At 64.7% G+C, this 49,554-nt stretch carries 50 protein-coding genes and 1 pseudogene (1 of these 51 running past the window's edge); 23 read left to right on the top strand and 28 right to left on the bottom strand.

What is annotated here, in order from left to right:
* Positions 1–99: the end of a M16 family metallopeptidase gene (locus HBA54_RS21455; RefSeq protein ID WP_167228513.1), read on the top strand. The gene continues 1,263 nt to the left of window position 1, outside the view; 99 of the gene's 1,362 nt are visible here — the last part of the coding sequence; its start codon lies beyond the left edge, outside the window; it ends in the stop codon at positions 97–99.
* A 77-nt stretch (positions 100–176) separates the two neighbouring features.
* Positions 177–1,571 carry a M16 family metallopeptidase gene (locus tag HBA54_RS21460; RefSeq protein WP_240932811.1) on the top strand — a complete coding sequence of 465 codons (1,395 nt, stop codon included), beginning with the start codon at positions 177–179 and terminating at the stop codon, positions 1,569–1,571.
* 43 nt (positions 1,572–1,614) lie between these two features.
* Here the strand turns inward: HBA54_RS21460 and HBA54_RS21465 are convergent, their stop codons facing one another.
* Genes HBA54_RS21465 through HBA54_RS21475 form a run of 3 tightly spaced genes read right to left on the bottom strand, consistent with a single transcriptional unit; the run spans position 1,615 to position 4,715 of the window.
* Complete coding sequence (locus HBA54_RS21465; protein ID WP_167228515.1) at positions 1,615–3,798, bottom strand: xanthine dehydrogenase family protein molybdopterin-binding subunit; 2,184 nt, start codon at positions 3,796–3,798, stop codon at positions 1,615–1,617.
* 1 nt (position 3,799) lies between these two features.
* On the bottom strand, positions 3,800–4,252 hold the full coding sequence (locus tag HBA54_RS21470; RefSeq protein ID WP_167228517.1) for a (2Fe-2S)-binding protein: 453 nt from the start codon (positions 4,250–4,252) through the stop codon (positions 3,800–3,802).
* 46 nt (positions 4,253–4,298) lie between these two features.
* Entirely contained in the window at positions 4,299–4,715 is a 417-nt protein-coding gene (locus tag HBA54_RS21475) for a c-type cytochrome (protein ID WP_322096084.1), read from the bottom strand.
* A 175-nt stretch (positions 4,716–4,890) separates the two neighbouring features.
* Here HBA54_RS21475 and HBA54_RS21480 point away from each other — a divergent pair, with 175 nt between their 5' ends.
* Complete coding sequence (locus HBA54_RS21480) at positions 4,891–5,697, top strand: AraC family transcriptional regulator (protein ID WP_167228519.1); 807 nt, start codon at positions 4,891–4,893, stop codon at positions 5,695–5,697.
* 39 nt (positions 5,698–5,736) lie between these two features.
* Positions 5,737–7,563 (top strand): DNA mismatch repair endonuclease MutL, encoded by a 1,827-nt coding sequence (gene mutL, locus HBA54_RS21485; protein ID WP_167228618.1) that lies wholly within the window; start codon positions 5,737–5,739, stop codon positions 7,561–7,563.
* A gap of 537 nt (positions 7,564–8,100) precedes the next feature.
* Here the strand turns inward: mutL and HBA54_RS21490 are convergent.
* The gene (locus HBA54_RS21490) at positions 8,101–8,259 is read right to left on the bottom strand and encodes an XRE family transcriptional regulator (protein ID WP_240932812.1); all 159 of its coding nucleotides are present in this window, start codon (positions 8,257–8,259) and stop codon (positions 8,101–8,103) included.
* Between the two features lie 241 nt (positions 8,260–8,500).
* On the opposite strand from HBA54_RS21490, the gene HBA54_RS21495 reads away from it, so the two are divergent.
* On the top strand, positions 8,501–8,827 hold the full coding sequence (locus HBA54_RS21495) for a helix-turn-helix domain-containing protein (RefSeq protein WP_205944818.1): 327 nt from the start codon (positions 8,501–8,503) through the stop codon (positions 8,825–8,827).
* Between the two features lie 339 nt (positions 8,828–9,166).
* Here HBA54_RS21495 and HBA54_RS21500 read toward each other — a convergent pair whose 3' ends face one another.
* The 5 genes from HBA54_RS21500 to HBA54_RS21520 all read right to left on the bottom strand — a co-directional run bounded on the left by HBA54_RS21500 (position 9,167) and on the right by HBA54_RS21520 (position 13,240).
* On the bottom strand, positions 9,167–10,186 hold the full coding sequence (locus tag HBA54_RS21500; RefSeq protein ID WP_167228521.1) for a threonine ammonia-lyase: 1,020 nt from the start codon (positions 10,184–10,186) through the stop codon (positions 9,167–9,169).
* A 37-nt stretch (positions 10,187–10,223) separates the two neighbouring features.
* Entirely contained in the window at positions 10,224–10,790 is a 567-nt protein-coding gene (rsmD, locus tag HBA54_RS21505) for a 16S rRNA (guanine(966)-N(2))-methyltransferase RsmD (protein ID WP_167228523.1), read from the bottom strand.
* Positions 10,765–11,973: a pseudouridine synthase gene (locus HBA54_RS29730; RefSeq protein ID WP_167228525.1), complete on the bottom strand. Its 1,209-nt coding sequence runs from the start codon at positions 11,971–11,973 to the stop codon at positions 10,765–10,767. The genes rsmD and HBA54_RS29730 overlap by 26 nt, the downstream gene beginning before the upstream one ends.
* 10 nt (positions 11,974–11,983) lie before the next feature.
* Positions 11,984–12,709, bottom strand: a complete 726-nt coding sequence (locus HBA54_RS21515) for a gamma-glutamyl-gamma-aminobutyrate hydrolase family protein (RefSeq protein ID WP_167228527.1) — start codon at positions 12,707–12,709, stop codon at positions 11,984–11,986.
* An 87-nt stretch (positions 12,710–12,796) separates the two neighbouring features.
* Positions 12,797–13,240, bottom strand: a complete 444-nt coding sequence (locus HBA54_RS21520; RefSeq protein ID WP_167228529.1) for a DUF3775 domain-containing protein — start codon at positions 13,238–13,240, stop codon at positions 12,797–12,799.
* Positions 13,241–13,433: 193 nt separating this feature from the next.
* Between HBA54_RS21520 and HBA54_RS21525 the strand changes: the two genes are divergently transcribed.
* The 5 genes from HBA54_RS21525 (at position 13,434) to speE (ending at position 16,351) form a co-directional block, all read left to right on the top strand.
* Positions 13,434–13,868 carry a nucleoside deaminase gene (locus HBA54_RS21525; protein WP_167228531.1) on the top strand — a complete coding sequence of 145 codons (435 nt, stop codon included), beginning with the start codon at positions 13,434–13,436 and terminating at the stop codon, positions 13,866–13,868.
* Between the two features lie 87 nt (positions 13,869–13,955).
* The gene (locus tag HBA54_RS21530) at positions 13,956–14,321 is read left to right on the top strand and encodes a DOPA 4,5-dioxygenase family protein (RefSeq protein ID WP_240932813.1); all 366 of its coding nucleotides are present in this window, start codon (positions 13,956–13,958) and stop codon (positions 14,319–14,321) included.
* Positions 14,308–14,859: a TlpA family protein disulfide reductase gene (locus HBA54_RS21535; protein WP_167228533.1), complete on the top strand. Its 552-nt coding sequence runs from the start codon at positions 14,308–14,310 to the stop codon at positions 14,857–14,859. The genes HBA54_RS21530 and HBA54_RS21535 overlap by 14 nt, the downstream gene beginning before the upstream one ends.
* 135 nt (positions 14,860–14,994) lie before the next feature.
* Positions 14,995–15,483, top strand: coding sequence for an adenosylmethionine decarboxylase (gene speD / locus HBA54_RS21540; RefSeq protein ID WP_167228535.1), 489 nt, complete (start codon positions 14,995–14,997; stop codon positions 15,481–15,483).
* Positions 15,484–15,502: 19 nt separating this feature from the next.
* Positions 15,503–16,351 (top strand): polyamine aminopropyltransferase, encoded by an 849-nt coding sequence (speE, locus tag HBA54_RS21545; protein WP_167228537.1) that lies wholly within the window; start codon positions 15,503–15,505, stop codon positions 16,349–16,351.
* 42 nt (positions 16,352–16,393) lie between these two features.
* Here the strand turns inward: speE and HBA54_RS21550 are convergent, their stop codons facing one another.
* From HBA54_RS21550 to purD, 3 genes are all read right to left on the bottom strand, one after another.
* Positions 16,394–17,038 carry a hypothetical protein gene (locus HBA54_RS21550; RefSeq protein ID WP_167228539.1) on the bottom strand — a complete coding sequence of 215 codons (645 nt, stop codon included), beginning with the start codon at positions 17,036–17,038 and terminating at the stop codon, positions 16,394–16,396.
* Positions 17,039–17,174: 136 nt separating this feature from the next.
* Entirely contained in the window at positions 17,175–17,729 is a 555-nt protein-coding gene (locus HBA54_RS21555; RefSeq protein ID WP_205944819.1) for a GNAT family N-acetyltransferase, read from the bottom strand.
* Positions 17,730–17,744: 15 nt separating this feature from the next.
* On the bottom strand, positions 17,745–19,034 hold the full coding sequence (purD, locus tag HBA54_RS21560) for a phosphoribosylamine--glycine ligase (RefSeq protein WP_167228541.1): 1,290 nt from the start codon (positions 19,032–19,034) through the stop codon (positions 17,745–17,747).
* Between the two features lie 107 nt (positions 19,035–19,141).
* Here purD and xseA point away from each other — a divergent pair, with 107 nt between their 5' ends.
* The 3 genes from xseA to HBA54_RS21575 all read left to right on the top strand — a co-directional run bounded on the left by xseA (position 19,142) and on the right by HBA54_RS21575 (position 23,628).
* Positions 19,142–20,593, top strand: a complete 1,452-nt coding sequence (gene xseA / locus HBA54_RS21565; RefSeq protein WP_167228543.1) for an exodeoxyribonuclease VII large subunit — start codon at positions 19,142–19,144, stop codon at positions 20,591–20,593.
* Between the two features lie 22 nt (positions 20,594–20,615).
* Complete coding sequence (locus HBA54_RS21570; RefSeq protein ID WP_167228545.1) at positions 20,616–21,455, top strand: M23 family metallopeptidase; 840 nt, start codon at positions 20,616–20,618, stop codon at positions 21,453–21,455.
* 421 nt (positions 21,456–21,876) lie between these two features.
* Positions 21,877–23,628 (top strand): CAP domain-containing protein, encoded by a 1,752-nt coding sequence (locus HBA54_RS21575; RefSeq protein WP_167228547.1) that lies wholly within the window; start codon positions 21,877–21,879, stop codon positions 23,626–23,628.
* A 112-nt stretch (positions 23,629–23,740) separates the two neighbouring features.
* Here the strand turns inward: HBA54_RS21575 and HBA54_RS21580 are convergent, their stop codons facing one another.
* The 4 genes from HBA54_RS21580 to HBA54_RS21595 are packed head-to-tail and all read right to left on the bottom strand — an operon-like array spanning position 23,741 to position 28,239.
* Positions 23,741–24,661 (bottom strand): LpxL/LpxP family acyltransferase, encoded by a 921-nt coding sequence (locus HBA54_RS21580; protein ID WP_167228549.1) that lies wholly within the window; start codon positions 24,659–24,661, stop codon positions 23,741–23,743.
* Entirely contained in the window at positions 24,661–25,647 is a 987-nt protein-coding gene (lpxK, locus tag HBA54_RS21585) for a tetraacyldisaccharide 4'-kinase (protein WP_167228551.1), read from the bottom strand. The genes HBA54_RS21580 and lpxK overlap by 1 nt, the downstream gene beginning before the upstream one ends.
* Positions 25,634–26,365, bottom strand: coding sequence for a lysophospholipid acyltransferase family protein (locus HBA54_RS29195; protein WP_167228553.1), 732 nt, complete (start codon positions 26,363–26,365; stop codon positions 25,634–25,636). Before HBA54_RS29195 ends, lpxK begins: the two co-directional genes overlap by 14 nt.
* 35 nt (positions 26,366–26,400) lie before the next feature.
* Complete coding sequence (locus HBA54_RS21595; protein WP_240932814.1) at positions 26,401–28,239, bottom strand: ABC transporter ATP-binding protein; 1,839 nt, start codon at positions 28,237–28,239, stop codon at positions 26,401–26,403.
* Between the two features lie 198 nt (positions 28,240–28,437).
* Between HBA54_RS21595 and HBA54_RS21600 the strand changes: the two genes are divergently transcribed.
* Entirely contained in the window at positions 28,438–29,382 is a 945-nt protein-coding gene (locus HBA54_RS21600; protein ID WP_167228555.1) for a diacylglycerol/lipid kinase family protein, read from the top strand.
* Positions 29,383–29,387: 5 nt separating this feature from the next.
* On the opposite strand, the gene HBA54_RS21605 is transcribed toward HBA54_RS21600, so the two are convergent.
* The 4 genes from HBA54_RS21605 to leuA all read right to left on the bottom strand — a co-directional run bounded on the left by HBA54_RS21605 (position 29,388) and on the right by leuA (position 34,073).
* The gene (locus HBA54_RS21605) at positions 29,388–29,981 is read right to left on the bottom strand and encodes a DUF2239 family protein (protein ID WP_167228557.1); all 594 of its coding nucleotides are present in this window, start codon (positions 29,979–29,981) and stop codon (positions 29,388–29,390) included.
* 95 nt (positions 29,982–30,076) lie between these two features.
* On the bottom strand, positions 30,077–31,420 hold the full coding sequence (locus tag HBA54_RS21610; protein WP_167228559.1) for a TldD/PmbA family protein: 1,344 nt from the start codon (positions 31,418–31,420) through the stop codon (positions 30,077–30,079).
* A gap of 236 nt (positions 31,421–31,656) precedes the next feature.
* Positions 31,657–32,133 (bottom strand): GNAT family N-acetyltransferase, encoded by a 477-nt coding sequence (locus HBA54_RS21615; RefSeq protein WP_167228561.1) that lies wholly within the window; start codon positions 32,131–32,133, stop codon positions 31,657–31,659.
* A 206-nt stretch (positions 32,134–32,339) separates the two neighbouring features.
* A complete protein-coding gene (leuA, locus tag HBA54_RS21620) occupies positions 32,340–34,073 on the bottom strand; it encodes a 2-isopropylmalate synthase (protein WP_167228563.1) in 1,734 nt (577 codons plus the stop codon).
* Positions 34,074–34,610: 537 nt separating this feature from the next.
* On the opposite strand from leuA, the gene HBA54_RS21625 reads away from it, so the two are divergent.
* On the top strand, positions 34,611–35,120 hold the full coding sequence (locus tag HBA54_RS21625) for a hypothetical protein (protein WP_167228565.1): 510 nt from the start codon (positions 34,611–34,613) through the stop codon (positions 35,118–35,120).
* A gap of 11 nt (positions 35,121–35,131) precedes the next feature.
* Here the strand turns inward: HBA54_RS21625 and HBA54_RS21630 are convergent, their stop codons facing one another.
* Positions 35,132–35,599: a PAS domain-containing protein gene (locus HBA54_RS21630; protein WP_167228567.1), complete on the bottom strand. Its 468-nt coding sequence runs from the start codon at positions 35,597–35,599 to the stop codon at positions 35,132–35,134.
* A gap of 127 nt (positions 35,600–35,726) precedes the next feature.
* Entirely contained in the window at positions 35,727–37,241 is a 1,515-nt protein-coding gene (locus HBA54_RS21635) for a UbiD family decarboxylase (RefSeq protein WP_167228569.1), read from the bottom strand.
* Positions 37,242–37,346: 105 nt separating this feature from the next.
* On the opposite strand from HBA54_RS21635, the gene HBA54_RS21640 reads away from it, so the two are divergent.
* A complete protein-coding gene (locus tag HBA54_RS21640; protein WP_167228571.1) occupies positions 37,347–39,521 on the top strand; it encodes a GNAT family N-acetyltransferase in 2,175 nt (724 codons plus the stop codon).
* Positions 39,518–39,964 (top strand): ASCH domain-containing protein, encoded by a 447-nt coding sequence (locus HBA54_RS21645; protein ID WP_167228573.1) that lies wholly within the window; start codon positions 39,518–39,520, stop codon positions 39,962–39,964. The genes HBA54_RS21640 and HBA54_RS21645 overlap by 4 nt, the downstream gene beginning before the upstream one ends.
* Before the next feature lie 4 nt (positions 39,965–39,968).
* On the opposite strand, the gene HBA54_RS21650 is transcribed toward HBA54_RS21645, so the two are convergent.
* Both HBA54_RS21650 and HBA54_RS21655 read right to left on the bottom strand, forming a co-directional pair.
* Entirely contained in the window at positions 39,969–40,415 is a 447-nt protein-coding gene (locus HBA54_RS21650) for an NfeD family protein (protein WP_167228575.1), read from the bottom strand.
* Positions 40,412–41,458 carry an SPFH domain-containing protein gene (locus tag HBA54_RS21655; protein WP_167228578.1) on the bottom strand — a complete coding sequence of 349 codons (1,047 nt, stop codon included), beginning with the start codon at positions 41,456–41,458 and terminating at the stop codon, positions 40,412–40,414. Before HBA54_RS21655 ends, HBA54_RS21650 begins: the two co-directional genes overlap by 4 nt.
* A 412-nt stretch (positions 41,459–41,870) precedes the next feature.
* On the opposite strand from HBA54_RS21655, the gene HBA54_RS21660 reads away from it, so the two are divergent.
* Positions 41,871–42,083: a DUF4170 domain-containing protein gene (locus HBA54_RS21660; protein ID WP_167228580.1), complete on the top strand. Its 213-nt coding sequence runs from the start codon at positions 41,871–41,873 to the stop codon at positions 42,081–42,083.
* 121 nt (positions 42,084–42,204) lie between these two features.
* On the top strand, positions 42,205–42,966 hold the full coding sequence (locus HBA54_RS21665; RefSeq protein WP_167228582.1) for a hypothetical protein: 762 nt from the start codon (positions 42,205–42,207) through the stop codon (positions 42,964–42,966).
* 3 nt (positions 42,967–42,969) lie between these two features.
* Here the strand turns inward: HBA54_RS21665 and HBA54_RS21670 are convergent, their stop codons facing one another.
* Positions 42,970–44,019: a GlxA family transcriptional regulator gene (locus tag HBA54_RS21670; RefSeq protein ID WP_167228584.1), complete on the bottom strand. Its 1,050-nt coding sequence runs from the start codon at positions 44,017–44,019 to the stop codon at positions 42,970–42,972.
* Positions 44,020–44,170: 151 nt separating this feature from the next.
* On the opposite strand from HBA54_RS21670, the gene HBA54_RS21675 reads away from it, so the two are divergent.
* Together HBA54_RS21675 and HBA54_RS21680 are read left to right on the top strand one after the other, a co-directional pair.
* Positions 44,171–44,887 (top strand): DUF3047 domain-containing protein, encoded by a 717-nt coding sequence (locus tag HBA54_RS21675; protein WP_167228586.1) that lies wholly within the window; start codon positions 44,171–44,173, stop codon positions 44,885–44,887.
* Between the two features lie 75 nt (positions 44,888–44,962).
* Positions 44,963–45,298 (top strand): SHOCT domain-containing protein, encoded by a 336-nt coding sequence (locus HBA54_RS21680; RefSeq protein WP_240932815.1) that lies wholly within the window; start codon positions 44,963–44,965, stop codon positions 45,296–45,298.
* Between the two features lie 2 nt (positions 45,299–45,300).
* On the opposite strand, the gene HBA54_RS21685 is transcribed toward HBA54_RS21680, so the two are convergent.
* Together HBA54_RS21685 and ubiA are read right to left on the bottom strand one after the other, a co-directional pair.
* Positions 45,301–45,996 (bottom strand): class I SAM-dependent methyltransferase, encoded by a 696-nt coding sequence (locus HBA54_RS21685; protein ID WP_167228588.1) that lies wholly within the window; start codon positions 45,994–45,996, stop codon positions 45,301–45,303.
* A complete protein-coding gene (gene ubiA / locus HBA54_RS21690) occupies positions 45,993–46,946 on the bottom strand; it encodes a 4-hydroxybenzoate octaprenyltransferase (protein ID WP_167228591.1) in 954 nt (317 codons plus the stop codon). The genes HBA54_RS21685 and ubiA overlap by 4 nt, the downstream gene beginning before the upstream one ends.
* A gap of 58 nt (positions 46,947–47,004) precedes the next feature.
* Here ubiA and HBA54_RS21695 point away from each other — a divergent pair, with 58 nt between their 5' ends.
* Both HBA54_RS21695 and HBA54_RS21700 read left to right on the top strand, forming a co-directional pair.
* Positions 47,005–47,823 carry a 16S rRNA (uracil(1498)-N(3))-methyltransferase gene (locus HBA54_RS21695; RefSeq protein ID WP_167228593.1) on the top strand — a complete coding sequence of 273 codons (819 nt, stop codon included), beginning with the start codon at positions 47,005–47,007 and terminating at the stop codon, positions 47,821–47,823.
* A gap of 242 nt (positions 47,824–48,065) precedes the next feature.
* Entirely contained in the window at positions 48,066–49,430 is a 1,365-nt protein-coding gene (locus HBA54_RS21700; RefSeq protein WP_167228595.1) for a glutamate--cysteine ligase, read from the top strand.
* 9 nt (positions 49,431–49,439) lie between these two features.
* On the opposite strand, the pseudogene HBA54_RS21705 reads toward HBA54_RS21700, so the two are convergent.
* Positions 49,440–49,554, bottom strand: a pseudogene (locus HBA54_RS21705) (IS5/IS1182 family transposase); the annotation flags it as partial.

The raw sequence follows: 49,554 nt of genomic DNA on the forward strand, positions 1-49,554 counted from the left end.
GAGGCGGTGACCGCCGAAGAGGTGAACGCGGCCTTGAAGAAGGTGCTGCGCAGCGAGCAGTCGGTGACCGGCTATCTGCTGCCGAAGCCGACCACCTGACCGCCCGGCCGATGCTTCGCCAGATGCTTCCCGAGGTACGTCGCCCGGGGCCAAAGACTGACCAGAGGATGAAAGATATGCGCGATCGCAAGCCAGGTGCTGCAACGCAGTCTGCGGCGATGCTGCCGGCCCGGACGTTTATCCTTGCCGGACTGCTTGTTGTTCTGACGGCCTTTGCGGCCTTTCAAGCCCGCGCGGTTGAGGTGCAGCGCGTCGTCAGCCCGGGCGGGATCGAGGCCTGGCTGGTCGAAGATCACAGCAATCCGATCATCGCCTTGGAGCTTGCCTTCCGCGGCGGCGCCTCGCTGGACCCGGCAACCAAGCCGGGCCTTGCCTACATGGTCTCCACCCTGATCGACGAGGGTGCGGGGCCGCTGGATTCCCAGTCATTCCAGGGGGCGCTGGATGACCTTTCCATCAACCTGCGTTTTCAGGCGGGTTTGGACGGCTTCAACGGATCGCTTTCGACCCTGACCGAAAACAGCGGGCGGGCGTTTGAGCTTTTGCGCCTGGCGCTGACCGCGCCGCGTTTCGATCCGGAACCGGTTGAGCGGATCCGCAGCCAGATCCTCTCCCGCCTTTCGCGCGAGGCCGAGGACCCGGATGTGATCGCCGGCCGGACCCTGCGCCGGTTGATGTTTCAGGAACACCCCTATGCGCGTCCGACGCGCGGGACAGAGGCCAGCATCGCGGCGATTACCAGCGATGACCTGCACGGCTTCGTGCGGGCCCGCTTTGGCCGGGACGAGCTGTTCGTCGGCGTGGTCGGCGACATAACGCCCGAGGCGCTGAAGACCGTTCTCGATCAGACCTTCCTGCCCCTGCCGGTAAAGGCCGAGCCCTTCTCCGTCGCCGAGGCGGCGGTGCAGAGTGCCGGCGACCTGGTGGTGATCGAAAAGAACATTCCCCAGTCGGTGGTCTCTCTCGGCCAGGCTGGCATCAAACGCGATGATCCGGACTACTATGCCGCCTATGTGGTGAACCACGTTCTTGGTGGCGGCGGATTTTCCTCGCGCCTGGTTGAGGAGGTGCGCGAGAAGCGCGGCCTGGCTTACTCGGTCTATTCCTATCTCGGCCCCCTGGACCACGGCGCCCTGGTGGGCGGCGGCGTTGCGACCCAGAACGAGCGGGTGGGCGAGTCCCTCGACCTGATTCGCGCGGAATGGGCCCGCATGGCCGATGAAGGGCCCAGCGCCGAGGAGCTGGAGCAGGCCAAGCGTTTCCTCACCGGCTCCTTTCCCCTGCGCTTTTCAAGCTCAGGCAATATCGCCGGCATGCTGGTGGGGATGCAGCTTGAAGACCTGGGCATCGACTATCTCGACAAGCGCAATTCCTTCATTGAGGCGGTCGATCTGGCGATGGCTCAGCGCGTCGCCAAACGGCTCTATCGGCCTGATGATCTGACCGTGGTCGTGGTTGGCGCCCCTGCCGGTGTCACCCCGACCCGTGAGGCCCCCGCCGGCGGCAGCTGAAGCCGGTCGCTGCGTCGATCCGCTTCAGGCCGCTTCGCGGCGGTCAAGCCAGGGCTTCGGTCACCCGCTCTGGCGTGAAGGGCAGGCGGCGCAGGCGCTTTCCGGTCAGGGCATAAAAGGCATTGGCGACGGCCGCGGCGACCATGGGCGTGCCGACTTCGCCGATGCCGGTCGGCGGTCCGTCGCTGACCTCCAGATGGATGTCGATCTCGGGCACTTCGTCGGCGCGCAGGATTTCGTAATCGTAGTAGTTGTTCTGCACGACTTCTCCGCCTTGGATCGTGATCGACTCCTTCAAACTGCTGCTCAGCCCGAAGACGATACCGCCTTCGATCTGCGCCAGGGCGTTATCGGGCGAAATGATCAGGCCGGCATCCACTGCCGCCCAGAACCGCTGCACGGTGATACTGCCGCTGTCCCGATCCAGCGCGACCTCGGCGATGCCGGCGGCCATGGAATCGCCGTAACCGGCGAAGGACAGGCCAAGCGCCGTCTCACCCGGGGGCCGGCCCCAGCCGGCGCGTTCCGCCACTTTTTCCAGAAGCCGCCGGCCGCGGGTGTTGTCACCCATCAAGGCAAGGCGAAAGGTGAGACCGTCCTGGCCGGCCGCTGCCGCCAGCTCGTCCATGAAAGCCTCTGCGGCAAAGCTGGTGTAGCTTGCGCCGATCCCACGCCAGGGGGCCAGCCGGGCCCGGCGTTCGGTGATGACGTGCTCGGCGAGCAGGCCGTCGATGGCGTAGAACTTACTCTCGGATCCGCGCACCGAGATGATATCGGTCGGCGCCACCTGGTCCCAACGCAGCGGGTTGAAGTAGGCGATGACCGAGGGTGTGGCGATACGATGATGCCAGCCGCTGAGCTTGCCATCGGCGGTCAGTCCGGCCCGCAGCCGTTGCGCGGCGGCGGGGCGGAAGGCGCCGTGCTTCACGTCGTCTTCGCGGCTCCATACCACCTTCACCGGCCGCCCCAGCGCTTTGGAAGTCAACAGAGCGTCGCGCAGGTACTCCTGGGTCAGCGCGGTGCGGCGGCCGAAGCTGCCGCCCATGGTCATCATGTGCAGGCGGATCCGCTCCGGCGTTGCCTCCAGCACTTCGGTAATGGTCCGCATGGTCCAGCTCTGGGTCTGGCTGCCGACCCAGACCTCGGCGCCGCGCCCGTCGGAATCGACGGCGGCCACCGCGGCCATGGGCTCGATCTGGGCGTGATAGGCGTAGTCGGAGAGGTAATCGGCCTCGACCACTTTTGCCGCGTTATCGATGGCTAACGGCGCATCGCCGACGCTGCGCCAGGCAACGCCGTCGCGCGCCGCATCGCCTGCTGCCGCGGTGTAGGCGGTGAGATCGGTCTCGCTGTCGAAGGCGCGGGCCGGCGCCGTCTCGCTCCATGTCACATCCAGGCTGTCCTTGCCGATGAAGGCTGCTTCCAGCCGTTCGGCGACGACGGCAACACCATCCGGCAGAGTTACCGTTTGCAAGACGCCCGGGACGTCCAGTGCCTCGCTGTCGTCTATCTCGAGCGGCGTTTCGCCCTCCACCGGGCTGCGCAGGACGGCCGCGTAGAGCATATCGGGCACCTGCACGTCGATGGCATAGCGTTCACGCCCGCTGCTTTTGGCCGGCACGTCGCGGCGCGGGACATTCTGCCCGATCAGGCGGTAGTCGGCGCGGGCTTTGAAATCTGCCTCGGAAACTTCAGGAATGCTTGGCAGCGGGCCGGGCAGGGCGGCAAGCGCGCCATAGCTCAGGCGCCGCCCGCTCGCGGCATGCACCACAAGGCCCGGCTCCGTCGTCAGGCTGTCCAGGGAAACCGACCATTCGCCGGCGGCGCGTTGCATCAGCATGCGCCGGGCCTGGGCGCCGGCCTTCCTCAGGCTATCGAAGTAGCCGTAAACGCCAGTGCTGCCGGCGGTGTAGAGAACGCCGCCGAAGATCGGGTTGCCGAAAGTCCGGTCATCGCGGTTCAACTGTTCGATCTCCACGCGATCCCAATCCGCATCCAGCTCTTCGGCGAGAATCAGCGGCAGGGCCGAAGAGCTGCCCTGGCCCATTTCCGTTGAGGGAAAGACGATGGTGATGGTGTCGTCGGGGTCGATCCGTACCCAGGCGTTGGCGTCCAGGCCCTGCATTTGCCCGGCTTCTGCTGATGCGGCCTGAAGGATGCCGCTATTGCCGACGACAAAGGTCAGCGCCGCGCCGCTGGCGATGAATGCGCGTCGTGTCAGAGCCATCTCAAGCCTCCCTGGCGGCGCGCTGTATCGCCTTTACGATCCGGTTGTAGGTACCGCAGCGGCAAAGATTGGTGCTCATGGCCGCGACAATCTCCTGGCGCTGCGGGTCCGGGTTCTCCTCAAGCAGGGCCGCCGCCCGCATGATCTGACCGGACTGGCAATAACCGCACTGCGGCACCTGTTCGGCGACCCAGGCCCGTTTCAAGGGATGATCGTCTTCGCCGGGCAGGCCCTCGATGGTGGTCACGGCCGATCCGGCGACGGCGTCAAGCGGCGTCAGGCAGGCGAAGGCCGGTACGCCGTCGACATGCACGGTGCAGGCGCCACACATGCCGGCACCGCAGCCGAATTTCGTGCCGGTCAGGCCCAGGTGCTCGCGCAGCACCCACAGCAGGGCGGTATCGGGGGCGGCGTCGACTTGTACAGTCTGTCCGTTGACGACGAGGTCGGTCATGGCGCTTTCCTCCTTCGGCTGCGCTCGGCAGCGGGGGTTGCTTGTCCTATTCGGTACTGAGGGTCCTCAGATAGGCGATGAGATCGGCGGCATCGTCGGGATTGCGCAAGCCGACCCGCATTGTCGTGCCCGGCAGAAAGCCAAGGGGGTCGATCAGATAGGCCGTCAGCGTCTCGTCGTCCCAGACGATGTCGGCTTCGCGCATCGCCCGCGAATAGCGGAAACCTTCCACGGCGCCGGCGGATTGGCCGACGATGCCGAAGAGGTGCGGACCGGCCCGGTTCTCTCCCGGCGCCACGCTGTGGCAGGTTGCGCATTGCCGGTAGACGCGCTCTCCGGCGGCCGGGTCGCCGGCCGCTTCCTGCGCGGCTGCCGAGGTCGTCAAGATGGCCGGGAAACTGGCCGCGCAAGCAAGGGCGGCCAAAGCACCGGTGACGTGCGAAACCATCGCTTTGCGCTTCACGGCTGATGCTTTCGGTGCTGTTGCAAAACGGACACTCCAGGGTGAGGGGGCGGCCCGCAACGGCGCGCCGCACACGCAGGCGCGGCAGGGTTGCAAAGCCGATCTACCCTTGAATCTAGGGCTGCGTTTCCCATCTGTCTTTCGAGATCCGGTCAAAGTCTTTGGACGATCAGCCATGTACGATCTGGCAGATCACCCGGCGGACCGTGCCGCGGCGCCGATCGTCGGTGAGTACTGGGACGAACCGGGTTCGAACAGCGTGTCATGGCACAGCCATCGGCGCGGCCAGTTGATTTATGCCCAACGCGGTTGCGTCCGTGTGCATACCGAAGATGCGCTTTTCGTGGTGCCGCCGCACCGCGCCGTCTGGGTTCCACCGGAAACCATCCATGCCGCCCACTACCCGCGCGAGGTTGCCTTTCGCGGACTTTTCGTGATCGCCGCGCTCTGTGCGACGCTGCCGCAGCGGGCGACCGTGATGCAGGTCGATCCGCTGACCAGAGAGTTGATCGACGCGGCGGTACGCCTGCCCTGGGACTATCCGGCCGACGGCCACGAGCAACGCCTGATGACGGTGCTCATGGACCGGCTGGTGGTGCTGCCGGCGGCGCCGTTGAGCCTTCCGGAAGGCCGCGATGAGCGGGTTCTGCGGGTGATGCGGGCCTTACGGGCCGACCCTGCCGACAACCGATCCCTTGGGCTCTGGGCGCGTTCGGTCCATCTGAGCGAGCGCACGCTGACCCGCCGCTTCGCGGTCGACACCGGCATGTCCTTCGGTGTCTGGCGCCAGCAGCTTCGCCTGACCGTTGCCCTGGAACGTCTTGCCGCCGGGGAACCGGTCACCACGGTCGCCATCGACCTGGGCTACGGCACGCCCAGCAGTTTCACGACGATGTTCAAGAAAGCCTTGGGGGTGCCCCCCAGCACCTATTTTTCCCGAGGGCTTCTTTCTCACGACTCCGCCGGGTCTGATATAGATTAGCTTCCGTTGCGTCTCACATTTGACCGAGTCTTCAATTCCATGCCGATCCGCCGTCTGCCCGAAACCCTGGTGAACCAGATCGCCGCTGGCGAGGTGGTGGAGCGTCCGGCCGCGGCGGTGAAGGAACTGGTGGAAAACGCCCTGGACGCCGGGGCGCGGCATGTCGACGTGGTGCTGCGCGACGGCGGCCGGGCGCTGATCGCCGTCACCGACGACGGCAGCGGCATGGCGCCGGAGGAACTGCTGCTGGCGGTCGAACGCCACGCCACCTCCAAGCTGCCGGACGACGATCTGGTGCACATCGCCTCCCTGGGTTTCCGGGGGGAGGCCTTGCCCTCCATCGGTGCGGTGGCGCGTCTCACCGTCACCAGCCGCCCGCCTGAGGCCGAAGAGGCCTGGTCGCTGCTGGTCGAGGGCGGCAAGCTGGGCCGGCCGCAGCCGGCGGCCCATCCCCGGGGCACCCGGGTCGAGGTGCGCGACCTCTTCTTTGCGACGCCGGCGCGGCTGAAGTTCCTGAAGACCGCGCGCACCGAGGTTTCCCACGCCCAGGACACCCTGAACCGCCTTGCCATGGCCCACCCCCAGGTCGGTTTCACCCTGAGCGACGGGGACCGCAAGCTGATCGGCCTCGCCCCGGCGGAGGGCGAACTTTTCGATGCCCGCCTGAAGCGCCTCTCCGCCGTCATGGGGCGCGACTTTGCCGACAACGCCCTGGCGATCTCGGCGCAGCGCGAAGGGATCGGCCTGACCGGCTACATCGGCCTGCCGACCCTCAACCGCGGCAACGCCCAGCAGCAGTACCTCTTCGTCAACGGCCGCCCGGTGCGCGACAAGCTGCTCTACGGGGCGGTGCGCGGCGCCTATCAGGATTTCCTCGCCCGCGACCGCCACCCCCTGTTGGCGCTCTTCGTCGAGCTGCCGCCGGAACAGGTCGACGTGAACGTCCATCCGACCAAGGCGGAGGTGCGCTTTCGCGACCCCGGCCTGGTGCGCGGCCTTATTGTCTCCGCCGCCAAGCATGCCCTGGCCGAAGCCGGGCACCGGGCCGCCACCACCGTCTCCGACCTCGCCCTGGGGGCGCTGCGCCCCGCCGGTGGCACAGGTGTCGGTGGTTGGGGCTCGTCTTATCAAGGCAGCCGGCTGCCGGCCGGCTTGGCCGAGGCAACGGCGCACTACCAGGCGCCGGTTGGTCATGGCGCCCTGCCGGGCCTGCAGGGCGCACCCTCGGCGGCGGCGCCGTCCATGCATCCCGGCGCGATGCCGAACGAGACTGTCGATCCGGACGGCTTTCCTCTTGGCGCCGCCCGCGCCCAGGTCCACGGCACCTATGTCGTCGCCCAGACCGGTGACGGCATTGTCATCGTCGACCAGCATGCGGCGCACGAGCGGCTGGTCTACGAGCGCATGAAAGAACAGCTCGGCGAAACCGGCGTGGCGCGCCAGATGCTGCTGCTGCCCGAGGTGGTGGAAATGGAAGAGTCGGCGGCGGCCCGCGTCGTCGCCCGCGCCGAAGAACTGGCCGAGCTGGGCCTGGTGCTGGAGGCTTTCGGCCCCGGCGCCGTGGTGGTGCGCGAGGTGCCGGCGCTGCTCGGCAAGGTCGATGTCCAGGGCCTGATCCGCGATCTCGCCGACGAACTGGCGGAGCTGGGTGAGGCGCTGGCCCTGCGCGAACGCCTGGAACACGTCTGCGGCACCCTGGCCTGTCACGGCTCGGTGCGCGCCGGGCGTATCCTCAACGTCGAGGAGATGAACGCCCTGCTGCGCCAGATGGAGGAAACCCCCCATTCCGGCCAGTGCAACCACGGCCGTCCGACCTACGTCGAACTGAAACTGGCGGACATCGAAAAGTTGTTCGGCCGGCGTTAGTCACTGAGCGTCTTACTTTCTTTGTCTATGTTCAGGGAACAATTGGGAGAGATTGTGGACGAACCTTGGACAGGCAAAAATCGGCCTCCGCAGATACCAGAGACGTGGCGTGGTCGTGCATTGCGTGGTAGCGATGGGTGGTGCTGGGAAGATCCCGAGAACAGCGGCAACAGCGTTCGAATCTACAAAGGCGATCCTGCAAATCCGGTTCCGTCGAAGCGGGTACCCTACGTCGTGGTTTGTTCAGATGGCCTCTTGATGGACCGTAGCGGCGATCCGATCCCAGGAAGCAATTGTCCGGAAGACTGACTCTTCTTGGATGTGAATATCAGCTTCTTCGCAGGCGGGACGTTATCGTCCCCGCGTCTCCCCCTCACCCTCCCACTTCGTGGGCCCCTCCCTCTCCCGCCAGGGGAGAGGGATTCTCTTGCCGCCCCTTTTTGTTCCTCCCTCTCCCCTCCGTGGGAGAGGGTCGGGGTGAGGGGGGCTTCCCGCGAAGCGGGAGGGTGACGGGTGGGTGTGGCGGCTAGGTCGGAGTTAGCCGGCGCGGTCGCGCAGGCGCACGCCGGCGCCGCCGCCGTTTTCCTCGATGAAGACCACGCCGGCGGCCTCCAGGGCGGCTTGGATGGCCAGGAGGTTGTTGCGGTGAGGTGTGCGCGAGCCGCGTTCGAACTCCAAAATCAGTTGCTTGGACACACCAGCGGCTTCGCCTAACTCGACTTGGCCCATCCGAACCAAGGCACGCGCGGCTCTGCATTGATCGGGCGTAATGTTACTTTTATACACAAACGTTACTTTTTGATATGAATGATGCTAGCTGCATGCTAGGTTCATAGGACAAGAGTGCTGCAACCGCAACGCTATCGCGAGCGGCGCGAGAGGGTGCTGACACACCCGCCCGCGCCTGACCGCAACCAGACTTAACAGGAGTCCGGCTATGGCTGAACCTACCCTTATCACGGATTCGCCTGCGCTCAACCACAGCGCCCCCGGCGACCACCCTTCGCCGCCGGAGCCCGCCCGGATCACCGGCCCGCAGTGCCGGGCGGCCCGGGCCATGCTGCAGTGGGGTCGTGAGGAGCTCGCCGAGCGCAGCGGCGTCCATTACATCACCCTCTGCAACTTCGAACTCGGCCACTGCACCCTCAAGCCGCCGACGGCTCGCCTGCTGCGCCTGACCTTCATCGCTTCCGGCGTGCTGTTCATCGACGCCGACGCCAGCGGCGGCCCCGGTGTCTGCCTCGCCAAGCCGGAGGCGCCTTGAGGCGGCGGGACAAAGGGTTTGAGAGGAAGTCCCCCTCACCCCGACCCTTGCATGTTGGAGATTGACCCGAATTGCGTAAGCATTGGGGTTGATCCCCGGGGGGTGGCCACCCCCCCCCCGGGATCGGATGGGCGGGACCGCGCGACCCTAGAGCAGATCCCGGTCGGATGGAATCGCCGAAGGCGATCCATCGACCGGGTGAATCTGCTCTAACTGTTTGATGGCGATCGGATCATGTTTTGACGGAACCACTTCGTGGTTGCGCCAAAACATGTGAATCCGATCTAGGCAAGAACCGTGGGAGAGGGAGGGTGAATGGGCCTTCCCGCGCAGCGGGGGCTATGCCAGCCCGCGCCCCTTGGCGACCAGGGCCGCGAAGCGTTCCTCGCCGATGTTGCTGCCGCAGAAGATGACGCCGACGCGCTTGCCCGCGCAGGCCTGCTTGAGCGGGCCCATGACGGCGGCGGTGCTGGCGGCGCCCGCCGGCTCCACGGCGATCTTCAGGCCGTCGTAGATCAGGCCCATGGCGCGCAGCATGTCGTCGTCGCGGATCCGCACCAGTTCGTCCACATGGTCGCGGGCGACGGCGAAGGAGTAGGGCAGGGTCATGGGGGCGCCCAGGCTGTCGGCGATGGTGTCGACCTTCTCCAGGGTCTGGGGGCTGCCGGCGGCGAAACTCCGCGTCAGGCTGTCGGCGCCTTCCGGCTCGACCCCGATGACCCGGCAGTTGGGCTGCAGCAGTTTCATGGCCCGGGCCATGCCGGCGATCAGCCCGCCGCCGCCGACGGGGATCACCATGACGTCGAGATCGGGCATCTGCATCGCGGCTTCGCGTCCGCAGGTGGCGGTGCCGAGCACGGTGAGGGGGCTTTCGAAGGGATGGATGAAGCGTCGCCCTTCTTCCGCGACGATGCGGTCGACCTCGGCGAAGGCGCCGTGGATGTCGTCGGTCTGCACCACCTCGGCGCCCAGCGCGCGGCAGCCGGCGACGCGCACCGGATCGGCCGTTTTCATCATCACCACCTTGGCATGAACCTGGCGTTGGCGCGCCGCCCAGGCAACCGCCAGGGCATGGTTGCCGGCGGAGACGGCGGTGGCGCCGTGCCCGGCTTCCGCATCGCTGAAGTCGAGGATGTTCAACAAGGCGCCGCGGGCCTTGAAGGAACCGGCGTGCTGAAACAGCTCCAGCTTGCCGATCACTTCCGCGCCGCCCGGCAGGTGGGGCTTGAGGGCTTCGGCAACCAGCGGGACGACCGGCGTTTCAACGATACGGCCTTTCAGCGTCTGCGCAGCGGCTTCGATGGCCGCCAGGTCAGGGGCGTCCCGGCTGATCGCCTGTTCCCGGCATTGCTCGCTCATATCGATTCCATTCTTTGCGGCCGCGACCAGTTGTGTTCTACGATTCCAGGCGCAGGAAAATCAGTCTCGCTTTGCCGTAGGTGCGGGCATCGATCTCGCTGAAGCCGGGCGGCGTCTCGAAGGCCTCGGTCTTCATCATCTCGACCGAGACCAGCGCCTCCGGCGCCATCCAGCCGGCGGCTCTCAGGGTTTCTACCGCCTTTTCGGCGAAACCCTGGTTATAGGGCGGGTCGAGGAAGATCAGGTCGCAGGGCGCCGGGGCGGGCCGGGGGTGCAGCACGTCGCAGGCCAGAAGTTCGGAATTCTCTTCCTCCCCCAGGGCGGCGATGTTGGCGCGGCAGATCTCGATGGCCGGGGCGTAGTTCTCCATGAAGGTGACCTGTTCGGCGCCGCGCGACAGGGCTTCCAGCCCCAGGGCGCCGGTGCCGGCAAAAGCGTCCAGAACCCTTGCGCCGGGCAGGCGCTTGGCGCCTTCCTCGCTCAGTTTGCCGCTGGTCAGGATGTTGAACAGCGCTTCGCGCGTGCGGTCGGCGGTGGGCCGCACGGCAAGATCAGCGGGGGTTTTCAGGCTGCGGCCCCTATGACGGCCGGCGACGATTCGCATGGCTCTTACGGTTATCCTTTTTGGCGGCGGGTTTTTTGCCGGCGGGCTTCATAGAGGTGGATTTTTTAGGAGCGGGTTTCTTGGGCGTAGGTTTTGCGAATCCCGGTTTCGGTTTGGCGGTCCCCTTCTTCGCTGTGCCGCCGCGGGCCGTGGCCGGTTTTGCCGTCTTCGATTTTGAGGCGGCGCTTCGTGCCGCCGCCGGCTTTGTTCTTGCTGCGGCGCTTCGTGCCGCCGGCTTCGCCCCGGTCTTTGTCGCGCTGCGGGGTTGCTCCGTCCGCGCGGCGCCGCGTGTTCCCCTGGCGGACTTGTTGGCGCCGGATTTACCGATCCCCGGTTTGCCGCCGCCGGCGCCCTCGGTCTTCTCCGGCTTCTTCAGGCCGTGGCGCGAACCCGGGCGATTGGGTTTCGGCTTGGCCCTGGCGAATCCCTTGCCGCGGGTTTTGCGCTTTTCCCTGTCTTCCAGGCCCAGGGCCTCGCGCAGGCGCTTGGACGGCACTTCTTCCAGGCTGCGGTTGGGCAGCTTGGCCAGGGCGAAGGGGCCGTAGGAAACCCGGATCAGCCGGTTCACCGCCAGGCCCAGATGGGCGCAGATCTTGCGCACCTCGCGGTTCTTGCCTTCGCGCAGACCGATGGTCAGCCAGGCATTGGCGCCGGACTGGCGATCCAGCTGCGCCTCCACCGGGCCGTAGTCGATGCCCTCCACGGTGACGCCCTTGGCCAGCGCCGCCAGCCGTGCCGCGGTAACCCGCCCGTGGGCCCTGACCCGGTAGCGCCGCAGCCAGCCGTTGGCGGGCAGTTCGAGCTGCCGTTTCAAGCCGCCGTCGTTGGTCATCAGCAACAGGCCCTCGGAATTGATATCCAGCCGCCCCACCGCCTGCAGGCGCGGCACGTCCGCCGGCAGGTGGTCGAAGACCGTGGCCCGCCCCTGCGGGTCGCGGGCGGTGGTCAGTTCGCCGCGCGGTTTGTGATAGCGCCAGAGCCTTGGCGCCTCGGCTTCCGGCAGGAGGGCGCCGTCCACCTCGATCCGGCTCTCGGCGGTGACAAGCGTTGCCGGGCTGGTCAGGACCTTTCCGTCGAGCGAAACCCGCCCCGCGGTAATCCAGGCCTCGGCATCGCGGCGTGAGCAAAGCCCGGCACGGGCAATGACCTTGGCGATACGCTCGCCCTTTTGTATCTCGATCATGGGGGTCGTCCTAAGCCGCGGCTGATACGAAGGCGCGGAAAATCGCCTGGTCGGAAGGGGTGATGGCGAATTCGGGGTGCCACTGGACGCCCAGGCAAAAGCGATAGTCCGGCGCTTCGATACCCTCGATCACCCCGTCCGGGGCAACGGCGTTCACCTGCACGCCGGCGCCGACCGCTTTTACCGCCTGATGGTGGGCGGAGTTCACCGGCATGACCTCGGCCCCGCAGATCGATTTCAACAGGCTGTCGCCGCTGAGGGCGACGTCGTGGCCCGCCTGGTCGCGCGGGTTGGGTTGCTCGTGGGCCAGGGCCGCTTCCACCTCGTCGGGGATATGCTGGATCAGGCTGCCGCCGAGCACCACGTTCAGCAGTTGTTGGCCGCCGCAGATGCCGAGCAGCGGCATGTCGCGTGCCAGGGCGCCGCGGGCCAGCGCGGCCTCAAACTCGGTACGGCGATCCTTGGTGTGTACCGTTTCATGGCGGTCGTTGGCGCCGAACAGCGCCGGGTCCACGTCGAAGGCGCCGCCGGTGATCATCAGGGCGTCGATCCGCTCGAGGTAGACCTCGGCCTCCGCCGGTTCGTGCGGCAGCAGGACGGGCAGGCCGCCGGCCTCCTTGACGGCCCCGGCATAGTTCTGCCGCACCGCATACCAGGGGAATTTGGACCAACCGCCAGCGGCTTCCGAATCGAGCGTAATGCCGACCAGGGGTTGTGATGTCTGCTGCTTTACCATGGCGGCACTTTAGGCGCCGCGCCCCGGCCTCACAAGCCCGGCAGATGTTCCCAAATGGGGCCTCCCATGGGCCCCGGACGGGCTCTTTTAGACCGGGTTTCCTTCGTCCTCGCAACGGTGGCCCAGGGTTGTGAAACCTTCCTCCAGCAGATCCCCGAACAGCGGCATCCCCAGCAGATAGGCCGAACTGGGCCCGGTGTGGCGCTCGTTGGCCGCCGCCAGGGCGGCGGGCCACTCCGAGCGGTCGAAATCGCCGCGGCCGACCCAGATCATCGCCACCAGTTCGGCCTGCTGCTCTTCGTTCAGGTCCTCGATGACCTGGCGGATCTCCTCGGCTACCGGGTCGTCGCCATAGTCTTCCAGCACATCGTGCATATCGTCTTCGCCCGGCTGCGAAACCGTATCCTGCTCCGGCGCGGCGACCTTCACATCGAATGCGCGGGCCTTGGCGATCAGGAAGCACACGGTGCCCGGGTTGAGATCCAATTCGATCACCTCAGGCTCAAGCGCCGCAGGCTGTACCTTTGCCATGGTTTGGTCCTCCTCTGTACGGATCAGGCGGGTTTCGGTTGATTGGAAGTCTTCCGCAGGAGCCTCTGCCGCGCATTGACCTGGAACAAGTGGCAGGGCAGGCTTTGCCGCCGCAACCTTGCCGAACCGCGACCGGAAAGACCTGCAAGCACGTGCCAAGCCCATGACAAGCCTAAGAAAAAAACCGGACCCTATGGCCGAAGCCCTGGCCCAGGCCCGCACGGCGGCCGATCTGGGCGAGGTGCCGGTCGGGGCGGTTCTGGTCGACGGTGCCAGTGGCGAAGTTCTGGTGCGCGCCCACAACCTGGTGGAGCGCGATGCCGACCCCACCGCCCATGCGGAGATTCTGGCGATCCGGCAGGCCGCTGCCCGGCTCGGCGTGCCGCGGCTGGAGCAGGCCGAACTCTATGTGACGCTGGAGCCCTGTGCCATGTGCGCCGCCGCTATTTCCTTCGCCCGGATCAAGCGCCTGATCTTCGGCGCCTACGACCCCAAGGGCGGCGGGGTCGATCACGGCGCCCGGTTCTTCGAGCAGCCGACCTGCCACCACCGGCCGGAAGTGATCGGCGGCCTTCAGGAACAGGAATGCGGGGCTCTGCTGCAGGACTTCTTCAAGGCCCGGCGCTGACAGGGTTTGGCTACCAAAAGGCCGTGGATCACAAGGCCGTGGGCGGCGGATGACGGGGCAATCCCAAAGCCCCATATTAATCGAGCAATGAGTGAGGGGACCGCCATGCCGCTGCAGACCATAGACGCCATCACCGGCTATCACGCCCATGTTTATTACGACGCCGAGACCAAGGCTGCGGCGGCGGAGCTGCGCGAGGCCATGGAGGCGAATTTCGCGGGTCTGCGCATGGGGCGCTGGCACGACCGCCCGGTGGGGCCGCACCCCTGCTGGAGCTATCAGGTGGCTTTCGAGCCGGAGATGTTTGCCAGTCTCGTTCCCTGGCTGGCGTTGAACCGGGGCGACTTGGTGATTTTCTTGCATCCGGAAACCGGCGATGCGGTGCCCGACCATCGCGACCATGCGCTTTGGCTGGGCGCAAAACTGGAGCTGAACCTCGATGCGCTGCGCTAGGCTGCTTTCACTATTCGCCGGCCTCTTGCTGTTGGCCGCACCCGCTTCGGCGGAACCCATCCGCCTGGACGATCAACGGGTCGCGGCGCTCTCCGGCTTGCCGAATCTGCGCGGCGCAGCGGTGAGCGCGGAAGCGTTGTCGGGCAGGGCCGTGGTTGTGGCCTTCTGGGCCTCCTGGTGCCCGCCCTGCCACCCGGAGTTCGACAATCTGAAACGGGCTCAGGAAACCTACGGCGATGACGTTGCCATCGTCGCGGTGAACATCTTCGAGGAATTCGGCAGCTTCAAGGGCACGGCGCGCCGCGACGCTTTCCTGGCCCGCAAGGACCCGCCGTTCCATGTGGTGGCCGAGGGCGAGGGCATCGCCGCCCTGTTCGAAGGCGTCGAACGCATACCCACGGTTTTCGTCTTTGCCCCCGACGGCAGCCCGGTGATGCACTTCGTCCATGCCCAGGGCGCGTCCAAGACCCACGCCTCCTATGAGGAAATCGACGCGGCGCTGGAACAGGCGCTCGGCAAGGGGCCGGGGCAGGGTTAACGCGCCGGCCCCGCCGCGGCGGCGTTAACCACTGTTACAGCAGGTGAAAATTTCACTTGCATTGAATTGCAAAAACACGGAAAACCCGCCCCTCAGTTTTTACTGGGTCAATCTACTGGTTGCGTTGGAGGACCGATGTCTCAGGCACAAGCCCTCTTCCAACTGGGGATCGACTTGGACGAAAACCCAAGCGCCTCCAAAACGGAAGAAAACAACACCGCCACCCAAGCTGCAGATGCGGCCGGGGAGCGTAAGGACTTTTTTATCGAGCGCGACGGCGAGCGGTATGCCGGCACCCATCTGATCGTCGATCTCTGGGACGCCGAGGGTACCGACGATCTCGCTTTCGTCGAGGAGACGCTGCGCGATTGCGTCACCGCCGCTGAAGCGACGCTGCTGCACATCCACCTGCATCACTTTACGCCGAACGACGGAATCTCCGGCGTGGCGGTGCTGGCGGAATCGCACATCTCGATCCACTCCTGGCCGGAATCCGGTTATGCGGCGTTGGACATCTTCATGTGCGGCGATGCCAAACCCCATCTGGCGGTAGAGGTGCTGCGCGAACGCTTCAAGCCGGCGCGTCTGGCGGTGGAAGAGCATCGGCGGGGCCGCGGCGTATGAGCCGCCGGCGCAACCAACGATGAGCCGCTGGCTCGTTGAGCAGCTGCACGACGATTTCCAACTGGGCCTGAAGGCCGACAAGGTTCACTACGACAGCGAGACCGAGCATCAGCGGCTCGTGGTCTTCGAGAACCGGACCTTCGGGCGCGTGCTGACCCTGGACAACGTCGTGCAGACGACGGAGAAGGACGAGTTCATCTATCACGAGATGCTCGCCCATCTGCCGATCCTCGCCCATGGCGCGGCCAGGAAGGTGCTGATCATCGGCGGCGGTGACGGCGGCATGCTGGAAGAAGTGCTGAAGCACCGCGGCGTGGAGAAGGTGACCCAGGTGGAAATCGACGCCGGGGTGATCGACTTCTCCAAGCAGTACCTCGCCTCGATCTGCAAGGATGCCTACGACGACCCGCGCCTCGACCTGGTGATCGCCGACGGCGTCGACTTCGTGGCCTCCTGCGCGGAACGCTACGACGTCGCCATCGTCGATTCCACCGATCCCATCGGGCCCGGCGAGGTGCTGTTCACCGATACCTTCTACGGCAAGGCGAAGAACTGTCTGGCGCCCGGCGGTATCCTGGTGACCCAGAACGGCGTGCCTTTCCTGCAGGGCGACGAACTGACCAACACCATGCGCGCCTTCCGGGCGCTCTTCGCCGATGCCGCCTGCTATCTGGCGACGGTGCCGACCTATGCCGGCGGGCCCATGGCCTTCGGCTGGGGAACCGACGACCCGGCGAAACGTCAGATGAGTCTTGAAGTCCTGGAACAGCGTTTCCGCGAGGCCGGCATCGCCACGCGCTACTACAATCCGGCGGTTCATCAGGCGGCCTTCGCCCTGCCCACCTACATCGCCGAGATGGTGGGTTAGATAGCCGAATGGGTGAGAAATCATCCGTGTCGGAAGGCCCTCTCAGTTTGGCTGTAGGGTTTTAGGAACAGATTTTTCCTTGACCGTCATGAACTTTTGCTCTGGGAATTCGCACGCTAGCACTTTGTGTAAGCTATCTAGCGCAATCAGCAGTGAGCTACTTGTTGCCTCAATTTGATAGCATAATTCCTGCCAATTTCTCTCTGCTGTTCCCGTAATTCTTGGACCCAACGCCTGCATAACTTCGGAAGGGTTGGCTGACACTAGACCCGTTTTTTCTAGGGCTGGTTGAACTTCACTGAACGAGAATTTCACGTGATTCTCAATAGCTACCAGTGCTGTTTTATATCTCCGTGACTCTAATGCTAGTTGATGAAGCAAATTGCCATTGTCGGGGAATAGGAACTCCAAGTTCTTGCTAAATGATTCGGGTGTGGCGACGAGACTCGTAGGAGGCAAAAGCCAGGCGATAGGATGGTCTGCTACTGGATCAACCACCCTGTCTTTATAGTCTTTCAAGGCATCATAGGCGCAGATGATGGCAAAAACTGCTTCATGCCCAGCAGAGATTTGAGCCTTTTTTTCCTGGCTGTGACTCCACATTCGCTCAAATGCGAATGTGGATGCAGCACCGAGAATGGCTCCAAACACACCGATAAGACCAGAAACCCAGATGTTTTCAGTCAATTTTCTTGCCTTAGAAGGAGGTCGTGAATCCTATCGTGTTGAGCTTATCTGATTAAAGTTCGGCAAACGGATTACGGTTCACAGACGAGTCCATTGTATACTTATGTCTTGCTGAACAGTGTGGTGGAACTGATCACTAAAATTTTCCCAGCCGCTCCATCAATACCACCCGGTCGCCCATGAACTCGGTCTCGGTGAAGAAGGTGAAGCCGCATTTATCGGCGACCCGGACCGAGGCGTCGTTCTGCGGATCGAGGATGCAGACGCTGCGCTTCATGCCTAGCGTCTCTTCGCCCCAGGTAAGGGCGGCGCGCACGGCTTCGGTGGCATAGCCCTTGCCGTGGGCCGAGGGGGTGAGCACCCAGCCGGCCTCCGGCGCGCCTTCGAAGTCCGGTTTGATGTCGCGCTTGAAATCGGCCAGCCCGACTTCGCCGACGAAGCGCCCGCTCTCGCTTTCCTCCACCAGCCAATAGCCGAAGCCGAGCAGGGCCCAGTGGCCGGCGTAGTTCATCATCCTTGCCCAGCTTTCGCTGGGGCTTGAGGGTTTGCCGCTGATGTAGCGGGTGACCCGGGCATCGCCCCAGAGGGAGACGGTCTTTTTGTAATCTTCCAGGCCGTGGCCGCGCAGGGTCAGGCGTTCGGTCTTCAGAACGGGCGCCGCGGCACCGGCCTTTGCTTCGATATCGGACAAGTCGTTTTCCTAGTTTCAGTCTATGGCGTTGCGGTTGATCGCGCGCCAGCCGATGTCGCGGCGGCAGAAGCCCTCGGCCCAGTCGATCTTGTCGACGGCGGTGTAGGCGAGGGCCTGGGCCTCTGCGATGCCTGGTGCCATGGCGGTGACGCCCAGCACACGCCCGCCGTTGGACAGCAATTCGCCGTCCTCGCCCTGTTTGGTCCCGGCGTGAAATATCTTGATGTCGTCGGAGTTACCCTCCGCTGCGTCGAGGCCGGCAATAACCGTATCTTTCCGGTAGCTTCCCGGGTAGCCCTTGGCGGCCATCACCACGCTGAGGGCCGCTTCCTCGTACCAGCGCAGATCGAAGCTGGAGAGAACGCCGTCGCTGCAGGCAATCAGCGCCGGCAGCAGGTCGGACATCAGGCGCATCAGGATCACCTGGCACTCGGGATCGCCGAAGCGCACGTTGTATTCGATGAGCTGCGGCCCCTCCGCCGTGATCATCAGGCCGGCGAAGAGGACGCCCTTAAAGGCCCGGCCCTCCGCCTTCATGCCCGCCACCGTGGGGCGGATGATGCGGGCCATGGTCTCTTCGATCAGGGCCTCGGTCATCACCGGCGCCGGGGAATAGGCGCCCATGCCGCCGGTGTTCGGCCCCTCGTCGCCGTCGAAGACCCGCTTGTGATCCTGCGCGGTTGCCAGGGGCAGGGCGAAGTCGCCGTCCACCAGGGCGAAGAAACTCGCCTCCTCGCCGTCGAGATAGGCTTCGATCACCAGCTCGGCGCCTGCTTCGCCGAAGGCGCCCCCGGCCATGGCGGCGTCGATGGCGTCGATGGCCTCCTGTTCGGTCATGGCGACGGTCACGCCCTTGCCGGCGGCCAGGCCGTCGGCCTTCACCACGATGGGCGCGCCCTGTTCGCGGACATAGGCCTTGGCCGCCTCCGCTTCGGTGAAGCGGCCGTAGGCGCCGGTCGGGATGTCGTACTTGGCACAGAGGTCCTTGGTGAAACCCTTGGAGCCTTCGAGTTCCGCCGCCGCCGCGGTAGGGCCGAAGGCCTTTACCCCGGCCTCCGTCAGGCGGTCGACCAGGCCCAGTACCAGGGGGGCCTCGGGCCCGACCACCACATAGTCGATGGCTTCGCGTTGAACGAAGTCGACCAGCCCGTCGATGTCCTCCGCGGCGATCGGCACACATTCGGCGTCCTCTGCGATCCCGGCGTTGCCCGGGGCGCAGAACAGCTTGTGACAGAGGGGGGAAGCCGCGAGGGTCCAGCAGAGCGCGTGCTCGCGTCCGCCGCCGCCAACAACCAGAATTTTCATGCTTTCGTCTTCATGTTTTTCGCCTCTCCGGCATGGTCTCCGCCGCGGCGCTCTTGTAGCATAGCGACTCCAGACGACGACCCGAAATTTCCCTAGGAAGAGCAGCTTTGCCCGCAAATCCTCCTGTCAGCAACGTCCCGGAGTTCTCGGTATCCGAGGTCTCCCAGGCGGTCAAGCGGACCCTTGAGGGCACCTTTGAGCGGGTGCGGGTGCGCGGCGAGGTTTCCGGCTTCAAGCGGGCCGCCTCCGGCCACCTCTACCTGGCATTGAAGGACGAGAACGCGGTGCTGGATGGGGTCTGCTGGCGCGGCATGGCCAGCAAGCTGTCGATCCAGCCGGAAGACGGCATGGAAGTTATCGTCTCCGGACGCATCACCAGCTATCCCGGACGCTCCAAGTATCAGATCGTCATCGATTCCCTGGAACTGGCGGGCCAGGGGGCCTTGCTGAAGCTGCTGGAAGACCGCCGCCGCAAGCTGGCGGAAGAGGGGCTCTTCGATGAAGCCCGCAAGCGCGCCCTGCCGTTCCTGCCCGAGATCATCGGCGTCGTCACCTCGCCCACCGGGGCGGTGATCCGCGACATCCTGCACCGCCTGGCGGACCGCTTTCCGCGCCGGGTGCTGGTCTGGCCGGTGCTGGTTCAGGGCGAGGGCGCGGCGGAACAGGTTGCCGCGGCGATCCAGGGCTTCAACGCCCTGCCGCAGGCCGGCCCGGTGCCGCGGCCCGACCTGCTGATCGTTGCCCGCGGCGGCGGCTCCCTGGAAGATCTCTGGGCCTTCAACGAAGAAGTGGTGGTGCGGGCCGCTGCCGGTTCGGCCATTCCGCTGATTTCCGCCGTCGGCCATGAAACCGACACCACCCTGATCGACTTCGCCTCCGACCGCCGCGCGCCGACGCCGACGGCGGCCGCTGAGATGGCGGTGCCGGTGCGCCGGGACCTGTGGCTGCAGGCGGTTGATCTGGAGCGGCGCATGACGGCGGCGGCAGGCCGTCTTGTCGAAGAGCGCCGGACGCAGCTCGAGGGCCTGGGCCGCGGCCTGGTCGACCCGCGCCGCCTGCTGGAGGAAATGACCCAGCGGCTGGATGAACGGGCGGAGCGCCTGAAGGCCGCCTGGGAAAGATTGGCGAAAGACCGTCAGGCGCAGATCGCACGCTTGGAGGCGGCCCTGCCGCATCCGCGTCAGCTTCTGGCGGTGAAGGGCGAACAGCTGGCTGCCGCGGGCGGGCGGCTGGAGACGGTCCGGCCGCGTCTGCTGGGCGAGCGCCTTGCTGTGGTTGAGGGTTTGGGCCGGGTGCTGGAGAGCATCTCCTACCGCAAGGTCCTGCAGCGCGGCTATGCGGTGGTGCGCGGGCCTGAGGGCGCGATTACCACACCGGAAGCGGTGACTCCGGGCTTGGCGCTGGAGCTGGAGTTTGCCGCGGGCCGGGCGACGGCGACCGGCGGCGAAGGGCCGGGTGCTGTGGGCGGGCGGGCACCGGCCAGGCCGGCCGCCCAACCGGTGGCCAAAGCAAAGAAGAAAAAGCCCCCTTCCGACGACTCACAAGGATCGTTGCTATGATCCGATCAAAAGGATCGTTGCTATGATCCGGCGGATGGTTTCCGGTTTGTTGTTGCTCGCCGGGCTGGCTGCCACGGCGCCTGCGGCTGCGCTGGAACTGAAGGGGGAGATGACCCAGGGCGGTCTGATTTTCGCGCAGAGTGAAGCGGGCGCCACGGCCAGTCTCAATGGCGAGCCTTTGCCGGTCACCAGCGACGGCCGCTTTGTTTTCGGTTTCGGGCGGGACGCGCCGCCGGGCGCGATCCTCACCGTCACGCTGCCCGACGGCAAGGTGACGACCCGTGCGTTGGAGGTCGCCCAGCGCGAGTACCGGATTCAACGCATCGACGGCCTGGCCAAGGGTTATGTGACGCCGCCGAACGAGGTGCTGGCGCGTATTCGTGCCGATTCGGCGGCGGCGGCCAAGGCACGCGCCACCGACCGGGCGGTAACCGACTTCGACAGCGGCTTTATCTGGCCCGCCGTCGGTCCGATTTCCGGGGTCTACGGTTCCCAGCGCATCCTGAACGGCGAACCGCGCCAGCCGCACTATGGCGTCGATGTTGCCGGGCCGGTCGGCACGCCGGTCATGGCGCCCGCCGACGGGGTCGTTACCCTGGCCCATCCCGGCATGTACTTCAGCGGCGCCACCCTGATCATCGACCATGGTTATCGGCTGAGCTCGACCTTCCTGCATCTGGAAGAGATTCAGGTGGTGGAAGGACAGGTCGTGCGTCAGGGTGAGGTGGTGGCGTTGATGGGGGCCTCCGGCCGGGTCACCGGCCCGCATCTCGACTGGCGCATGAACTGGCGCGACGAGCGAATCGATCCGACGCTTCTGGTCGACCCCATGCCGCAGGCGAAGAAACCGGCGGGCCAGTAGCGCGGTCCGGCGGGCCCATCCCCGGGTCGGCTGAACAACCACACGTAAAAGCTGCCGCGTGGCCGGGCCGTTCCTGTGTCTCGGGAATTGCCTCACGGCGGCCACAGTATTTGCCATTCCCGCCCTCTCCAGGTTCGATCTTTGCCGCACCGCCGGACTGTTGGTCCACCTATAACAGCGCCTGAGGCAACGGCCGGCTGACCGACGGCAGGGACGTTGCAGGGAAGGTGCTTCGGGGAACGCGGGGCTGCGGCTTTACGTTCCCCGGGGCGTCGAAAGCCGGACCGGGGCCGACCCCGGCAAACAGCAATCGATCGGGAGAAGCCGCTGCACAGCCCTTGGCTCTGCGGGAGGGGAAGGCTTGCCCGCGCCTGGCGGCCCCGCAGGGGGCCGAAAGGTGAGTGGTTGAAAGGACCAGTACATGGCAAATCCCAGTGACCTCGAACAATATCAACTCGAGCTGATCAATCGCGCCCGGCTCGACCCCGCCGGTGAGGCGGAGCGGCTCGGTATCTCGCTCAATGAAGGCCTTGCGGCAGGCACGATCTCGGCGGAGGCAAAGCAACCTCTCGCCTTTGACTCAGAGTTGAGCGACGCGGCCCGTGCCCACAGCCGCTGGATGCTCGATCAGGATACCTTCAGCCATACCGGCGCAGGCGGCAGCGACCCCGGCGACCGGATGCGCGCTGCCGGCTACGACTTCCAGGGTGACTGGTCCTGGGGTGAAAACATTGCCTGGGAAGGCACGACCGGCAATTTGTCCGGCGAGGCCTCCACCCTTGGAACGCACGAGGGGCTGTTCGAAAGTTCCGGTCATCGAACCAACCTTCTGGGTGAAGGCTTCCGCGAAGTCGGTCTGGGCATCCTGGAAGGCGAGTTCACTTCCGGCTCGACCTACAACGCCTTGATGGCAACGCAGAACTATGCGCGCTCCGGCGACGACAACTTCCTGACCGGCGTCGCCTATCAGGACGGCGACGGCGATGGGTTTTACAGTCCGGGTGAGGGCAAAGGGGGCGTTCAGCTCTCGATCCAGAAAGCCGGGGGCGGTGCTGACTCCGCGACGACCACCACCAGCGGCGGCTATAAGGCGGCGCTCGACAGCGGCAGTTACGACGTCACCTTTTCCGGCGGTTCCCTTGCCGCCCCGGTAACCGTGACCCTCGACGTCGTGGATGAGAACGTGAAACTCGATCTGGTCGGCAATGACCGTCTGGCGGTTTCCGGCGATGCCGTGATGGGCAACAACCTTGCGGCGCTGACACTCCTGGGCGTCGAGGATCTGACGGCAGGCGGCAACGACCGGGCCAACGACATTGCCGGCAACAAGGGCGACAACGAACTCTTGGGCGCCGGGGGCGACGACAGCCTGACCGGTGGCATGGGCAACGATACGCTGATCGGCGGGGCCGGCCAGGATACGGCTGTCTATGAAGGGCCGCGGGCGGACTATCAGATCTCTGCGGCGGGCGATCAGGTGACGGCGCTTTCCGGCGGCGAGGGGGTCGACCAGCTCAGCGGGATCGAGCTGATTCGCTTCGGCGATGAAACGGTCACCCTTTCACCGGGCGCGGCGCCGGTTGCTGCGCCGGTGGCCGAAGTGCCGGCCCCCGACCCGGCGCCCGAGGCGCAACCTGATGCTCCGGAGCCGCCCGATACCGGAGCGGAACCCGATGCGGGACCGGTTGCTGAACCGGAACCGACGGCGCCGCCGGCGTCGCCAACCCAGGAGCCGCCGATGGCTGAGGCCGAGCCACAGCCGACAACAGCAGAGCCTGAGAATCAGATGTCGCCCGCCGATTGCCCGCTGCCCGATCTGGTCGCCGCCGAACAGGATGACATCTTCCTGCCGGGCGTGGCGGAGAGTGCGGCCGGGCCTGGCAATGCCGGCATGGACGTGGCGGCATTCCTTCGCGATGCCTTTGACGGCGGCCAGGACTCCGGGCCGATATCCCTGGGTGACTTGTTGGACAACGGAAACGGCCAGTTCGCAGATATCCCCGCGGATCTGCCGGGTGCGCAATCGGCGGATGTGTCACCCGCGGGCGCCGAAGCGGTGTCGACCGACGGATCGGGAGCGCCTTCCTGGTCCTACGCGTCTTGCGGCGGCGGAGCGCCTACCAATTGCGGCGCGCTTCCCGATACCGACACAACGAGTCTGGAGAACCTGTAGCCTCTTCCTGCTCGCGGACCTGGGCCGGGTTTCCCGAACGGAGACCCGGCCTCTTTTTTTTTTGAATGCTTTGGCGCAACCAGGAAGTGGTTCCGTCAAAACATGATCCGATCTAAGGCCGGTCCCAGCGGCGGTGCAGCCAGAGCCAGTCCTGCGGGCGGTGGCGGATCCAGCGCTCCAGTGTCCGGTTCACCTCGGTCATCATGGCCTTGGCTTCTTCCAGGCGGTCGCCGAGCTGCGGGTGGCTGATCGGCGGCTCCAGGGAAATGCGGAAACGGGCGCCGCCCAGGCGCTCGATATGCACCGGCACCAGCGGCAGGTCCTGGTCGATGGCGAGCTTGGCGATGCCCAGGGTGGTGCGTGCGGGCTGCCCGAAGAGCGGCAGGGCGACACCCTGGCTGGTGCGCTGATCGACCAGTACGCCCAGGTTCAGTCCCTGCTTCAACAGCTTCAACGCCTGGCGCGCGCCGTCGACGCCCTTGGGGATTTTGCCCCAATTGCCGGTCGGCCGTTCGCGGAAGTACAGCAGGATACGCTGGATCACCAGGCTGTTCACCGGCCGTGATACAACCGTGAGATTGAGGTCGTGTTTGTAGGCGACAACGGGCATCAGCTCGAAGTTCGCCATGTGGCCGGAGAATCCGATGAAGGGCTTGCCGGTTTGCTGCACGCCGACCATGCGCTCGGCATTGTGCACCTCGACGCGGCCCGATTTGGGATTGGCGATGGTGCCGAGGTGCGGGTATTCCGCGACCAGCCGGCCGAGATTGTCCCACATGCCGGCGATGATGGTTCTGCACTCGCTCTCCGGCATGCCGGGGAAGGCGATCTGCAGGTGCTTGATGGCGCGCCGGTTGACCGACAGGCGGGTGCCGACCTGGCGGGCCACCCAGCCGCCGAGGTTGGAGGCCCAGTCGACCGGCAGAATCCAGAACACCCCGATCACCAGAAAAAGCGCCAGCCCTTCCGCGACATGACGAAACCAGCGCAGGGCCCTGCGCCAAGGGCGATGTTTGTGGGTCCAGGCTTGCACTAACCGCGCGTCCTCGCCGTGTTAAAGGGCAACCGCTCCAGCAAGCGGAGCAGGGCATCCTTGTCGTCCCAGGCCAGGATCACGTCAAGCACGGTGATGTCGCGCGGCGCTTCGGGGCCCAGGCGCACGGCGTCCTTGGCGGTTGTGACAAGCGCCGCGTCAAAGGCTTTTGCCTTCAGGCGCAGGCGCTCCAGGGTGATGCTGTCGTAGGGCTGATGGTCGGCGAAGGCCTCAACGCCGGCAAGCTCCGCCCCCAGGTCGCGCAGGGTCTGAAAGAACTTCTCCGGCCGCCCGATGCCGGCGAAGGCAAAGACCCGCCGCCCGGCCAGCATGTCGTCCGTCGCGGTAAGGCTGGCTTTGAGGATCGGCACGGTATCGCCGACGGCCCCGAGATCGGATCTGCCCGGCCCATCACCGATCAGCACGACCGCATCGGCGCGGGCCAGACCGCCGGAGGGCCGTTCGCGCAGGGGACCGGCGGGAATGACATGGCCGTTGCCGAAGCCATAGGCACCGTCGACCACCAGCAAGGAGAGATCCTTTTTCAGAGAGGGATTCTGGAATCCGTCGTCCATAATGATGACATTGGCCCCCGCAGCAGCCGCGGCTTGCGCGCCGGCCGCGCGGTCGCGTGCCACCCAGGTCGGGGCGGCTTCGGCCAGCAGCAGGGCTTCGTCGCCGACGGCGGCTGCGTCGTGGCTGCCCGGCCGGACTTGAAGGGGGCCGGCTTCGCCGCCGCCGTAGCCGCGGGTCAGGGCGGCAGGATTCAGGCCCTGCGCCTGCAGGATGGCCAGAAGGGAAAGGGCGACTGGCGTCTTGCCGGCGCCGCCGGCGACAAGATTGCCGATGCAGATGACCGGGACCGGCGCCTGCCAAGGAGTCGCCCGGGCGCGGCGCAGGACGCCCGCCAGGTGATAGGCCAGGCCGAGCGGCGAAAGCAGCTTTGGCAGCAGGCCGTCTTTTGCCCAGAACTCAGGTGCCTGCATGGCGATTCTTGCCTTCGCCGGGCAGGGCGGCCTCGGTTTCGGCCTGCCCCAGGCTGCGCTCGGCCTCGTTGGTCAGATCGTTGAGGCTTAGTTCGATGGCCAGGCGGCAGCGCTCCAGTTCCGCCGCATCGGCATCGCGGGCGACATAGATCGGCGGCCCCCAATAGACCGGTGCCCGCGAGAACGGCAGGGGCAGGCAGAAACGGTCCCAGGTATTGAAGAGCTTGCGCGGGCCGGCGCTGCCGGTGAAGGCGACCAGCGGCACGCCGGTCATCTGCGCCGCCTTGACGGCCCCGGCCTTCACGCGCATGCGCGGGCCCTTGGGGCCGTCGGGGGTAATGGCTATCGGCGTGCCCGCGCGCAGCAGGCGGCTCATCTCCCGCAGCGCCATGGCGCCGCCGCGTCGGCTCGATCCCGACACCGAAACATAGCCGACCCGGATCAGGGCGTTGGCCATCATCCGGCCGTCGCGATGGCCCGAGTTCAGGAAGCCAAGCCTCTTAGGGCGTTTGCGCCAGGCACCAGACAGTAAGAACATGCGGCCGTGCCAATAGCAGATGATGACCGGTTTGTCGGCCTCCAGCAGTTTGCGGGTTTCGGGGTCGATGCGCCGCTGCCAACGCACTGTCAGATAGAACAGCCAGATCAGCCCGGCGAGCAGGGTCGAGAAGATCGACTGTGCCTGTTCGGATTTAGACCACGTCTTGAGGATTTTCACGGGGTGCTGCCGCCGACTCTGATCTGGGTCTGGGCTCAGGCCTGGACGCGCAGGTCGTTGCCGGGCACCTCTTCTGCCGGCCCGGCGGGTTCCTGCTGGGCGAACTGAAGCGCGTAGAGCCTTGCGTAGTGACCGTTTCGGGCCAGGAGTTCGCGGTGGGTGCCCTGCTCGACGATACGTCCCTTGTCCATCACGTAGATGATGTCCGCGTCGACCACGGTCGACAGGCGGTGGGCGATCACAAAGGTGGTGCGCCCGGAGATCAGCTTGTTCAGGGCCGCCTGAACATGACGCTCGGACTCGCTGTCGAGGGCCGAGGTCGCCTCGTCGAGCAGCAGGATCGGCGCATCTTTCAGGATGGCCCGGGCAATCGCCACCCGCTGACGTTGGCCGCCCGACAGGTTGCTGCCGCGCGGGCCCACCTGGGTCTCGTAACCCTCGGTCAGTTCCTTGATAAAGCCGTGCGCGCCGGCCAAGAGTGCAGCATTCTCGATCTCCTCGGCGCTGGCGCCGGGGCGGCCATAGGCGATGTTGGCGCGCAGGGTATCGTCGAACAGCAGGATCTCCTGGCTGACCAGCGCGATCGAACGGCGCAGGGAATCCAGCGTGACATCGCGCAGGTCCTGGCTGTCGATGGTGACTTTGCCCTGTTCGGGATCGTAGAAGCGCGGGATCAGATTGAGAATGGTGGACTTGCCCGCGCCGGAGGGCCCGACCAGGGCGACGGTTTTGCCGGCCGGCGCCTCCAGGTTGATTCCGTGCAGGGCGGCCTTGGCGCCGTCGTAGGAAAAATGGACAGCCTCGAAGCGGACCGTGCCGCCCGAAATCGCAATCTCCCGGGCGTCGGCCGGGTCGCGGATCTCGGGCTGGCGATCCAGCACCTCGAAAACCCGCTGTGCCGCCGCCAGGCCGTTCTGCAGCATGCCGTTCAACTTGCTCATGCGCTTCAGCGGCTCATAGGCGAGCAGCAGGGCGAAGATGAAGGCGAAGAGCGATCCGGGCTGGCGATTGCCGGCAATGACCTCGTTGCCGCCATAGAGGATCACCGCGGCAATGGCAAAGCCGCCGAGCGCTTCCATAATCGGATGCAGGGTGTTGCTCACCCTTGCCGACTTCATGTTGAGTTCGAAGACTTCTTCGATCGCCTCGCGCGCCCGTTTGGACTCGTAGCGCTCCATGACATAGGACTTCACGTGGCGGATGCCCTGAAAGGCTTCGTCCAGCAGGGTGGTCAGGCGCCCCACCTGAACCTGGTTCTTGCCGGAAACCTTGCGCATGGAACGGCCGACGCGCACCGAGGGCAGGATCGCAATGGGCAGGATCACCGTGGTGATCATCGCCAGCAGCCAGTCTTCGTAGAACATCACCCCGATCAGGGCGGCGGCGGTCAGGCTGTCCTTGCCGATGGCGGTCAGGGTGTTGGACGTCGTGTTGCGCAGCAGGTTCACGTCGTTGATGAAGCGCGATACCAGCGCACCGGGGGCGTTGTGATGGAAAAACGCCAGATCGGCACCGATCAGGCTGTCGAAAAGCTGCTGTTGGATCTTGGCGACGACGCGGTGCCCGACAATGCTCATCAGCACCGCCTGGGCGTAGGCGGCAAAGCCCCGCAGGGTGAAGACGGCAATGGTGGTCAGCGCGATCGGAACCAGCAGGTCGGCGCGCCTCTCGCCGAAGATGTCGTTGACCACCGGCTTGATCAATTGGGTAAAGCCGGCGGTGGTGGCGGCGACGATCGCCATCCCGATCAAGGCAAAGGCGATCCGCACCTTGTGTTCGGCCACGTAGTCGCGCACCAGACGGCGGACCAGAACCTTGGTCGACTCGTCCTTGAAGTCGATTTTCCGTTTCGGGTTTTTGTTTTTGTCTGACAAGTCGCTCTGCTGTGCCGCCGCGGGGCGGACAAGCCATTGAACCGTTGATGGGACGGGCAGCTTATCATGCCGCCCGGCAGAAGGTCACGGCCTCAAGAGGCCCGGTTTGTCTCTCTTTCCCGGCCCTGGCGGGCCATGGAGCGATGACGATTCCCAGGGTTAGACTTGCCGGGCAAACCCCCTATTATCGCGGCGTTCATGACCGATTCGATCCAAAACAGGGGCGCTGCCAGGCGCCTGTTGGTGATTTACAACCCGACGGCGGGCGGCAGCCGGCGCCGGCGGTTTGAGGCGGTTCTGGCCGACCTGACCGACCTGGGCTGTCCGATGGACGTGCGCCCGACCACCGGCCCCGGCGATGCCGGGCACTTTGCCGCGGAGGCCGATGCGGCGGAACACGATCTGATTGTGGCGGCCGGCGGTGACGGTACGATCAATGAGGTGGTGAACGGGCTGGTTGACCTGACGGAACCGCGGGTGCGGCCGCCGCTGGCCATTCTGCCCCTGGGGACCGCCAACGTTCTGGCGGCGGAATTGGGCCTGCAGACCGTTCCGCGCCAGATTGCCGAGGTTATCGCGGGGGGCGCCGTTCGGTCCGTCTGCCTCGGCCAGGCCCGGGGTGCCGACGGTCAGGTGCGTATTTTCTCTCTGATGGCGGGGGCCGGCTTCGACGCAAGGGTCGTCGATGCGGTCGACCTGCGTTTGAAGCGGATACTCGGCAAGGGCGCCTACGTGGTCGAAAGCCTCCGACAGATGTGCCGCCGCCAGCCGCCGCCGCTCAGGGTCACTATCGACGGGCGGGCCTATGAGGCGGCCTCGGTGGTGGTCAGCAATGGACGCTTCTATGCCGGCCGTTTTCTCCTGGCGCCGGAAGCGCGTCTGGACGAGCCGTGTCTCCACGCCTGCCTGTTCCGCTACGGCGATCCCTTCAATACCCTGCGCTATGCCGTCGCGCTGCAGCGCGGTAATCTGCCGGTTTCGCGCGGCTTCAAGATCGTAACCGGTCAGGACATCCGCATCGAGGGAGAGGCGGGGGCCCCTTTGCAGGCCGACGGTGACATCGTCACCCACATTCCCGTCAGCATCCGCTCGCTGCCCGATGCGCTTCAGATGGTGACGGCGTCCGGCCCCGGCCTCGCCTAAAGAATCTAGGCGGGAAAGGCCAGGGCGGTCATCTTGCGGCAGTGGTCGCGGACGTCTTCCGGCCAGCGGCCGATCAGGGAACCGAAGCGTTCCCGGTCGCCGGCGAACAGCGCCCGCGCCGCCTCCTCGAAGTCCGGCAGATCGCCAGCCATCACCGACATGAAACCGTAGGCCGTTTCCCGTGCCCGCCTGGGAGAGGCCTGGTCGTTGCGCCGCGCCACCTCGACCAGTTTGCGCAGGCTGGCGGAGGCGCCGCCCGGCTGGCTCCGCAGCCAGTCCCAGTGTCGCGGCAAGAGGGTGACCTCGCCGGCCACAACACCCAGTTTGGGGCGACCCCTGGGGCGCCGGCCGTCGCGGGGCGGTGCCGGCTGATTGGCGGGTTGAGGGGTAGCGGCGAGCCGCGCCCGGATGTCTTCGGTGCTGCCCCGGGTATCGACCTCGACCACCCGGCCGGTCGAGTCTTCAAACACCAGCAGGGGGGCGTCGACGCCCTGCTCCTCGGCGGCTTTCACCGCCAGGGTGACCCCATATAAGGACCCGGCGGCCAGACGTTTGTGGCCTTCGAAGGCGGTGAAGCGGCCGGTATCAGACCCGGTCACGGTGTTTCCTCCCGAAAATCGATCAGATCGGGAGGTTTATACCCGGATAAAAATCTTTGTCAATTTTATCCGGGTATAAATTAAGCGAAAAGGGATTAAGCGCCGGCCAGGGTCATCCCATCGATGCGCAGGGTCGGGGCGTTGGCGCCATACTTGAACACCAGATCGTCGGCCGGCGTCAGGTTCAGGAACATGTCCTTCAGGTTCCCGGCCACCGTCGCCTCGGAAATGGGCGCGCCGAGCTTGCCGTTCTCGATGCGGAAGCCGGAAGCGCCGCGCGAATAGTCGCCGGTCACGCCGTTGATGCCCATGCCCATCATACTGGTGACGTAGAAGCCCTTGTCGATGTCGGCCATCAGCGCCTCCGGGCTGACCTTGCCGGCCGCCATGTAGAGATTGGATGTCGAGGGCGAGGGCGGGCTGGAGGTGCCGCGCGCGGCATGGCCGGTGCTTTTCAGGCCCAGCTGCCGGGCCGAGCTGAGATCCAGGACCCAGGTGGTCAGGACCCCGCCGTCGATGATGTTGAGTTTGCCGTTCGCCAGGCCTTCGGCGTCGAAGGGCTTGGAACTGAGGCCGTGGGGACGGTGCGGGTCGTCGACGATGGTGATGCCCTCGGCGAAGATCCGTTCGCCCAGTTTGTCCTTCAGGAACGAAGTGCCGCGGGCGATGGAGGGGCCGGAGATGGCACCGGCCAGATGGCGCAGCAGGCCGTTCGAAACCCGCGGGTCGTAGACGATCGGCAGCTTTTCCGTCTGCGGCTTGGTCGCGCCGAGGCGGCGCACGGCGCGCTCGCCGGCACTGCGGCCCACGCTCTCGGGGGCTTCCAGTTCGCTGCCGTAGACGGCGGTCGAGAACTCATAGTCGCTCTCCATCCCCAGCCCCTCGCCGGCGATCACCGAGACACCCATGGAATGGCTGGAGCGGCCATAGGTGCCGGCGAAACCGTTGGAGGTGACCAGGGCGATCCGTGCCCGGCCCCAGCTTGCTTCCGCGCCTTCGGAATTGGTGACCCCCGCCACCGCCATAGCGGCCTCTTCGCAGATACGGGCCCGCTCGATCAGCAGGGCGGCGGGCGGCTCCTCGGGGTCGAGGATGTCCAGATCGGGAATCGTCTTGGCCAGGTCGCTTTCGTCGGCGAGCCCGCAGTAGGGGTCTTCCGGTACGGCGCGGGCCATGGCGACAACCCGCTCGACCAGCCCGTCCAGACTGGCGGCGCCGAGATCGGTGGAGGAGACGATGGCCTGACGCTTGCCGATCATCACCCTGAGGCCGACATCCTGGCTTTCCTCCCGCTCCAGCTTTTCGGGCGTACCCAGGCGCTGGGCATGAGACAGGCTGATCGATTCGAAGAGGACGGCGTCGGCGGTGTCGGCGCCGCTTGCCTTGGCTTTGCGGATCAGGTCTTCGAGCAGGGAGAGGGAGTCGTCGGACGCGGTCATAGGGCCTCGCTGGTGCGGAACAGTCGTTCCTCCCAATATAGGGGCTCGCGCCCTTGGTTGCATCCGCGCCGAAGACACGGTGGTCTTTTCGACTCGTGCCGAAGCGGTTCCAGCCCGCTCCCCCTCCCGGCCACCCAACGCCAGTATCCTATGGGTGGCCGGGAGGGGGAGCGGGCCGATGCCGACAACCCCAAGGAAGGCGGCAGTCTTCCTTGGACCGGCAAGGTGCCAAGAGTTCAAAGCTCGTAGTAAAGCAGGGGCAGAAAGCGCTCGGCCCCGCTGGGGCCCTGTATGGGCGAACGGATCTTGCCCGACAGCGTGGCGCCCATGGCGCGGTAGAACCCCAGGGCAAAGGGGTCGCTTTCGATTTTCAGGCGCGTGAAGCCCTCGCCCGCCGCCTTGGCCAGCAGGTCCTGCCAGAGCGCCCGGCCGATGCCGTGACCGATGGCTGCCGGCTCGACGAAGAGCAGATCGACGAGGGCTTCGCCTGGACGTTCATCGGGAATCAGGGCGTAGAGGCCGAGAACTGTGTCCTCTTCGACCAGGACCACCACCCGCCCGGCCGCGATATCCCTGGGTTTTACAGCGAGGCCGCGGCGGCAGGCCTGAAGGAAGCCCGGGTCATAACCCCAGTAGGCCTTGGAGCGCAGCACCAAGGCCGTCAGGGCGCCGCACTCGGCGGGCCGCGCGGGGCGGAGAACACGCCCGGTCATGGTGCATCAACCTCATGCCGTCAGGCTGCAGCCGGGCCCCAATCCGCCGGCAGCCTCTCTCTCCCACCTCTTGCATAGCCCGCCATGGACCGGGCTGCCAAAGACTTTTCAGTAGTAGGCGCGGGCGCGGTCCCGGCCGCGGCCGCCGAAATCCACCCGGGTTCTATCGGAGGCTGTGTGGTGGATTTCAGCGTTTTCGGGTTGGTCTACGCGGCCTGTCCCGGCGCTTTGGGTTCGGCGGAGGCCATCTGGTTTACCGCCGAAACCACCGCATCCAGCGAGGCGACGACGATGTTGGCGTGGCGTCCGACACCCCAGAAGATGGTGCCGTCGGCGGCTTCGGTCTCGACATAGGCCACGGCCTTGGCGTCAGCGCCGGAGCTGATGGCATGCTCGTGATAGTCGTGAACCTTGATCTCCACGCCGCAGTGACTGCGCAGGGCGTCGACGAAGGCGGCGATGGGGCCGTTGCCGCTGCCCTGGATTTCGCGGCGGGTGCCGTTCTCCTCAATCGTTGCGGTGAGTACCCGCTTCTCCGAGGCATGGGTATCGGGCACAGAGCGGTGCTCGACGAAGGCATAGGGCAGGCGCGGCGTCAGGAAGGTTTCCTCGAAGAGCGACCAGATCTGCTGCGGGGTAATCTCCTTGCCGCTGGTATCGGCCTCTTCCTGCACCTTCTGGGTGAAAGCGGCCTGCAGCTTGCGCGGCAGGTCCAGGCCGTATTCGGTCTGCAGGATATAGGCGACGCCGCCTTTGCCGGACTGGCTGTTGATCCGCACCACGGCTTCGTAGGAGCGTCCGACGTCCTGCGGATCGATGGGCAGATAGGGCACCTCCCAGAGGCCTGAATTGCTTTGCTTCATCGCCGTCATGCCCTTTTTGATGGCGTCCTGGTGGGAGCCGGAAAAGGCGGTGTAGACCAGATCGCCGGCATAGGGATGGCGCTGGTGGACCGGCAGCTGGTTGCAGTACTCGGCGGTTTCGCGGACCCGGTCGATGTCGGAAAAGTCGATGCCCGGGTCGACGCCCTGGGTGAAGAGGTTCAGCCCCAGGTTCACCACATCGACGTTGCCGGTGCGCTCGCCGTTGCCGAACAGGGTGCCTTCGATGCGGTCGGCGCCGGCCATCACGCCCAACTCCGCCGCCGCCACGCCGGTGCCGCGGTCATTGTGCGGGTGCAGCGACAACACGATGCAATCGCGGTTCTTGATGTTGCGGTGGAACCACTCGATCTGGTCGGCATAGATGTTGGGCGTCGACATCTCCACCGTGGCCGGCAGATTGAAAATGACTTTCTTCTCCGGCGTCGGTTGCCAGACGTCCATCACCGCTTCGCAGACTTCTTTGGCGAAGTCCATCTCGGTGCCGGTGAAGCTTTCCGGCGAGTACTGGTGGATGATCTCGGTGCCGTTCGTCCCCGCCGCCAGATCGCGGATCTGTTCGGCACCCTTCACGGCAATGTCGACGATCCCGGCCCGGTCGAGGCCGAAGACCACCCGGCGCTGCAGTGTGGAGGTCGAATTGTAGAGATGCACGATGGCGCGCTTGGCGCCGGCGATGCTCTCGAAGGTGCGATCGATCAGATGATCGCGCGACTGGGTCAGGACCTGGATGGTCACGTCGTCGGGGATCAGGTCCTCTTCGATCAGCGCCCGCACGAAGTCGAAGTCGGTCTGCGAGGCGGAGGGGAAACCGACCTCGATCTCCTTGAAACCCATCTCCACCAGCAGGGCGAACATGCGCCGCTTGCGCGGGCTGTCCATGGGCTCGATCAGGGCCTGGTTGCCGTCGCGCAGGTCGACCGAGCACCAGATCGGCGGCTCGGTGATGACCCGGCCGGGCCACTGGCGGTCCGGCAGGTCGATGGGCTTGAAGGCGGCGTATTTGTCGGCAGGGTTGGGGGCCGGGTTGGGGCTGCTGGGCGGGGTCTTGCGGGTCATGGTCTGCTTCCTCTTTGCCGGGCGGGGCGGTCTCTTTAAGTCCTGCGGCCCGCCGGCCTGATTGTTCAAATGACGTGGTTTGCCGGGGTCCTGGCCAGGGCCGCTGCAGCGCCGGAGAGGGCGCAGCGGCCGCCGGTAAGTCGCAGGCCCCCGGCGAATTTTGGGCAAAAAGTCCCCGCCTGACGGTTCAGGGGTGCGGAAATCTCATAAAAATCGTTGGTTTTTCGGGGTTTAACGCTCATCGGAGCGAACCTCTTTCAGGAGACGGAACTGTCGGACGACGGCTTTATCCGGCGCGCTTCTAGGCGGCCGGGGCAATAAGTCGTAGCGACAGATATCCCTGAAATCCGGTCATAACGCTGAAAAACTAGGCTGGGAACCGGCGGCGGTCAAGGCATTTGCGATATCGGGCCGACCGGGCGGGAAAGGCAAGAAACGGATAGATCCTGTCGGCTGGGCGGGCCAGATACCGCCTTGGGACGTCCGGCCGCTTCGGCGCCCCAACCGAAATCACGCAAGCTGCATGGGACGAGACACATGGCTTGGATCGAGCGCGGTCTCCTCAACCGCCTGTACAGGCAGAACCCAGAACAGTTCGGCTGGCTGCGCGATGCCGCCGCGGCCAGCCCGGGGGTCTTTTGGAAACTGACGTTGTTTGCGCCGCTGGCCGGGCATCGCCGGGCGGCGCCCCGGGCGTTGATCAATATGGCCCGGATCGGCGCGCTGCGGGCGCAGGACTGCGGTGCCTGTCTGCAGATCGCGGTGGACTATGCGGTTAAGGAAGGCACCGTGAGGGATCATGTCCGGGCGGCCCTGCAGGCACCCGATGCGCTGCCGCCGCAAGAACGAATGGTGCTGTACTATGCCCAGGCGGTGGCGGGGAACCGGCCCGAGTTTGTGGAGCGGGTCGAGACAGTGCGTCGGGAACTCGGTGAAGCGGTGCTGGCGGAGCTGGCCTTTGCGGTGGCCACGACCAGCCTGTTTCCACTGGCCAAGCGCGGCCTCGGCGTGGCCGCTGCCTGCGATCTCGAAAGGATTGCTGTCTAGCCGATGCCGGTTCAGACGAACCCAACTGTGACGAGCAGCATGTTCACCTGATCGTCGTCGTCGGAGAGCGGCAGGATCAGATCCTCAGTGGTGAGGAACTCCTTGTTCTTGCCGACATAGGGGGTGTCGCTGCTCAGCGGTACACGCTCCTCGGTTACCCTTCGGCAGGATGACCAGATGCGGCTGGGCGCCTTTTGATGGGCGATCTGGCTCATCCACAGTCCGGTGTAGCTGCCCATCATGTGCTCGTCCATCTTGGTGCCGATCAGGCGGTAGCGGAAGTCCAGTGGCTTGGCCTGGACGTCGAGCAGGAATATGTGGGGCAGGATCTTAAGGAATTCCGCGGGCTCGATATCGGCGCGCGCGGGCATGCGGCGATTGCCGCGTTTCCGATTCCAGTATTCAAGGCCTTGCTGGTTGATCGGCGATTTAAGAGCCAGCAGAGGGCCGCCGCGATCGGCGGGAACGTTGTGATTCACTTGAGGTTGAAAACTCTCGAAAAAAAAGGCGGCAGAACTATCCCTGGGTGTGGCTTCTAAACTATTGAGCCGGGTTCTTGGAAAATGATCACGTGATTTTGTTTAACGATACTAGCGCGAAATGGATTTATTTCCAGATCGGCTTTCCGCTGCCGGGCAGGCCCAGGTCCGGCCAGAGCCGGTCGATGCGGTCTATCGTGTTTTGATCCATGCGGATCTCGCGGCCCCATTCGCGTTTGGTTTCCGGCGGCAGCTTGTCGGTGGCGTCCAGGCCGATCTTGGAGCCGAGGCCGTCTTCCGGCGAGGCGAAATCGAGATAGTCGATGGGGGTCTGTTCGATGACGGTGATGTCGCGCGCCGGGTCCATCTTGGTGGAGATCGCCCACATCACGTCTTTCCAATCGCGGGCATCGACACTGTCGTCCACCACGATCACCCATTTGGTGTACATGAACTGGCGCAGATAGGACCAGACGCCCATCATCACCCGCTTGGCATGGCCGGGATAGGCCTTCTTCATGGCGACCACGGCGATGCGGTAGCTGCAGCCCTCCGGCGGCAGCCAGAAATCGGTGATCTCCGGGAACTGCTGTTGCAGGAGGGGGATGAAAACCTCGTTCAGCCCCTCGCCGAGAACAGACGGTTCGTCCGGCGGCCGCCCGGTGAAGGTGGTGAGGTAGATCGGATCGCGCCGCATCGTCATGGCGGTAACGGTGAAGGTGGGGAAGGGCTCCACCGCGTTGTAATAGCCGGTGTGGTCGCCGTAGGGCCCTTCGTCTGCGGTCTCGTCGAGGGAGACGTATCCCTCCAGCACGATTTCCGCCTGTGCCGGCACCTTCAGCGGCACGGTCTTGCAGTCGACCAGGTCGACCTTGCGGCCGCGCAGCAGCCCGGCGAAGTGATACTCGGACAGCGTATCCGGCACCGGCGTGACGGCGGCCAGGATGGTGCCGGGATCGGCGCCGATCACCACCGCGGCGGGCAGCGGGTCGCGCTTCTGGTCCTTCCAGCGCTGATGGTGTTGGGCGCCGCCGCGGTGTTTCAGCCATCGCATGATGGTCTTGTCGCGGCCGGTGACCTGCATCCGGTAGATGCCCAGATTGAAGGCATCGGTCTTATCCCCGCCGGGGTTCGGTCCCTGGGTGACCACCAGGGGCCAGGTGATCAGCGGCGCCGGCTCGCCGGGCCAGCAGGTCTGCACCGGCAGGCGGGTCAGGTCGATGTCGTCGCCGGTCAGAACCACATCCTGGCAGGGCCCGTAGCCGACCGCCTTGGGTTTCATCGCCATGACGGTTTTCAGCAGCGGCAGATGCCCCCAGGCCTCGCGCAGGCTGCCGGGCGGTTCCGGCTGGCGCAGGAAGGCCAGGGTCTCGCCCACCTCGCGCAGCTGCGCCGGCTCCCGGTCCATGCCCCAGGCGACCCGCTCCACCGTGCCGAAGAGGTTCGCCAGCACCGGCATTTCCGCCTTGCGGCCGTCTGCGTGGACGACGTTTTCGAAGAGCACCGCCGGGCCGCCCTCAGCCAGCAGCCGGGTCTGGATCTCGGTCATTTCCAGCTCCGGCGCCACCGGCGCGCTCACCCGCACCAGCCGGCCTTCGCGCTCCAGCCGCTCGATAAAGTCGCGTAGTGAGGAAAAGGGCATTCTTCCAATCTGATGTGATCTGTTGATCTAGCGTATTTATTGTTTTGTTAGATTCACGCTTATTCTACTGTTAGGTGTTTTCTTCGGCGATGCTTCGTGAAGTGAATGTCTGAATTTCGTATCCTCAAGTCACACAATGAAGTGGCGCCCTTTCTGCATAAAGTTCGGGCGCTGGCCGATGCGAATCGCAACTCGTTGGGCTTTTTCCCAGAGGTTGTTTATCACGACCTGGCTGCCAAAGGCACTCTATGGATTGCACTTGATAACAGCTCGGAGTTGGCTGGCTTTTTGACATTTGGTGGTCGATATCTCCAGCTTGGAGTCAAGCAGCTCTTTGTTGATGAACGCTTTCGCGGGCAAAGGGTTGGAGCATTGCTCATTGGTGATTTAGCGAGGTACGCAGAAGAACGAGATTATCTTTCAATAAAAGCCCGGGTGGCTTCCGATTTAAAGGAGAGCAACACGTTTTGGGAGCGCATGGGTTTCCAGTTGGTCAAAAGGGAAACGGGTGGCAAATCAAGGAAGCGGGAGATCCTTGTCCGCGTTCGGAGTCTACCGACCCGATCACTACTCAACCTGATGGATGCTGCGCGGGTCGATAATCTGAGTGCCATTGACGCCCCAAAAATGCGCACAGAACTAACAAGATCCACCAAGCACTTCGCTATCGACCTGAACGTTTTCTTCGATATTGCTAAGAGCCGGGAGTACGCTGCCGACTCTGGACTATTGCTGGGGGCTGCAATGGCGGGGTTGATCAGACTCTCAGTTACCTCAGAGTTCCTATCAGAGTTGAAGCGTTCAGGATCAGACGAGAAGGATGATCCAATTCTTCGGTTTGCAGAAACGCTTCCGGTTCTGCCGCGTCTTGGTGGCGAATCTGAAGACTTGGTCGAAAGGCTACGGCAAGTTGTATTCCCATATCGAGATGCGACGAAGCGTAGGGCTACTCAAGAGCGTTCGGATCTCGTGCACATTGCCTCTTCAATCCAGTGTCGGCTGGACGGTTTTGTAACGCGGGACAAGGCTCTACTTAATGCGGCAGATGCGATAAGAAGTGAGTTCAAAGTGGAGATTGTTGCGCCAGCCGATCTAGTTGACCCAAGTTTCGACGACATGGGTTCTCCTTCCGCCATTAGCGTCACATCGAAAGACAACCAACAATTGGCAATCGTGCCTTTACCCTCTTCAGCAGAGAGAGAGGTAAGCAGTTTTCTATTGGCATGTGGGCAGGCCGAACCGCATGTACAGCGAGTTATTGGCCGCGGGACAACGGCCAGTCCCAGAGATGTCCACGTGGCCTATCTTGATAGAAAAGTTGTTGCTGTTGCGTCTTGGGATCGCCCGACTGCTTTGCATGAACGGCTCGACAGTCATATGATAGTTGATGAGTCGGTATCGATCGCTCAAAGGATAATTGACCATTTTATCGAGTCGATTATTCGAATCTCGGCTCATCCCTCCGTGTCAAAAGCTCGCATCGAGATGCTTGCTGATCAGCCACTCACAATGAGTACTGTGCAGTCATGTGGTTTCGGAAACTTTCATCGGGAAGGTAGCTCTCTTTGGGTGGAGAAACCGATGGTGGGGCGCATCATCGCGGAAGGTAATTGGTCTGACGTTCGATCAAAGTTACTGAGAGTTACCGGCCTTGCACTACCGAGTGAGATGCCAGCCTTTGCAGAAGTAGGTGAGTCGGGAGTTGAATTACACGATTCTTCGGGGCTCGGCGCGCGGCTTAGTTTTTTCGACCTTGAAACACTGCTATCTCCTGTTCTATGTTTGTTCTCCGGGCGTGACGGCCTGATTCTCCCAATTCGCCCCCATTTTGCTCGGGACTTGCTTGGCGATATAGGCAGGCAAATTGGTCTTTTGCCAACCATGGAGGCGGTCTTACGACTGGAAAGGGCCTACTTCAGGTCACCCAGCGGGGTTTCCGTATTCAAGGTCGGGACTCCTGTCATTTTTTACGAATCTGGGTCTCACGGAGGTTCAAAGGCAGCTATCGGAGTAGCTAGGCTGACATACTCGGATGTGAGATCAGTTGAGGACGCATCAATCGCTTATGAACGCCAAGGCGCTCTTGATCGAAGAGAATTAACCGACCGATCAAAGCAAGATAGGGTCCATGTGATTACGTTCGACAACTTTAAAAAATTCGATGAGTTTGTTCCATATAGCCGGTTGGCAGAGCTAGTTAATCTGAAAGCCAACCTTCAGGTGCCGCAACAAATCTCTGGTGATGTAATGGCTCAGATTTGTATGGGAGGTTTCAATTGAGTTATCAGCCACCGGAAGCCGAAGCCTTGATATCTATTCGTCCAGAGTATGTTGAAGCAATCATCGAAGGTCGGAAGACTGTCGAGTTCCGAAGACGTAATTTGAAGCTTGCTCCCAATTCGAGACTTTGGATCTACAGCACTTTGCCTACCGCTGCTGTGACAGCCGTGGCTGTTGTTACGGGAGTAGATTCTGGCGCAGTAAACGCTATCTGGCGTCGTCACGGGAAGCGTGGGAGCATTGGCAAAGCTGATTTCAACAGATACTTCCTTGGAGTTGATCGGGCATTTGCAATAGAGATCAAGTGCGTCTCGGTTCTTTCGAACGGCATTGATCTATCGTCATTACGGACGGTTGTTGACGGATTTCAACCACCACAGACATACGTAAGGGTGCCGCAAGGGCATCCGTTTCTGCCGCTGTTCGAAGGTGCTGTCGCCTAGGGCATCAGATGCGCTGGACCTGTAGGACGGTGCCTTCGATGCCGACCACCTTTACCTTGGTGCCGGCGGGCAGGTCGTCGCCTTCGATCTTCCAGCGCGAATCGTCGATGTGGAGCAGGCCGTTGCCGTCGGTGATCGGCTCTTTCAGGGTGAAGGTGCGGCCGACGTAGCTGGCGCCGCGCCGGTTCAGCATCGGCTGGTCGCTCTGTGCCGCCGGGCGATTGCGCACGATGAACCGCCAGGCGACGATCGAAACCACCGAGACCGCGGCGAAGAGCAGCAGCTGCATCTGCCACATCAGTTCGGGGACCAGCAGCAGGACCAGGCCGACCACGCCGGCGGCGATCCCCATCCACAAAAAGACCGCGCCGGGGGCGAAAACCTCGATGCCGATCAGGAAGACCCCGATCACCCACCAGTTCCAGTATTCGATCTGTTCGAAGCTGATCATGCGCCTGCGCTCCCGCTGCCCGCTGAGCTGCCGCCCGCCGAACTGCCGCCTGCAGAGCCGCGGCCGCCACTGGTTCCGCCGCCGCTTGGCGCATCCCAGGGGCCCTTGGAGGCCTGGCGTTGCTCCATGGAATCGCGGGCGATCTCGGCGATGCCGCCGATCGCGCCGATGACCCCGGCGGCATCCACCGGCAGGAAGAAGGTCTTCTGGTTGGGCGAGTCGGCAAACTTGCCCAGGGCCTGGACATAGCTTTGAGCGACGAAGTAGTTCACGGCGTTCACGTCGCCGCGGGCGATGGCTTCGGAGACCATGGCCGTCGCCTTGGCCTCCGCTTCGGCCTCGCGTTCGCGGGCCTCGGCGTCGCGGAAAGCGGCTTCGCGGCGGCCCTCGGCGGCCAGGATCTGGGCCTGCTTCTCGCCTTCGGCCCGCAGCACCTCGGCCTGTCGGTCGCCCTCGGCCACCAGCACGGTGGCGCGCTTATCGCGTTCCGCCTTCATCTGCCGCGCCATGGAGTCCACCAGGTCGGCGGGCGGCGTGATGTCCTTGATCTCGATACGGGTGACCTTCACGCCCCAGGGCTCGGTCGCATCGTCGACCACCTTCAGCAGGCGGTTGTTGATGTTGTCGCGGTTGGACAGAAGTTCGTCCAGGTCCATGGAGCCCATCACCGTACGGATGTTGGTCATGGTGAGGTTCAGGATGGCGCGTTCCAGATTGCGGACCTCATAGGCCGCCTGGGCGGCATTCAGAACCTGATAGAAGACCACGCCGTCGACCTGTACCAGGGCGTTGTCCCGGGTGATGACCTCCTGGGAGGGCACGTCGAGCACCGTCTCCATCATGTTGAGCTGGGCGCCGATACGGTCGATGATGGGCACCACCACGCCCAGGCCGGGGGGCAGCGTCTTGGTGTAGCGGCCGAAACGCTCGACCGTATAGCCGTAGCCCTGGGGCACGGTCTTCACGCTCATGGTAACGATGATCACCGCCAGAACGACGATGGCGATCACCAGAATGCCGAAGCCGGAAATTTCAAATGGCATGGTCTTGGGGTCTCCCCTCCATGAGTCGGTTTGCTGCGGGTCGGTTTTGCCGCAGGTCGGTTTACTGTTGGCCGCCTGTCGCCGTCAAAGCCCGTCACGTCAGCCCCGCCGCGCCAAAGCGAGGGGACTATCGGTCTGGTTCCAGGCCGCCGGCGTCAATCTATCCTGTGTTGAGTGCCGGGGGAAAGCACCGGGTTTTGCTGCACTGCAATGATCCGACGGATCGGCAAAACGATGCCGCTGACGCAGGCTTGGTAGACCGAATTAACCAACTTGCAATGCCGTTTTGGCACTATACATTGCGCTTCACTTATCCCTATTGTTGACAGTGTCTTGGCAGGATTCGTGCGGAGTCGCGCGATGACGAGCGTAGGATGACCGAGACGTTTTCAAGTTGAGAGGCTTGATCCTGATGTTGCAGTACTATGTTGTCGGCGGTGAATACAAGGACACCCGGTTCCGTGAGGCCGTCGGCGGAAATGAGGAATGGTTTGGTCCCTTCACCGACTATGAAGCGGCGAAGGAAGAATGGGCCAAGCATGCCTGGCAGACGGTCGATCATTGCACGACCCGTTATCGGATCGAATGCATCGACAATGACGGGCCGCCGCCCTGCACCGACTGAGTTGATCCCGGGTGCTTTGTCCCGGGTGACGTCTTATTCGGGCGGGTCGATCTGAAAATGGTTTGTGCGGGCGTTCGGCGCCGGCACGCGAACGAAGCCGTTATCCTAGGCTCTGGACCCTATGCCCTGGCCCCTTCCCAGCAGTGACCAAGCGCGCCTGACCCTGGCGAAGGGCTATCCCTATGCGGCGCCGGCGGGGTCCTACCTCTATCGCGATGGCGAGACGCGGGCCTTGGATGGCGGAGCAGACGCTGGCCTGCTGCGCGACCGGGTGCCGGTCATCGCCCATGGCTCCAACCGGGCGCCGGAGCAGTTGCACCGCAAGTTCTCGCATCTGGCGGGCGCGGCTTCGGAGATCCCGGTGACCCGCGCGGTGCTGGCCGATCATGACGTCGTTTACTCGGCCCATATGACGCGCTACGGCGCCGTCTCAGCCACCCTGCACACGGCACCAGGCACCCGGGTGACGGTCTTCGTCACCTGGCTGAGCGAGGCCCAGTTGCCGCGGATGCACGAGACCGAACTGGGCCTGGGCAACTACGGCTACGGTCGCATGGACGACATCGCCCTGGCGATCGAGGGTGGCCCGGAAATCTCCGAGGCCTATGCCTATCTCTCGGTCCACGGCTGCCTGGCCGATCCCGAGGCGGCGGCTTTGCCCGTGGCGCTGGCCGCGGTGCCGGCGGAGGACCGGGTCCATCGTTCCCTCGATCAGGAGTCCGCCCTGGCGCTGCTGCGCGACCGCCACGAACCGGCGGCGGAACTGGACGGCATGATCCTCTCCAACATTGCCGACACCGACAAGCGCCGCCGTCTTATCAAGGCCCTGCAGGACACCGCCGTGCCCTGGCAGGTCCCCGGCTTCGAGCTGCTGCAGCGCTGAGCGCTAAACCGTTTCCGTCAACTTTGCCGCGCTTCGGAAGCGGCCGCGGTAATGATTCGGGCTGACGCCCAGATTGCGGACGAAGGCGCGGCGCATGATTTCCGCCGAGCTGAAGCCCGCCGCCGCGGCGACCTGTTCCACCGGATCGCTGCTCTGTTCCAGGCGCCGCCGCGCCGCCTCCAGGCGGACCGACTCAACGAAACGCCCCGGCGTCTCGCCGGCATCGCGGGCGAAAGCGCGGGCAAAGTTGCGCGGGCTCATGCCGGCGCGCGCGGCCAGCGCGACCACGGAAAGATCGGCGGTAATGTTCCCGGCAATCCAGTGCTGCAGTTCCTGGATGCGTCCGCCGGAACTGGTCTCGGCACGCAGCGGCGTCGAGAACTGGGATTGTCCGCCCGGCCGCTTGAGGAACAGCACCAGCTCCCGCGCCACGGCCAGGGCCAGGTCGGGGCCGTGATCCAACTCCACCATCGCCAGGGCCATATCCATGCCGGCGCTGACCCCGGCCGACGACCAGAGCTTGCCGTGGCGCATGAAGATCGCATCGGGCTCCAGGGTGATGCCCTGATAGCGCTGCTGCAGGTCTTCGGCCCAACGCCAGTGGGTGGTCGTGGTGCGGCCGTCCAGGGCGCCGATCTCGGCCAGCAGATAGGCCCCGGTGCAGACCGAGCCGACCCGCCCGGCGGCGGCCGCCGCCTTGGTCAGCCAGGCCAGGGTTTCCCGGTCCTTCAGGGCCTGGCGCCGCCCGGCGCCGCCGCAGACGATCAGGCTGTCCATGGCCGAGAAGTCGCTGGAGAAATCCTTCGTCGCCTGCAGGGTCAGCCCCTGGTCTGACGGCAGCGGGCCCTTGGCCTTGGCAACCAGTTCCACCGAATAGAGATCGTCGATGCCGAATTCGGCGGCCAGGTGCTGTGCGGCGGAAAAGACCTGGAACGGTCCGGACATGTCCAGCAGGTTGGCGTTGGGGTAGCCCAGCACCCAGACGGTCTGCCGGGCCTGCGGCGCCAGGATCTGATCGCGCGTCAGGTGGTGCGGTTTGCGGATTTCCTCCACGTCTTTCCCGCCTTTGATGTTTGCCCGTCTGCATAACTATCCCCGTGACCGGGGTTGTCTGCAATGACAAAGACCCCACGAATACGGCCAAATCGATTCACCTCTCGCCGCCGGTGCTGGCCTCCGGCAGGGGCTTCGCTATAGTGCGCGAATGTTGGGATTCTCATCGCGCGCGGGTTTGGCCGCGCTGTTTCTCGCCGCGTTGGCCGCCTGCGAACTGCCGCCGGCGGAGACGGCCGGGCGCTTCGACCGCAAGGTTACCTTGTTCAATCCGGCGGAATCGATTCAGCAGGGCTGGATCGAGATGCCCCTGGTCGGCCTCACCGAGTACCGGCTGTCCTCACTGAACGAGCGCCTGTCGATCCGTGCCGTCGGCAAGCGTTCGGCCTCCGGCCTTGTGCTGCCGGTGGAATTCGACCCGAACGACTGCCCGGTGATCGAATGGTCCTGGCGGCTCGAGGCGATACAGGAATCGGCCAGCCTGACGGAGAAGGACCGCGAGGACGTGGCGGCCTCGCTCTACGTCATGTTCGGCGACCCGGTATCCTTCTCCGCGCCCAGGAAGGTGCCGACCCTGCGCTATGTCTGGACCAATTCACGCCAGCAGATCGAGGATATCGTCGACTCGCCCTACCTGCCGGGCGTGGTGCGCTCCATCATCATCGAAACCGGTATCGTCAGCACCGCGACCTGGGTGGATGAGAAGCGCGACCTCCTGGCCGACTATCAGGCGGCCTTCGGCGGCAAGCCGAAGGACTCGGTCTATGCCGTCGCCATCTTCACCGACAACGACCAGACCGGCGAGCCGGTGGAGGCGCATTACGGCGCCGCCAACCTGTTCTGCCGGGGCACCGCCAACCCTTCTTGATGCAGCTCAATGCGGCTTTGCCGGCGCAGCCGTAGTGTTTGACGGTGGGGTTGGCTGCTCTGGAGAAAGGTGCTGATGATGAAGAGATTGATCGGTCTGATCGGCGCGGGACTATTCATGCCTGTCCTCTCCGTGGCGGCGCAGGCGCAGGAATATGGCCCTTATAACCATCCCCATGCCTGGGGTGGCGGCTGGGGCGGTATGATCTTCGGTCCCTTGATGATGATCGCTTTCCTGGCGGTGGTGGTGGTGCTGGTGGTTCTCGCGATCCGCTGGGTTTCGGGTGCCGGCCACGTAGCGGCCGCCGGGGCCGGCCGGATGAGTGCGCTCGATGTGCTGAAGGACCGCTTTGCGCGCGGCGAGATCGACAAGCAGGAGTACGAAGAAAGGCGCCGGGTTCTGTCAGACTGAACTCAGCCGACCGGGCCGAGTTCTTCGCTTTTCGCTGAACCGGCGACCTTCCAGACCACGGCGTTGCGCACGTCGGTGTCTTCCAGTTCGCGGCTGGTCTTCACCGCATAGCCGATGATGCGCTCCAGCCCTTCGCGCGGCAGGTAGGTGCGGCCCGGATCGCCCAGCAGCACCAGGCAGTCTGCGTTCGAAAGGCTGCGCAGCCAGGCGGTGATTCGCTCCGCCGCCGGGCGCTCGTAGCAGACGTCGCCCGCCAGCACGACATCCCAGCCCTGGTTATCCCGGCCGACCATGTCCTCTTCCCGCACCGTGATCTGGGTATCGTTGGCGGCAGCGTTCAGGCGGCAGGCCGCGGCGGCAAAGGCGTCAATCTCCACCGCCTCGACAGATGTCGCCCCGGCCAGCCTGGCGGCGATCCCCTGCACCCCCGATCCGGCGGCGAAGTCCAGCACCCGCTTGCCCCTGACCATCTCCGGGTGATCCAGCAGGTAGCGTGCCAGCGCCTGGCCGCCGGCCCAGGCGAAGGCCCAGAACGGCGGCGGCAGGCCTTCGCGGGCCAGTTCCTCCTCCGTCGCCTGCCACAGCGGCACCACCTCCGAAGCAAGGTAGAGCTGGATCTCCGGCACCAGGGGCGTGCCCTGCAGCTCTGTGTTGGCGCGGATGAAATCTTCCGGTGCGCAGCGCCCGGCAGGGCTCACGAAGTAATGCCGATCCAGGCGTGGACCCAGGGGCTGCCGGCCAGGATGCCGGCCAACAGCAACCAGCCGACGAAGCGGTTCGACTCGAATTTGGCCCGGCAGTCGCCGGGCACCTCCATCTTCAGGGCCGCGACCTGCCAGAGGAAATGCAATGCCACAGCGGAGAGGCCGAGCCAGAAGGGCCAGAGCAACCCCGCCGTCTGCCCGGCGAGGCCGAACAGCAGCAACGTCAGGGCGTAGAACACCCGCAGCCAGGGCTTGGTCGCCTTGCCGAGCCGGAGCGCCGTCGATTTCACGCCGATCAGCGCGTCGTCCTCTTTGTCCTGATGGGCATAGATGGTGTCGTAGCCCAGGGTCCAGGCGATGCCGCCGATATAGAGCAGCGCAGCGGGCCAGCCGAAGCTGCCGGTGACCGCCGTCCAGCCGAGCAGGGCGCCCCAGTTGAAAGTGAGGCCGAGCCAAGCCTGCGGCCAATAGGTGATGCGCTTCATCAGAGGGTAGGGAAAGACCAGCAGCAGCGAGGCGCAGCCCAGCGCGATGGTCAGGCCGTTCATTTGCAGCAGGATGGCAAGGGAGACCAGCAGCAGCGCCAGCAGGAAAAGCCCGGCCTGCAGCGGGCTTACTTCGCCGCCGGGGATCGGCCGGCTGGCGGTGCGGGCGACCTTGGCGTCGAAGTCACGATCCAGGATGTCGTTCACCACGCAGCCGGCACCGCGCATCAGCAGGGCCCCGACGCCGAACAGCAGATAGAGCGGCCAGGAGGGTCCGCTGTTGGTGACCGCATCCCCCAGCGCGATCGCCCACCATCCGGGAAACAGCAGCAGCCAGGTGCCGATCGGCCGGTCGAAGCGGGCGAGGCGCAGATAGGGGCGCAGGCCCTGGGGCGCCAGGCGCAGCACCCAATGGTTCGGGCGGATGTCGCTGGCGGTGCTGGTCGTTGTGCTGTTCATCGCCTAATCTTTAACGTGGAATCCATGTGGGAGAAAGGCGTGCAGCGAAGGATGATCCATGTCGGTGCCTAGTGCGACGATACGCCCGGCAACGCGGCTCTACGTTGAGGACGGCCTGGCTGAGGGCCGGACGCTGGGGTTGGCACGCGATCAGGCGCATTTCCTGCGCTCGGTGCTGCGTCTTGGGCCCGGCGCCAAGCTGGCGGTTTTCAACGCGCGCGACGGCGAGTGGCTGGCGGAGATCGAGGGCCTGGGCAAGGGCTGGTGCTCGCTGGCGGTCGGCGCCCAGGTCCGCCGGCCGGGGCCGGAGCCGGACCTCTGGCTGGTTTTCGCGCCGATCAAGCGGGCAAGGATCGATTTCATCGCCGAAAAGGCGACCGAACTGGGCTGTTCCCTGCTGCAGCCGGTGATGACCCGCTTCACTGCGGTCAGCCGGGTGAATGAGGAGCGCCTGGCCGCCAACGCCCGCGAAGCCGCCGAACAATGCGAGCGCTTGACGATCCCGCAGGTCCGCCCGACCCGCAGCCTGGGAGAGGTGTTGGACGACTGGCCGGCGGAACGCCGCCTCATCGTCTGTGCCGAGTGGGGCGCGGCCCGGCCGATCGCCGAGGCCCTTCAGGCGGTGCGCGCTGAAGACCAGGATGAGGCGCAAAAAACAGCCGGCCCCTGGGCGATTCTGACCGGCCCGGAAGGGGGCTTTGCGGAAAGCGAACTTGACGCCCTTCGCAAACTGCCTTTTGTTATTCCGGTCGGCCTGGGGCCCAGGATTCTTCGGGCCGACACGGCGGCGCTGGCGGCCTTGGCCTGCTGGCAGGCGGTGCTGGGCGACGGCGCCGAGCGGCCGCCGGCCGATCTGGCGGGTTTTCCGGCAGGCTGAGGATCGCGGATAGGTAAACCTAATGTGATGCTGAGAAATACTAGATTGAAAAGGCCGGCGTGAAGACAAAGGTGCCAAAGCCAAAGGATGAGACAGGTCTCAACAAGAAGGCCGATTTGGAAAGCAGCCGGAAGAGCAGGATAGAGATCCAACAGTCGGGCGTGCCGGGGGGCGGCGCCGCAATCATCTACTAGGGAAATCTCCTCCGGAGCCAGGACGGCCCCGGCACAAGGTAATAAAGCATGTCCGCTCCTCCGCAGAGTCAGGGTGAAACCCTGACTGACAAGGCACAGCTGGTGGCTTATCTCGAAGCCGGCTGCAAACCCCCCGAAGACTGGCGCATCGGCACCGAGCACGAGAAGTTCTGCTATACGCGCGAAGACTTCCGGCCGCTTCCCTATGACGGTGAGCGCGGCATTCGCGCGCTTCTGACCGGCCTGCAGTCCTTCGGCTGGCAGCCGGTGATGGAGGGCGAGAACGTCATCGCGCTGACCCAGGACGGCGCCAGCGTGTCGCTGGAACCGGGCGGCCAGTTCGAGCTGTCGGGCGCGCCGCTGGAGAGCATTCACGACACCTGTTCCGAGGTGCAGACGCATCTCCATCAGATCAAGGAAGTGACCGAGCCCCTGCAGGTGGCGGCCATGGGGCTGGGTTTCCAACCCAAATGGGCGCGTGCCGACATCCCCTGGATGCCCAAGGGCCGCTACAAGATCATGGGCGACTACATGCCGACCAAGGGCAGCCTCGGCCTCGACATGATGCTGCGGACCTGCACGGTACAGGTGAACCTGGATTTCCAGTCTGAAGCCGACATGGTGAAAAAGTTCCGGGCCAGCCTGGCTTTGCAGCCCGTCGCCACGGCGCTGTTCGCCAATTCGCCCTTCACCGAAGGCAAGCCCAATGGCTTCCTGAGCTATCGCAGCCACATCTGGACCGACACCGATCCGGACCGCTGCGGCGTCCTGCCCTTTGTCTTTGAAGACGGCATGGGCTTTGAGCGCTATGTCGACCATGTGCTCGACGTGCCGATGTATTTCGTCTATCGCGACGGCCACTACATCGATGCCTCCGGCCAGTCGTTCCGCGATTTTCTGGACGGGCGCCTGCCGGCCCTGCCGGGCGAGAAGCCGAAGGTCGGCGACTGGGCCGATCATCTCTCGACCCTGTTTCCCGAGGTGCGCCTGAAGCGCTTTTTGGAGATGCGCGGTGCCGACGGCGGCCCCTGGAAGTCGCTCTGCGCGATGCCGGCTTTCTGGGTCGGTCTGCTCTACGATCAGACGGCGCTGGATGCGGCCTGGGATCTGGTGAAGGACTGGACCCTGGAAGATCACGAATACCTGCGCGCCGAGGTGCCCAGGCAGGCGCTGCATACGCCTTTCCATGGCAAGACGCTGAACGCGGTTGCCCAGCAGGCGATTGAAATCGCCGCCCAAGGCCTGAAGGCGCGCAACCGCCTGGACGATCAGGGCGACAACGAGAGCCATTTTCTGGCGCTGCTGCGCAGCCGGGTGGAACGCGAGAAATGCCCGGCGGAATACCTGCTGGACGATTTTCACGGCCGCTGGGGCGGCAGCATCGATCCGATCTTTACCGAGTGCGCCTACTAGGGTCAGGACTCAATTGAGCCACCATGTGATGATTGCGGCGATGAAGACGGCAGATAGGAAAGTATCTGCGCGTTTGTCGTATCGGGTGGCGATTCTTCGGAAATCTTTGAGCCGACAGAACATG

Source organism: Pelagibius litoralis (genome assembly GCF_011683915.1).
GTDB classification, from domain to species: Bacteria; Pseudomonadota; Alphaproteobacteria; order Kiloniellales; family Kiloniellaceae; genus Pelagibius; species Pelagibius litoralis.

Excerpts from the sequence above, each read along its gene's own strand:
- HBA54_RS21460 (WP_240932811.1), top strand. The coding sequence starts at position 177 with ATGCGCGATCGCAAGCCAGGTGCTGCAACGCAGTCTGCGGCGATGCTG.
- HBA54_RS21465 (WP_167228515.1), bottom strand. The coding sequence starts at position 3,798 with ATGGCTCTGACACGACGCGCATTCATCGCCAGCGGCGCGGCGCTGACC.
- HBA54_RS21470 (WP_167228517.1), bottom strand. The coding sequence starts at position 4,252 with ATGACCGACCTCGTCGTCAACGGACAGACTGTACAAGTCGACGCCGCC.
- HBA54_RS21480 (WP_167228519.1), top strand. The coding sequence starts at position 4,891 with ATGTACGATCTGGCAGATCACCCGGCGGACCGTGCCGCGGCGCCGATC.
- mutL (WP_167228618.1), top strand. The coding sequence starts at position 5,737 with ATGCCGATCCGCCGTCTGCCCGAAACCCTGGTGAACCAGATCGCCGCT.
- HBA54_RS21495 (WP_205944818.1), top strand. The coding sequence starts at position 8,501 with ATGGCTGAACCTACCCTTATCACGGATTCGCCTGCGCTCAACCACAGC.
- HBA54_RS21500 (WP_167228521.1), bottom strand. The coding sequence starts at position 10,186 with ATGAGCGAGCAATGCCGGGAACAGGCGATCAGCCGGGACGCCCCTGAC.
- rsmD (WP_167228523.1), bottom strand. The coding sequence starts at position 10,790 with ATGCGAATCGTCGCCGGCCGTCATAGGGGCCGCAGCCTGAAAACCCCC.
- HBA54_RS29730 (WP_167228525.1), bottom strand. The coding sequence starts at position 11,973 with ATGATCGAGATACAAAAGGGCGAGCGTATCGCCAAGGTCATTGCCCGT.
- HBA54_RS21515 (WP_167228527.1), bottom strand. The coding sequence starts at position 12,709 with ATGGTAAAGCAGCAGACATCACAACCCCTGGTCGGCATTACGCTCGAT.
- HBA54_RS21520 (WP_167228529.1), bottom strand. The coding sequence starts at position 13,240 with ATGGCAAAGGTACAGCCTGCGGCGCTTGAGCCTGAGGTGATCGAATTG.
- HBA54_RS21525 (WP_167228531.1), top strand. The coding sequence starts at position 13,434 with ATGGCCGAAGCCCTGGCCCAGGCCCGCACGGCGGCCGATCTGGGCGAG.
- HBA54_RS21530 (WP_240932813.1), top strand. The coding sequence starts at position 13,956 with ATGAGTGAGGGGACCGCCATGCCGCTGCAGACCATAGACGCCATCACC.
- HBA54_RS21535 (WP_167228533.1), top strand. The coding sequence starts at position 14,308 with ATGCGCTGCGCTAGGCTGCTTTCACTATTCGCCGGCCTCTTGCTGTTG.
- speD (WP_167228535.1), top strand. The coding sequence starts at position 14,995 with ATGTCTCAGGCACAAGCCCTCTTCCAACTGGGGATCGACTTGGACGAA.
- speE (WP_167228537.1), top strand. The coding sequence starts at position 15,503 with ATGAGCCGCTGGCTCGTTGAGCAGCTGCACGACGATTTCCAACTGGGC.
- purD (WP_167228541.1), bottom strand. The coding sequence starts at position 19,034 with ATGAAAATTCTGGTTGTTGGCGGCGGCGGACGCGAGCACGCGCTCTGC.
- HBA54_RS21570 (WP_167228545.1), top strand. The coding sequence starts at position 20,616 with ATGATCCGGCGGATGGTTTCCGGTTTGTTGTTGCTCGCCGGGCTGGCT.
- HBA54_RS21575 (WP_167228547.1), top strand. The coding sequence starts at position 21,877 with ATGGCAAATCCCAGTGACCTCGAACAATATCAACTCGAGCTGATCAAT.
- lpxK (WP_167228551.1), bottom strand. The coding sequence starts at position 25,647 with ATGCAGGCACCTGAGTTCTGGGCAAAAGACGGCCTGCTGCCAAAGCTG.
- HBA54_RS21600 (WP_167228555.1), top strand. The coding sequence starts at position 28,438 with ATGACCGATTCGATCCAAAACAGGGGCGCTGCCAGGCGCCTGTTGGTG.
- HBA54_RS21610 (WP_167228559.1), bottom strand. The coding sequence starts at position 31,420 with ATGACCGCGTCCGACGACTCCCTCTCCCTGCTCGAAGACCTGATCCGC.
- HBA54_RS21615 (WP_167228561.1), bottom strand. The coding sequence starts at position 32,133 with ATGACCGGGCGTGTTCTCCGCCCCGCGCGGCCCGCCGAGTGCGGCGCC.
- leuA (WP_167228563.1), bottom strand. The coding sequence starts at position 34,073 with ATGACCCGCAAGACCCCGCCCAGCAGCCCCAACCCGGCCCCCAACCCT.
- HBA54_RS21625 (WP_167228565.1), top strand. The coding sequence starts at position 34,611 with ATGGCTTGGATCGAGCGCGGTCTCCTCAACCGCCTGTACAGGCAGAAC.
- HBA54_RS21635 (WP_167228569.1), bottom strand. The coding sequence starts at position 37,241 with ATGCCCTTTTCCTCACTACGCGACTTTATCGAGCGGCTGGAGCGCGAA.
- HBA54_RS21640 (WP_167228571.1), top strand. The coding sequence starts at position 37,347 with ATGTCTGAATTTCGTATCCTCAAGTCACACAATGAAGTGGCGCCCTTT.
- HBA54_RS21650 (WP_167228575.1), bottom strand. The coding sequence starts at position 40,415 with ATGATCAGCTTCGAACAGATCGAATACTGGAACTGGTGGGTGATCGGG.
- HBA54_RS21655 (WP_167228578.1), bottom strand. The coding sequence starts at position 41,458 with ATGCCATTTGAAATTTCCGGCTTCGGCATTCTGGTGATCGCCATCGTC.
- HBA54_RS21660 (WP_167228580.1), top strand. The coding sequence starts at position 41,871 with ATGTTGCAGTACTATGTTGTCGGCGGTGAATACAAGGACACCCGGTTC.
- HBA54_RS21665 (WP_167228582.1), top strand. The coding sequence starts at position 42,205 with ATGCCCTGGCCCCTTCCCAGCAGTGACCAAGCGCGCCTGACCCTGGCG.
- HBA54_RS21675 (WP_167228586.1), top strand. The coding sequence starts at position 44,171 with ATGTTGGGATTCTCATCGCGCGCGGGTTTGGCCGCGCTGTTTCTCGCC.
- HBA54_RS21680 (WP_240932815.1), top strand. The coding sequence starts at position 44,963 with ATGATGAAGAGATTGATCGGTCTGATCGGCGCGGGACTATTCATGCCT.
- ubiA (WP_167228591.1), bottom strand. The coding sequence starts at position 46,946 with ATGAACAGCACAACGACCAGCACCGCCAGCGACATCCGCCCGAACCAT.
- HBA54_RS21695 (WP_167228593.1), top strand. The coding sequence starts at position 47,005 with ATGTCGGTGCCTAGTGCGACGATACGCCCGGCAACGCGGCTCTACGTT.
- HBA54_RS21700 (WP_167228595.1), top strand. The coding sequence starts at position 48,066 with ATGTCCGCTCCTCCGCAGAGTCAGGGTGAAACCCTGACTGACAAGGCA.